The following is a 57671-nucleotide window of genomic DNA, read 5'->3' on the forward strand; positions in this document are numbered from 1 at the left end:
GCCGACTGCTTCGGCCTGCGCCTGCTCAACCGCCGCGGCTGCTTCCCGCAGTTCGATAAGTTCATCGAGCAGACCAAGGATGTTTGGACCCACCTGGTCGACATCCGCAAGAGCTTCGAGCCGCGCGCCGAGGAGCTCGCCAAGAAGTACGCCCTGGCCCCCTACACCATGTTCATCGGCTCCGGCGCCCTGTGGGGCGAGACCATCCTGTTCTCGATGTGCATCCTGGAGGAGATGCAGTGGAAGCGCACCCGCTACATCACCTCGGCCGACTTCTTCCACGGCACCCTCGAGCTCGTGGAGCCCGGCGTCCCGGTCTTCCTGTTCATGGGCGAGGACGAGAACCGCAAGCTCGACGAGCGCGTCCGCGCCTTCCTGACCCGCGGTGTGACCGGCGACACCGACATCAACATCATCGACACCGCCGAGTTCGCGATCCCCGGCCTTGACGACGAGTTCCGCGTCATCGTCTCCCCGTGGATCCTCTCCTCGCTGATCACCGATCGCCTTGCCGCTTACTACGAGACGGTCACCAAGCACAACCTCAACTATCGTCGTTACTATCACCAGTTCGATTACTAAGAGCAAATAACGTTTGTGTAATTGGGCCCCGCTCCTATATGGAACGGGGCCCCGTTTGGGTTGGAGAGTAATTATGAGCTACCCCCAGCTTGCCGTTATGAATATCAGCCATCGCTACTTTGATCTTGAGGAGTTCTTTTCTTCGGTGTCGGCTTCGGGCTACACGTGTTGCGAGCTTTGGACCGGGGCGATGCATCTGTATGTCGATTGCCATGGATACGATTCGCTCGAGCGGGTGCGGGAGCTGTCGCAGCGGTATGGGGTTCGGATTGTGGGGCTTTGTCCCGAACAGAACAACCCCAAGCCGTGGAATATCGCGGCGCGCGGGAATGAGGCGCGTGCCCGCACGCTCGCGTACTTTAAGAACGTTGTGGATATCGCGGCGGAACTTGGAGCCGAGCAGGTCATGGTCTCGAGCGGCTGGGCATTTTTGAACGAGCCGATCGAGGACGCGTGGGGTCGCAGCGCCTCGATGCTGCGTGCGATTGCCGAGCATGCGGGAGAGCGCGGCGTGCGACTGGTGCTCGAGGCCCTACAGCCGGTTGAGTCGATGATCGTGAACTCGGCGGCCGATACGAAGCGCATGATCGAGGCAGTTGATCATCCGGCACTTAAGGCATGTCTGGATTTGGGCGCTATGGCGGTGGCGGGGGATACCATCGACGATTATTTCGATCTGCTTGGCGATGATGTCGCCCACGTGCATTTTGTCGATATTGCGGCAGATGGCACGACGCATCTTGCCTGGGGTGACGGCGACCGCGATATGCGCGCCGACCTGGATAGGCTGGTGGCACGCGGCTATCGCGGAGTTGTTTCGGCCGAGACCTATGACTGGCGCTATTTTGCCGACCCCGCAGCTGCCGATGCGCAGGTAATGGCAGAGTATCGTCGTGCGATTGGCGCCTAAGTGGGACAGGGCGCCGAGTTGGCGTTTGACGCTTTTTGAGAAACGGGACGTGCTTTCCGCTTGAGGCTTCTGGCGGAAAGCACGTCCCAGAACAGGCGCTCAGAATGGGACACACTTTCCGCTGAGGACCTCAACCGGAAACCGCATCCCAGTTTTTGGCTGGCGGGCGGGACGCGCTTTCCCCTATGTTTCCAAATGAATACGCTATGAGCCGAGGAGAACGATTTTCCCCGCAAACACTCTAGTATGCTAAAGTACCCAGAAGACCGGCGGAGCTATGCCGGTCTTTCGTTCTATATGAAACACAGCATGAGGAGGCTCACCAGATGACGGCCACACCGTGGGGATTCCGGGACATATTGCCCGAGGAGGCTCAGGCGCGCGAGGAGATTGCGCTGACGGTGAAGGGCTGCTTTAGGGAGCATCATTACCTGCCGGTCGAAACGCCGCTGCTCGAGGACAAGGGTTCGCTCGAGGAGGGCGGCCGCATTGCGGACACGCCGTTTAAGCTCTTTGACGATGATGGCCGCCTGCTGGTGGTCCGTCCCGACAACACATTGCCGATCGTGCGTCTGGTTTCGACCCGCATGCGCGCGGCCGACCTGCCCCTGCGCCTTCGCTACGAGGCGCCGGTGGTTCGTGAGTGCCAGCGCAATGCCGGCGGCTCGCGCCAGTTTACACAGCTGGGCTTTGAGCTTATCGGTGCGGGCGATACCGCGGGCGATGTCGAGATTGTCTCGCTCGTGGCCGAGGCCGTGCGTAAGCTGGTACTGCCCGATGCACGCATTATCGCAGGTAGCGTGCGTCCGTTTAAGGAGCTGCTCGCGGCGTGCGAGGATCGCGAACTGGCCGCCGATGCCCTGCGCTGCGTGCACGCCAACGACTTTGTGGGCCTCGATGCCCGCGTGGCGGCAAGCGTCGAGTCCGATGCCGTCAAGGCCGCCATTTGCGAGCTGCCGCGTCTGCACGGCGGTGCCGAGGTGCTCGACCGCGTGGACGCGCTGCTGGAGGCCGCCGGTATCGTCGCGCCGCTGACGCGCGAGCTGCGTGCCCTGGTCGAGGGCCTGGCACCCGAGGACGCCCAGGTGCTGTCATTCGACTTCTCCATCATGAACTCTTTCGATTACTACACGGGTCTGGTCTTTAAGGCCTATGCCGGTGGCTTGCCCGATCCGGTCGGTTCGGGTGGACGCTACGACTCCATCTTTACCGGCGCATTTGGCGACGGCATCGAGGTACCGGCGGCGGGTTTCGCCTTTTCGCTCGAGCGTCTGGAGGCTGCGCACACCTCGGCCGAGGACGCTGCTTCCGATGGCGATCACGCCGCGGGCCGTGGCGCCGAGGGCCCGCTGCGCATCGCCGTGCCCAAGGGCTCGCTCAAGGCCGATACGCTCGACGTGCTCGAAGCCGCGGGCCTGGACGTCTCTGAGTTGCGCGATCCGGGCCGTCACCTAATCGTGCGCGGCCGCGACACGCGTGCCGGTGAGGGCGCGGTCGGAGATATCGAGTTTGTCATCGTGCGCCCCAGCGATGCGCCCGCCTTTGTGGGCTGCGGCGGTGCCGATTGCGGCATCTGCGGTTGGGACTCGCTTATCGAGGCCGACCTCAACTTGCTGCAGCTGGTCGATCTGGGCTACGGCCTGTGCACCTTTATCGAGGCGGAGCCCGCGTGGCGCGCCGGCCAGGCCGAGCGCAACTATGCCCGCCGCGGGTCGCTTCGCGTGGCCACCAAGTATCCGCGCATCGCGAGCGCCTGGTATGCCGAGCGCGGTGTGAACGCCGATATCGTCTCGCTGCACGGTAACATTGAGCTGGGTCCCATCGTCGGCATGACCGATCGCATCGTGGATATTACCGCCACGGGCGCTACGCTGCGCGATAACGACCTCGTTATTACTGGTCGCATTATGGACTGCACGGCCCGCTTCTTTGTCAATCCGGGTGCCGCACGTCTGGATCCGCGCGTACGCAATCTGGCAGATCGCTTGGCGGCAGCCGTGAAGGACAAGCATTTTGAGCCCGTTGCGGGCTCGGCACAATAGCGCGAGCACGCACGGGCGCCCCAACGTCCGGGCGGCGGGCCGACTGGCGCCGCCGCCCGGTCTCTCGTTTTTCGAACACAACCTCGACCGATAGGGGATACCGAAATGAAGACCATCAAGCTTGCTCCCGGTGAGCGCCTCGTTACCAACCAGCTCAACCGTAAGGGCGTGCTGCCGCAAAACATCGTCGACGCCGCTCGCGATATCGTGGCCAACGTGCGTGCCAACGGCGATGCCGCGGTGCGCGATTACTGCCAGCGTTTTGACGGTGTTGAGCTGCAGAGCTTCCGTCTTCCGCAGGAGCAGATCGATGCCGCGCTCGAAGGCCTCGATCCGGCCTTTGTCGCCGCGCTCGAAAAGGCTGCGCGCCAGATTCGCGAGTTCCACCAGCGCGAGGTCGAGCAGAGCTGGTTTACCACGCGCCCAGACGGCACGATGCTCGGCGTTAAGGTGACCCCGCTTGCTGCGGCCGGCATCTACGTGCCGGGCGGTCGCGCGCAGTACCCTTCCACCGTGCTTATGAACGCCATTCCCGCCAAGGTTGCCGGCGTTGAGCGCGTGGTCATGGTGACCCCGCCGCAAAAGGATGGACTGATTAGCCCGTATACGCTCGCGGCGGCCAAGCTCGGCGGCGTGGACGAAATCTATATGGTGGGCGGCGCCCAGGCCGTGGCCGCGCTGGCGTACGGTACCGAGACCATTCCGCGCGTCGACAAAATCACCGGCCCGGGCAACGCCTTTGTTGCCGCTGCCAAGCAGATTGTCTCGGGTGACGTGGGTATCGACATGGTCGCCGGTCCCTCCGAGGTCTGCGTGCTGGCCGATGCCACGGCCAAGCCTATGGTGGTCGCGGCCGACCTGATGGCTCAGGCCGAGCACGATCCGCTGGCGGCCTGCTATCTGGTGACCTGCGACGAGCAGTTTGCGCGTGAGGTCGAGGCGGGTATCGACATTCTGGTAGCGCAGTCCCCGCGTGCCGAGATTACGTGCGCTTCGCTCGATAACGAAGGCGCCATCGTGGTGGCCGCCGACATGGCGGCCGCCGTCGAGGCCGTGAACACCGTGGCGCCCGAGCACCTTGAGCTGCACTGCAAGGATGCGATGGGCCTGCTCGGCGGCATTCGCAACGCCGGCGCCATCTTTGTGGGCGCTTGGAGCTCCGAGCCGCTCGGCGATTACGTTGCCGGTCCCAACCACACGTTGCCGACCGGCGGCACGGCCATGTTCTCCAACCCGCTTTCGGTCGAAGAGTTCGTTAAGCGCTCGAGCGTTATATGCTATACGTCCGAGGGCCTGCTCTCCGACGCTCCCGCTACGCAGCGTCTGGCCGAGGCCGAGGGCCTGTGGGCGCACGCGCTTTCGGCCGCACTGCGTCGCCGCGTGTTGGAGCAGGGCGAGGATGCCGTGAGCGCCGAGTCGCTCGCCGCGGCCGACCTGACCAAGGTTGCCTGGCCGGGCGACGCCGTGGCGACGGTTGCCGAGGGCGTGGACCTGGCGGCTGCAGGCGCAGATGGCGCTGGCGTAACCGGCGGGGAGGCCTAATATGGCCGAACTCACGCCTCGCATGAAGGAGCTCGTCCAGCCTTACCTGGCCGGTATTGAGCCCTACGATCCCAACTTTACGCCCACGCGCATCAACCTTTCGGCCAACGAGAACACCTATCCCGTGCCGGCTGGCGTGCGCGAGGCGGTCGACGCCGCCCTGGCTGCCACGCCGCTCAACCGCTATCCCGATCCCATGTCCAACGATCTGCGCGACGAGCTTGCCGCTTGGCATGGTGTGGCGCGCGAGAATGTCTGCGTGGGCAACGGCGGCGACGAGCTGCTCTATAACTATCTGCTGGCGTTTGGCGGCGCGGGGAGAACCCTGCTCAACTGCCCGCCGTGCTTTAGCGAGTATGCCTTCTTTTCGTCTCTGTGCCAGACCGAGGTGCGTGACGTGTGGCGCGACCCGGCGAGCTTTGAGCTCGACCAGGCAGCCGTGCTTGCGGCGGCGCCCGAGTGCAGCCTGGCGATCGTGACCTCGCCCAACAATCCCACGGGCGACGTGGCGCCGCTCGACTTTGTCGCGGCCCTGTGCGATGCGTGTCCCGGCATGGTCATGGTCGACGAGGCCTACGTTGAGTTTGCCGACGATTCGTTTGGCGCGGCCACCACGGCGCAAGGCCTTATCGCCGAGCATTCCAACCTGGTGATTCTGCATACGCTGTCCAAGGCGTTTGGCGCCGCCGGCGCACGCTTGGGTTACGTGATCGCGGCGCCCGAGGTTATCGAGGTGTTCGCGGCGATTCGCCAGATCTATTCGGTCAACGTGCTGAGCCAGGCCGCCGCGCTTGCCTGCGTGCGTGCCCGTGATGCCTATGCGCCCGTGGTGGCACAGGTCGCATCTGAGCGCGAGCGCGAGCTGTGCGCCCTGCACGCGATGGCTGCCGAGGGTCTGCCCGTGGAGGCGTGGCCGAGCGCGGCCAACTTTGTGCTCGTGCGCACGCCGCATGCCACGCGCGTGCGCGAGCGTCTGCGCGATGAGTATTCGATTTTGGTGCGCGATTTTAGCTATGCGCTGGGCCTTGCGGACTGTCTTCGCATTACCGTGGGTACGCCGCGGGAAAACGACGAGGTGCTGGCTGCGTTTGCCGCGCTGGTGAAGGAGGAGATGTAGATGGGCCGTTATGCCGAGGTGACCCGCAAGACGGGCGAGACCGATATTGTCGTCAAGCTCGACCTGGACGGAAGCGGCGTGTGCGATATCTCGACCGGCGTGCCGTTTTTCGACCACATGCTCAACGCCTTTGGCCGCCATGGCCTGTTTGATTTGACGGTGCACGCAGTGGGCGACGTCGAGGTCGATGCGCATCACACCGTCGAGGACACGGGCATTGTGCTGGGCGAGGCGTTTTGCCAGGCGCTGGGCGACAAGGCGGGCATTACGCGCTTTGCCGATGCGGCGATTGCCATGGACGAGACGCTCGTGATGGCCGCCGTGGACATTTCGGGTCGCGGGCAGGCCTACTGCGAGCTGCCCGTGCCGACCGAGCGCGTGGGTACCTTCGATACCGAGCTGGCCGTCGAGTTCTTCTATGCCTTCTCGCGCGACGCCAAACTCACGCTGCACGTGTGCGAGCTGGCAGGCGGCAACTCGCATCACATTATCGAGGCCGCCTTTAAGGCCGTGGGCCGCACGATGCGCCGCGCCTGCGAGCTCGATCCCCGCGTGCAGGGCATCCCCAGCACCAAGGGCTCACTGTAACCTGCCAAAAAGGGACAGGTTTATTTTGGCAGGTTTTATCTGCGGGAATGCTGTCTCATGTGGTGGGTGAACGCTTAACCGACCAAAATAAACCTGTCCCTTTTTGGCAGGTTTTGAATGAGATAAGGGAGGGTCGCGTGGGCGAACCGAAGATCGTGGTGGTTGACTACCACAAGGGCAACTTGTCGAGCGTCGTGCGCGGGCTCGCGCGCGCCGGTGCTGCCGCCTGCACGTCGGACGATCCGGAGCAGATCCGCAACGCCGACGGCCTGGTCATCCCGGGCGTGGGTGCGCTCTATGACGCGATCGCCTTTATGCGTCAGAGCGGCGAGGCGGACGCGGTGCTCGACGCCGTTGCTGCCGGAACTCCGCTGCTCGGCATCTGCCTGGGCCTTCAGCTGTTTTTTGAGCGTGGCGACGAGGGCGTGCCGGCGGACGAGGGTGCGGACGCGGACGACGATGCCTCCGAGCAGGTCGGTGGCCCCTGGGTCGATGGCCTGGGCATTATGCGCGGCTCGTGCACGCGCCTGGAGTCGAGCCGCCTGAAGGTGCCGCATGTGGGCTGGGACCAGGTGCACATGACGCCCGCCGGTGCGGCCGATCCACTGCTTACCGGTTTTGCCGAGGGTGCCAACATGTACTTCACCCACAGCTACGCGGTGGGTGACGACGCCGATGCCGCCGATGTGCTGGCGCGCACGCACTATACGCGGAGCTTTCCGTGCATCGTGCGCCATGGCAACGTGTGGGGCTGCCAGTTCCATCCCGAGAAATCCTCCGCGCTGGGTCAGCGCATCCTTAAGAACTTCGTGAGCATCGTCGAGGAGGTTGGCAGATGATTCTGTTTCCCGCAATCGATTTGATCGACGGCAAGGTCGTGCGCCTGGAGCGCGGCGACCGCAGCCGCTGCAAGGTATATTCCGACGACCCCGTGGCCGTTGCCCGCTCCTTTGCCGAGCAGGGTGCGAGCTGGGTGCACGTCGTCGACCTGTCCGCTGCCTTTGGCGAGGACGAGGACGCGTGCGCTGCCAACTCGGCGGCGATTAAGGCCATCTGCGGCGTCGACGGTCTGTCCGTGGACGTGGGTGGTGGCGTCCGCTCGCTCGCGCGCATCGACGAGCTGGCCGGCTATGGTGCTCGCCGCATCGCACTGGGCACCGTGCTGGTGACCGAGCCGGGTTTTGCCGAAGTGGCAGCCCAAGGCTTTGGCGAGTTGCTGGTGGCAGACATCGCCGCATGCGACGGCCAGGTCAAGGTGAACGGCTGGCGTGACGGCGCGGGCGTGGCACTCGACGATGCCGTGGCGCAGCTTTCCGAGCTGGGCTTTAAGCACCTGGTGTACACCGACATCGCGCGCGATGGCATGCAGACAGGCATCGACGTGGCAGCATATCGCCATGTGGCGCAGGTCGCGGGCTTTCCCGTCGTGGCTTCGGGCGGCATCTCGACGCTCGACGATATCCGTGCGCTCGCCGCGGTGGGCGAGGGCGCCATCGAGGGCGCCATTACCGGCCGTGCGCTCTACGAGGGCAACTTTACGCTGGCCCAGGCGCTGGCCGCCGCCCGAGGGAAGGAGTAGCCCATGCTTACCAAACGCGTGATTCCCTGCCTGGACGTCAAGGACGGCCGCGTGGTCAAGGGCGTCAACTTTGTGAGCCTGCGCGATGCGGGCGACCCGGTGGAGCTGGCCCGTGCCTACGACCGCGAGGGTGCGGACGAGGTCGTATTTTTGGACATTACCGCGACGAGCGACAACCGCGCGACGACCATCGAGATGGCGGCGCACGCGGCCGAGGAGCTCGCTATTCCCTATACCGTGGGCGGCGGTTTTCGCGACTTGGCGGGCATGCGGACCATGGTTGCCGCCGGCGCCGACAAGGTGTCGCTTAACTCTGCCGCCGTGCGCGATCCGTCGTTGATCAGCCAGGCCGCCGCGGCGTTTGGCAGCCAGGCCGTGGTTGTGGCGATTGATGCCAAGCGCGTTGGCCTGCCCGGCGCATCCGGTGCCGACAAGTGGGAGGTCTTTACGGCGGGCGGTCGCAACGCCACGGGTATCGATGCGGTGGCGTGGGCCGAGGAAGCGGCTCGTCGCGGCGCCGGTGAGATCTTGCTCACCAGCATGGATCGCGACGGCACCAAGGCTGGCTTCGACCTGGCACTCACCCGTGCCGTGGCGCGCGCAGTGCCGATTCCCGTCATCGCGAGCGGCGGCGTGGGCACGCTCGAGCATTTTGCCGAGGGTGTGATTGAGGGCGAGGCCGATGCCGTGCTGGCGGCGAGCGTCTTTCACTTTGGAACCTTCAGCATTCGCGAAGTCAAAGAATACATGGCTAGCCAGGGAATCCCCGTGAGATTGGACTTCTAAATGGAGCAAGTGACAACCGCGGCAGAACTTAAATACGACGACTGTGGGCTCATTCCCTGTGTGGTTCAGCAATATGACACCAGCGAGGTGCTTATGGTTGCTTGGATGAACGAGGAATCGGTGGGGCTGACGCTCAAGACCGGCACCACGTGGTTTTGGAGTCGCAGCCGCCAGGAGCTCTGGAACAAGGGCGCGACGAGCGGCAACATGCAGGAGGTCCGCGAGCTCTGGGCCGACTGCGATAGCGATACGCTGCTGGTCAAGGTTGACTCGCCAGGCCCGGCCTGCCACACCGGCAACCGTACCTGCTTCTTTAAGCGCGTGGAAGGGGGCGTGCGATGAAAGTTGTGACGCCGTTCGAGGTCGCCGACTGCAACACCGAGCTCCTCCGCGCGGGCGTGCCATGCCGCGTGCACCTGACTGATGCCTGCGGGGCGCAGTCGCTTTGGCTCGAGGCCGAGAAGGAAAGGCTCGATGAGGCTCATGCCGTCATCGTCGAGTTCTTTGAGAAAAAGGGCGCAAAGCCTCGGTTCGATGAGACCGGTACCTACTTTACGCTGCAGTAACGAGAGGAAATAACCATGGGAGTCAGAACAGCTAACGTGCAGCCGGGAAATATCGGCGAGACGCTGACGGGACTGGCCGAGGTGATTCACGGCCGTCGCGATGCGTCGCTGGAGGAGAGCTATACCGCCCGTCTGCTGACCGACGTCGAGGACGAACTGCTCAAGAAGCTTGCCGAGGAGGCGAGCGAGGTCATCATGGCCTGTAAGGACAACGACCACGACCACATCCGCTACGAAGCCGGCGATCTGGTCTACCACCTGCTCGTGACGCTCGAACGCTACGGCATCACCCTCGACGAGCTGGCCGGCGAGCTCAACGCTCGCCGCCACTAGTCATTGGCAGTCATTGGGGACGTTCTTAAGCGACTAGTCGTTAGGGACAGTCTTTCGGGAGTTGCCAATGAAATAGAAGTTGCGGTGGAATAGTTCTTGTTTGACGGTCTTAGGGCCATAAACAGGAACTATTTCACCGCAACTCATGAAGGGATGTCTAGGCGAGGGGCGTGGACTCCCATTCGCCGGTGGCGTGGGGGATGTCGAAGGTCCGATAGCCGCAGTCGTAGGCGTGGGCCTGAGCCTCGCGGACGTTCCAGCAGATATCGCAGGAGCGGTGTGCGTCCGAGCCAAAGGTAATGGGCACCTCGGCATGGGCGAAGCGATGCAAAAGCCCGGTCGCGGGATAGTAGTCGTCCAAGCCCTTGCGCGGTGCGGCGGTCGAGACCTCAACGCGGCGACCCGTATCGTGGGCACATTCGGCCATCTGCTCCCAAAACGGCGCCGGGTCAAAATCGGGCGCAAAGCCTTCCTTCGAAAAGCGCATGACCAGGTCGGGGTGGGCCATCACGTCAAAGTTGAGTGAGCTTTCGCAGGCGCGGCACCAGTCGTCGACATAGCGCTCCCATACGCCGCGCACGCCCAGGTTTTCCCAAACATGCAGGTTGGTATCGTCGTCGATCCACCCGCAGCGTGAGTCGGGCGTATCGGGGCGAGCGACGCTCTCTGTTCCCGCCGTGCCCGCAGCGCCGGCCATGATATCGCCCGGGTCGCCAATCCAATGCACGCTGCCCAAGCGCACCACGGCGCCCTGGGACCAGCGCTCAACCAAAGGCTCGCAACCTTCGTACCAATCGCATTCAAAACCGTAGATAAAGGCGAGCTCCGGCGCAATCTGCGCGGCGAGCTTGCGGGCGTCCTCAAAGGCCAGACGATGTGCTGGCAAGTCGCCCTCGACGACCTGCACCTCGCAGTTAGCATCCATGCTGGCAGGCAGGGTGAGGTGGTCGGTCGAGACCATGACACGGCATCCGGCGGCGGCAGCAGCGCGGACGTTGTCCTCAAACGTGGCATGGCCGTCCGAAAACGAGGTATGGGTGTGGCAATCGACCAGCGGGCATGCGGGCATGGCGACTCCTTTGCATTTGGTGAATCCGCTCCATTGTAATGGCGCAGCCTCGGTGCGGCGGGAACGCTGCAAGTCGAAACCGACTGGAAAGGGCAGGCGGCGCGTGCCGGCGCCGTCGACTACTTGCTTCGTGTCGCCGCGCGTTTGGCCTGCACCGTTACCATCGCGTGTCTCACGGCGGTGATGGGGCGATAGCGGATCATGCGCGGTCCCGACCAGCGCATGACCTCGCGGATCTTCTCGCGCATGGCAGGCCGGTAACAATGCGAAGGACAGGCCGAGCAAAATGTCTTGGTGCCCATGTGCGGGCAGTGCTCAATGCGCGCGATGGCGTATTTCTGCAGCTCGGCGCATTCGGGGCAGAGCGTAATGGTCCGGAGGCCGAGCTTCACGCGCACGGGCTCATCGTTGCCAGTCTGTTCGACCGCATGCCCGCCGCCATGATGCCCACGACACCACAGCGCAATCATCTGCGACACCATTTGGGCCTCACGCTCACGTTTGCGTGCTAGCTCCGGTGTGTCGACTGGGCGCGCCATTAGCTCAGCCTCCCGTGCTCGACCGAAAGCGAGAAATCGGCAAACGCGCAGGTGCTGGCACGGTGGCTCACGAGCACAATGGTCTTGCCGCGGCGCTTGAGCTCGTCAACGGCCTGCATTACGGCTGCCTCGTTGAGAGCATCGAGCGCGCCGGTGGGTTCGTCGAGCAAGATGAAGGGTGCGTCGTTGAGGAAGATGCGCGCAAGGCCGATGCGCTGGCGCTCGCCGCCCGAAAGCGAGTCGCCCAGCTCGGCAACGGGCGTGTCGAGTCCCTGCGGCAGACGGTCGATGAGCGTGGTGAGTGAGGCGGAGCGGCAAGCGTCGAGCAGCTCGGCATCGGTGGCGTTGGCGTGCGCGACCAGCAGGTTCTCGCGTACGGTGCCGCAGAACAGATGCGTGTCCTGGGTCATATAGGCCTCGTGGCTGCGCAGGCTCGCCGTGTTGATGTGGCGGGCATCGACGCCGCTCACCGTGATGGTGCCGGCTGCGGGGTCCCAAAAGCGCATGAGCAGCTTAAGCAGCGTCGACTTGCCCGAACCCGAGCGCCCCATGATGCAGGTCATGGTACCGGGCGCAAAGGTGCAGGTCACGTCGTCGAGGATGAGACTCGCAGCGGTGTCGTTCGCGACCTGCTCTGTGGCGCCCGCACCGCCCGCGTCCACGCCGCCCACATAGCTAAAGCTCACATGCTCGGCTGCGGCGCCGGCAAACTCAACGTTCTGTCCATCGGTGACCTCGGCGCACTGGGGCCGCTCGTCGAGCAAATCGAGCACGCGTGCGCCCGAGGCGAGCGTCTCCTGCAGTGAGGCGCCTAGGCGGCTCACGGCCATCACCGAGCCAAACGACGACACAAAGGTAAAGACGGCGACAAACGCTGCGGCAAAGTCAATCGTTCCCGCAGCCACCAGCTGCAGCGCGCGCCCGAGCATCACCAGATTAGCCGCAAGAATAAGCGCATCGGCTACGGCCTCGCTGACCGCCTGGCGGCGCTTGAGGCGCGCGTCCACGGCGCCGACTTGCTCGGTCAGCTTGCCCAGGGCACGGCTGCGATCGGTGCCACCGGCAAACTGGATGGTCTCGCCCGCGCCGCGCAGACTGTCGAGTACAAAGGCGCCCAGCTTACCGGCGCCCTCGCGGCTCTGGCGGCCGGTGGTGCCGCATGCCTTGGCCGAGACCAGGGGCAGCAGCACGCCCAGGACCGCGTAGGCCACGAGCGCGATGCCCGCGAGCTCGGGGCTCACAGCCAGCAAAAAGCCCTCAAACACAACGGTGCAGACCAGAGCTATAGCAATGGGCGAGATGGTGTGCGCGTAGAAGACCTCGAGCAGCTCGATATCCGAGGTGACCAGGCTCACGAGCTCGCCCTTGTCGCGGCCCTCGAGCTTGGCGGGGGCGAGCTGGCGCAGGGCGCCAAACACCAGGTCGCGAATGTGTGCGAGCAGACGGAATGCGATGTAATGGTTGCAGAGCTGCTCGCCGTAGTGGAGCGGCCCGCGTGCGATGCCGCAGGCGGCACAGGCCGCGCATGCTGCGATCAGACCAAGCCCCAAGGCGTTGCTGCCCAGCGCGGCCATAAGGCCAAGGGCGCCAAAGGCCGGCACGAACGCGGCAGTGAGCATGCCAATGCTGCCCAGCGCGACGGCTAGCACAAGCCAGCCGGCAAGCGGTCGGACGAGCCCCATCATGCGCCACATGATGGACGGTGCCGAGCGACGGGCGCGGCCGGAGTCAGTGGCCGCGGCAGCGGAAGACGAGCCAGCACCGTTGAGGCCATCGGTACAGGCAGCGCTGCTGTCAACAGCCTCAACCGCGCCGGCATCCTCGGCACCACCCTCCGCATACGCATATGCCGAGAGCTGCTCCTGACTGTTCCACATGCGCGCATAGGCGCCCGCGGTGGCCAAGAGCTCGCCGTGAGTTCCGTGCTCGGCAATACGGCCACGCTCCAGCACCAGGATCTGATCGGCGTCCACGATTGTCGACAGGCGGTGTGCCACCACAATTACAGTGTGCCCGCCGGCAAGCGACGCGATGACCTCGCCGATCGCGGCCTCGCTTGCGGCATCGACGTTGCTCGTAGCCTCGTCAAACACATAGATCGGCGAGTCGTGCAGCAGGGCGCGGGCCATGCACACGCGCTGGCGCTGGCCGCCCGAAAGGTTGGTGCCGCCCTCGTTAATCACCATGTCGAGTCCGCCGTTGGCCTGCACAAAGGCCGCCACGCGCGTGCGGTCGAGCGCGCGCAAAAGCTCGGTATCGGTGGCGTTGGGCTGGGCGAGCAGCAGGTTGTCGCGCAGGGTGCCGGCAAACAGGTAGCCGTTGGTGGGCACCAGGGTGACGGCGCGCATGAGTGAGGCGGCCGTGGCATCGCGCAGCTCGACGCCGCCGATGCGAACGCTGCCACGGTAGGCACCCTTGCGGCCCGCGATAATCCCCGCGAGCGTGGACTTGCCGCCGCCGCTTTCGCCCACGAGTGCCACGAGCGAGCCGTGCGCAATGGTCGCGCTGGCGCTGTCCAGCACCGTGCGGTCGCCGTATGCATAATTCACGCCCGCGAGCTCGATATCGCCGCGACCGTCAAGCTTAACATCGCCGCGCTCGGGCTCGCGCGTATCCAAAATGCCAAACATGCGGCGCGAGGCGGCCATGCCGTTCATGGCCGTGTGGAACAGCGATCCCAGGCGGCGCATGGGCAAAAAGAACTCCTGCGACAGAAAGACGATGAGGAAGGCAGCCTCAAAACCGATCTTGCCCGTGGCGAGTTGCAGCGCGGCTACGATAATGCCGAGCGCGGCGCCCATATAGACGACCAGGTCCATAACGCAAATGGAGCGCAGCTGCATCACCAGCAGGCGCATGGTCGCTGTGCGGAAACGCTCGGACTCGGCGTTGATGCGCTCGTGCCAGCTGCGATCGGCCTGATAGACCTTAAGGGTGGTGAGACCCTGCACGGCCTCCAGGAACATGCCGCCCAGATCGACATAGCTGCCCCAGTACTCGGCACCGATCTTTTTGGCGTTGCGCATGACCATCATGATGGAGACGGGGATGACCGGAACGCAGGCGAGCAGCAGCGCGGCGGGAAGACCCGCCTGGCCCACGAGTAGCACAAACAGCGTGATGGGTGCCAAGCCGGCAAAGAAGAGCTGCGGCAGGTAGCCGCCAAAGTACACCTGGAGTTGCGTGGCGCCCTCGACGCTGGTCTGGACGGCCTCAGCGGTGGGGACGGTCTCGGTGTAGGAGGGGCCGAGTGCGGTGAGCTTGTCGTAGACGAGCGAGCGCACGCGGCGGACGGCCTCGAACGCGGCCCTGTCGCCGGCGCGTTGGGCCAGGTAGATGGAGGCGGTGCGCGCGATGATGGCGGCGGCGAGCGGCAAGGCCGCCTGTGCGAGGGCATCGACGGCGAGCGCGGCGGAAAGGCCGTTCGTGACGATGCCGCCCAAGATGCGCGCAAGCATCCACATCACCGTGATGTTTGCCATGAGCGCGATCCACTTAAACAGGACGCTTGCCATAATGTAGGGCGTTGCCTGCGGAACCAGGGAGAAGAGCCGCTTCTCGAACATGAAACCTCCTATGCCGTAACGGTGCCGGGCGGGGTCCTCGGCAGCCGCTTAGTTAGCCAAATGCAACTAGAGTAGCATCGTGCAGCCTGTAAGTATGCCGAGGGTAATTTTTTGGCCGATGAACTGCGTAGAAAGTTCAAAATTGTTGAGTGCAGCGAACTTTGTGGTGGACGGAGTGCGGGCGCAATTCTGATCGTGTGCGGCCCCGCTCCAAAACGTGTACATCAGCCTCCAAAAGCTGCAAAAAATGACATGTTTGGAGGCTGACGTACACGTTTGGATAGGGGCGAGGGCGGCGACGGACGAAAGTCACGCCTGTGCCACGTCCGATGTGCTAGCGTTTGGGTGAATAAAACGAGCCCGTGCGGAAAGGATCCGGACCGTATGCAACGTGGAAGTACATCTCCGCTGTCCCGCGAGACCGATGCGCCCGAAACCATCGTCAAGCTGGAGTGCGACATCGACGATGCGTCGCCCGAGGTACTCGCTTATGCCGCCGACCGCCTGCGCGAGGCCGGCGCCCGCGAGGTGCACTGGCTGCCCCTCTACTGCAAAAAGGGCCGCCCCGGATGGCAGTTGCAGGTGATCTGCTTGCACGAGGATATCGAGCGCCTACAGACGATTATCTTTTTGGAGACCACGACCAACGCCGTTCGTCGCCAGGTGATGGAACGCGTCTGCCTGCCGCGTCGTTTTGAGCAGGTAGCGACGCCTTGGGGCGAGGTATCCGTTAAGGTGGCGACCCTGCCCGACGGCAGCGAGCGCGCGGCTCCCGAGTACGAGGATTGCGCCCGTCTTGCCCGCGAACATGACGTGCCGCTCCAACGCGTGATGCAAGCGGCTCAGAGCGCGGCGCTGCGATTCGAGTAACACGGTAGATGGGCTCCATATCCGCCAGACCTCGTATTCAGCCCCTATCAACCCCACTCCGAAAGGACTCCCCATGAAATACCTCATCGCCTCCGACATCCATGGCTCGGCATACTGGGCCGAGCGCCTCTGCACCGCCATCGAATCCGAGCAGCCCGACCGCATCGTGCTGCTGGGCGACCTGCTCTACCACGGCCCGCGCAACGACCTGCCGCGCGACTACGCTCCCAAGCGTGTGATTCCGCTGCTCAACGCCCTGGCCGATCGCATCATCGCGGTGCGCGGCAACTGCGACGCCGAGGTCGACCAGATGGTCCTCGACTTCCCCGTCATGGCAGACTACGCCACGCTGTTCGACGAGAGCGGCCGCGAGCTGTTCCTGACGCACGGCCACGTCTTTGGCGCCGGCATGCACAACAGCGTCGACCACGCGCCCGCGCTGCCCGAGGGCTCCACGCTCGTCTACGGCCACACGCATATCAAGGTTAACGAGGCAAGCGAGGCGCGCCCGGGTCTGTGGCTCTTCAATCCCGGCAGCGTGAGTATTCCCAAGGACGGTACGCACAGCTACGGCATCTACGAGGACGGTGCGTTCCGTCACGTGATCCTGGAGGAGGAATAACCATGGCGCAGCACATGGCTCAGCAAAATGCCGAGGGCTCGCGCGATCTGTCCACGCTGGTCGACGCGTCGGCCGAGCTGCAGCATTTGGTGCAGACCATCTGGCGTCTGCGTCAGCCCGATGGCTGCCCGTGGGACCGCGAGCAGACGCACCGCAGCATTGGCAAGAACATGATCGAGGAGGCCTACGAGGCGCTCGATTGCATCGAGGCGGACGACGTGGCGCATCTGCGCGAGGAGCTGGGCGACGTGCTCATGCAGGTGGTACTGCATGCGCAGATTTCGGCGGACGCCGGCGAGTTTACACTTGCCGATGTGTCACGCGATATCGACGCCAAGCTCATCCGTCGTCATCCGCACGTGTTTGGCGATGCGGACGCCGAGAGCTCCGATGAGGTGCTCAAGATCTGGGACGAGGTTAAGCTTGCCGAGAAGGCTGCCAAGGACAAGGCCGTGGCGGCAGGCGAGGCTGCGCCCGAGGGCCTGCTCGACGGCGTGCCCACGCATCTGCCGGCGCTGATGCAGGCCCAGAAGGTGTCGCGCAAGGCGGCTGCCGTGGGCTTTGAGTGGGAGACGGTCCAGGACGTGTGGGACGAGGTCGCCGAGGAGCGTGCCGAGTTTGAGGCCGAGGCGCCCGGCTCGCCCGAGCGCGAGATGGAGTTTGGCGACCTGCTCTTTGCCCTGGTCAACGTTGCGCGCAAAGAGGGGATTGACGCCGAGAGCGCCCTGCGCGCAAGCACGGCCAAGTTCCGCCGTCGCTGGGCTGCGATGGAGCAGATGGCGGCCAACGCCCATGTGGATCTGGCTGAGCTTTCGACCCACGGCCTCAACGACCTGTGGGATGCCGCAAAGGCGGAGGAGTAAGACTGCGGGAACGACGGGCTGACACGCCTCATCGTTCCCGCTAAATTTTTCGAAAATCAAGTGTATCCCTCGGCTAACTTAGGGCATAATGCAAAAAGTGCGATAAGGCTAACTTATGAACCTGCGCGCCGCTGTAGCGTGCAAGCCGTGTCGCCAAGCATTCAACCCGTTTCCAAGTGAGAGGGAGACAACATGAGCGATATTTTGGACGTTTACGGTCGCGAGGTGCTCGACAGCCGCGGCAATCCCACTGTCGAGGTCGAGGTCGTGCTCGAGGACGGCAGCTTCGGCCGCGCGATGGTGCCTTCGGGCGCTTCGACCGGCGCCTTTGAGGCATGCGAGCTGCGCGACGGCGACAAGGGTCGCTACCTGGGCAAGGGCGTCTCGCAGGCCGTCGAGCACGTCAACAACGAGTGCGCTAACGCCGTCGTGGGCCTCGATGCCTTCGACCAGCGCGCCGTCGATGCCGCGCTGATCGCCGCGGACGGTACCCCCAACAAGACCAAGCTCGGCGCCAACGCCATTCTGGGCGTGTCGCTGGCCGTCGCCCGCGCCGCTGCCGAGTCGGCGGGCCTGTCGCTGTATCAGTACCTGGGCGGCGTCAACGCTCATCTGCTGCCCACGCCCATGATGAACATCCTCAACGGCGGCGTGCATGCCGACAACAACGTCGACTTCCAGGAGTTCATGATCATGCCGGTGGGCGCCCCGAGCTTTGCCGAGGGCCTGCGTTGGTGCGCCGAGGTCTATCACACCCTCAAGGGCGTGCTGCACGAGGCAGGCCTGGGCGGCGGCGTGGGCGACGAGGGTGGCTTTGCCCCCAACCTCAAGACCAATGCCGAGCCGTTCGAGTACATCACCAAGGCCGTGGAGAAGGCCGGCTTTAAGCCCGGCGTCGACTTCATGTACGCCATGGATCCGGCATCGACCGAGTTCTACAACGCCGAGACCGGCATGTACGAGCTCAAGGGCGAGGGTGTGGAGTACACGAGTGCCCAGATGGTCGATTACTGGGAGAAGCTCGTCGACACCTATCCCATCATCTCCATCGAGGACGGCATGGCCGAGGAGGACTGGGACGGCTGGGTCGAGCTGACCCGCCGCATTGGCAACAAGGTGCAGCTGGTGGGCGACGACCTGTTCGTCACCAACACCGAGCGCCTCAAGAAGGGCATCGAGCTGGGTGCCGCCAACGCAATCCTGGTCAAGGTTAACCAGATCGGTACGCTCACCGAGTCGCTCGAGGCCATCGAGACCGCCAAGGAGGCCGGCTACGCTTGCATCGTGAGCCACCGTTCTGGCGAGACCGAGGACTCCACGATCGCCGACCTGGTCGTGGGCGTTAACGCCGGCCAGATTAAGTCGGGCGCCCCGTGCCGCAGTGACCGTATCGCCAAGTACAACCAGCTCATCCGCATCGAGGACGAGCTCGAGGGCAGCGCGCGCTACGCCGGCAAGTCTGCGTTCTACAACATTCGCTAAACGGGCGAATTTGGCGAGGAGGAGGCTGACTCGGTTCCGCCCCGCCTTGGCTGGACGCCGCAAAGCGCTGTGGGCGCTGGGCCATATGGCTCAGCGCCTTTTTTATGTCGAGCAAAGGCTGGCGAAGGCGGTGCGGGCGCTCGTGCTATAACTAAAGGACTTAGCGCAAACAAACCTCAACCGCACAAGGCGCACATGGATCAGATTTACGACAACAGGTACTATTCCGCCGGTTCGCGCGAGCCGTCGCCTCGCCGTGCGCGCACGGTGCAGCTCGGTGGGTCCGCCTACGCCGGCGTCGACCGCCCCGCGCAGCGCCCGACAAGTACCTCGCGCCCCAATGCTCAAGTGAATACTTCGACAGATGGACCGGTGCGCCCGGCACGTTCGTCGCATACGTCGCGTCCCTCGACTCAGGCACACGACAAATCGAGCAGGCCCTCGAACCGTTTTTCGGGCTCGGACTTTATGCGCTACGCCAACGACAACGCGGTGGTCAAGGCGATCTATGACTTTACGCATGGCTCTCTGCGTCCGCTGTTTATCGGTATCGTGGTGGCGCTGGCGCTCGTGAGCCTGTATTTCCCCGTGCGCGACCTGTACGTGGCAAAGCGTTCGAGCGATATCTTGGCCAAGCAGGTCGAGATTCGCCAGCAATACAATGATGAGCTGCAAAAAAGCGTCGACAAGCTGCTCTCGGAGGAGGGTATCAAGGACGCGGCGTCCGAGGACCTGGGCCTGGTGATGCCCGGCGAGAAGAAGATTGACGTGCTAGGCTTGGACGACGATTCGGACTCGTCGTCGAGCAAAAAGTCCTCAAACGCCAAGAAGGCCAGCGAAGTGGCCAAGGAAATCGAAGAAGTCGGCAAGGACGCGCCGTGGTACATCCAGGCGCTCGACATGCTGTTTGGGTTTAACGGCGTCGAGGGTCAGACGGTCGTGTCCAACGGCAAATAGCGCCCGGAGGGGAGCCCGCAATGACAAATTGCAAACGCTATAAGGTGGCCGCGATCGACCTGGGAACGGTGTCGTCGCGAGTGGTGTTGGCCCAGGTCGAGGGCGGAGCGATTGTGGAATCGTCCAAGCATACCGAGATTACCGACCTGGGCGAGGGCGTGGACACGACGGGGCGCTTTTGCAAGGCGGCTGTCGAGCGTGTGCTCGCTGCGTGTCACATGTTTGTGGACGAGGCCCGTGCCTTTGGGGCCGTGTGCGTCTGCACCACGTGTACGAGTGCCGCGCGCGATGCGTCCAATGCCGCGCTGCTGTTGGACGGCCTGCGCGATCTGGGGCTTGAGCCACAGGTGATTCCGGGCGAGGTCGAGGCGCGCCTGACGTTTTTCGGCGTGGCGCACGACTTTGCCGGCGAGCGCATCATTGTTGCCGATTCGGGCGGCGGATCCACGGAGCTCGCGACTGGCGTGTACGCGCCGGAGCGCGGCGTCTTTGCGCTGGAGGGAACGCGCTCGCTGGACATCGGTTGTCGCCGCGTGACAGAGCGCTTTTTCTCCGCGTTGCCGCCCGCGGATGGCGAGCTTGCTGCCGCTGCCGCGTGGGCAGGCGAGCAGTTTGCCGCCTATTTTGAAGGCCTGCCCAGCGACTTTGAGCGCGCCGAACGCCTCGTTGCGGTGGGCGGCACCGTCACCACGCTCGTGGCACTCGTTCACGAGCTGGAGCCGTATGATTCGAGCTTTGTGCACCTGCGCGAGCTTTCGATGGAGCAGGTTTCGGCTGCCATCGAGCGTATGTCCGCGCTGGATGTGGAGGGTATCGCCGCGCTACCGGGTGTACAGCCCAAACGCGCGGGCGTGATCTTGGCTGGTACCGTGGTGATTCGCGAGCTTATGCGAGCCGGCGGCTACGACACGCTCACCGTAAGCGAGAACAGCCTGCTCGCCGGTATGGCCGCCACCATTAACGAGGTTCTCGACGGCGCGACCCCCACCATCGGCTGGACCCCCAACCTCAGCACCCTTTAACCATCCCCTCATAAGTTGCGGTGAAATAGTTCCTAAATGGGCTGATAAACTGCCAAAACAGGAACTATTCCACCGCAACTTAGAGGCTTAACGGCATCCAGAAGAAACGAGCCCGCATCCCCAGGGGGCACGGGCCCGTAAAAGCCAAATGGTAGGGGCGGTGGGACATCTGCGTATTTGTTGCGCAAATCCGCACCGGCTTCGGCTGCCTGCCGGCGTCCTCGCCGGCTCGCTACGGACGCTGCGCGTCCGCTTGACGCTCGCCCCCTCGCGGGTTCGAGTCCCACCGGCATCCAAAAGAAACGGGCCCGCATCTCAAAGGGACACGGGCCCGTAAAAGCCATATGGTAGGGGCGGTGGGACTCGAACCCACAATCCTTGCGGCGAGAGATTTTAAGTCTCCTGCGTATGCCAATTCCGCCACGCCCCCGTGAGACTAGAAGTCTAGCACAAGCCGTCCGTTACGCGTTGACGGCCATCGAGTGTTGGCCCGACTTTTCCAAGTACTCGGCGAACTTGGCCTCGTCGCCCTTGTTCTGGTACTGCAGGGCCAGCAGATACTCCAAGCGGCAGCGCTTGACCTTGTCGTCACCGGCTTCCTTGAGCATGCGCTCCAGCTCGGGAATGTCGTTGTGGCGCTTGAGGATCATCGTGTCGTACATCAGCTGGCATTCGTGTGCGACCGCCTCGGCCTGACCGCCCTCAAAGCCCTTGATCTCGTGCAGCAGCTCCTTAGACTTTTTGCGGTCCTCCTGGCCAACGTAGTAGTTAAAGGCCTTGATCACCAGGTCGACGCGCTGCATCTTGGGCAGGTTGAGTCCCAGCAGCAGGTCGAACATCTCGCCGGCGCGCTCGTGGTCCTCGCGCAGCAGATAGGAGTTCAGACGCAGGTAGTCGCGGTTGTAGCGCGGGTACAGCATGCTGGTGAGTTTGCCGTCGAGCAAACGATCGAACTCGGCCCACTGTTTGGCGGCCATCAACTGCTGCAGGCGTTTAAACGTAGTGCGTTTTTTGACGCTAAAGAACACCGACACGGCGATACAGATGATAACGACGGCGGTCCAGAGTGTGCGGGAATCGGGCATGTTAGGATCCTTAGTCGCTCATAAAGCGAGCGGTATGACAACACGTACTAGATGTATTATACGCAGCGCGCAAGCAAACTGGCATAAAAGCTCATCGAGGCTGAGTGCCATCGCTCGCTGCGGTACACTTACCTAAAGTAAACCATGAAGGGAGACATTACCTATGAAGAAGATCGTTTTGGCTTGCGGTGCTGGCGCTGCTACTTCCACGCTTGTTGCCCAGAAGGTCGCCACCATGCTCGACGCCAATGGTTATGCCGGCAAGTATGAGATCGTGCAGTGTGCCATCTCCGAGGCCAAGGACGCTTGCGACGAGGGCGCCGACCTGCTGATCGCCACCACCGTTGCCCCCGAGGGCCTCACCTGCCCGTACGTGAGCGGCGTGCCCTTCATGACCGGCATGAACCGCGTTGCTGCCGAGAAGGCCGTCCTTGACGTTATGGCTCAGTAGGCGCTGCCTGTATGAATGAGCAGAACGCCAATCCGGTCGAGCTCTTTGGCATGCGCGTTGCCCATGTGGGCATTAACGCCACCGACCCGGCAGACGCCCTGGAGATCGCGGAGCTGTTCTCGACGATGATGGGCCTGCCCGTTATCGAGACCCCCGTTTCGTACTTTAACGATTCGCTGGTCGAGATCATGAAGCAGAACGGTCGTGGCACCAAGGGCCACATCGGCTTTGCCGTTAACGACATCGATGCAGCTGAGAAGTGGTTTGCCGAGCGCGGGCTCGAGGTCAACGAGGAGTCGCGCGTGCTGCTGCCCGACGGCGGTACCAAGCTCGTGTACTTTAAGCGCGAGTTCGCCGGTTTCGCCGTGCATCTGTGCCGCGAGTAGCGCACAAGCTGCCATAGCTAGCAAAAAGGGATAGGACCGTGTGGCCCTATCCCTTTATTTATGCCGAGGGGCTTCCTAGCGCGGCAGGCGAATCGTAAAGCGGCTGCCGACGCCCTCGACTGAGGTCACGCCAATGACACCGCCATGGCTGTCGACGATCCACTTGGCAATGGCAAGCCCCAGACCCGAGCCCTGCGCGCCGGCATCGCGTGCGTTGTCGGCGCGGTAGAACCGTTCAAACGCGTGGGCTGCGGATTCCTGGTTCATGCCGATGCCCTCGTCCTCAACACTTATGTCGATCGTGCCCGCGCCCGCATCCGGCGTCACGCCAAACGAGATGGATGTGCCCGCGTCCGAATACTTGGCGGCGTTCTGCACGATCACGCGCAGAGCCTGCTTCACGAGCGCCACGTCAACGGGCGCGTCGCAGCGCGGGTCGCTGGTAAGTGCGGCATCGTACGCCAGTCGATATGTGTGCGCGGCATCGATCATCTGCGATTCCTCGCATACCTCGCCGACCAGTGCGGCCAGGTTAGTATTCGCACGCCGCAGGACCGTGCGCCCGGCATCGCCGCGCGCCAAAAACAGCAGCTGCTCCACGAGCTCCTGCATATGCTCGCTTTCGGCCTTGAGCGAGGCAATGGACTCTGCCAGCACGTCCGGGTCGTCTTTGCCCCAGCGGTCGAGCATGTTCACGTAGCCCTGAATCACCGCGATGGGCGTGCGCAGCTCGTGGCTCGCATCGTTGACAAAGCGCATCTGCTGCAGCTTGGCCTCTTGCATCTGGCGCAGTAGGCGGTTGAGTGCAACCTCGATGCTTGCCAGGTCGGCGTCGCCGGTAGTGACGCTCGGCGAGTCGACGCTTGCGCGCTCGATGGCCTGCTCCAGTGTTTCCATCTTGCCGCCGGAGAGCTGCATGCGGCCGAGTTCGTCCACGCGCAGGGCCAGATCGTTGAGCGGCGCCATGGTGCGGCGCACGCGGCGGGCGCCGCCGAGCATGTTGAGCACGCTGATGACCTGCCCACCTGCAACGACAAGATAGAGGGGCCACAGCGCGATGAGGTCCTGCGCGAGGGGGAAGGTCTTGGTGGTGCGCGCAAGCTCGACGGTATAGGTGAGCGTGGCGGGGTCCCAGCCGTGCGCGGGCGTCAGCGACATGTCGTGGACGGCGGCACCGGGGATCCATCCCGCGGTAAACGCGCCGTCGGGCAGCGTTTGGTTATAGCCATAGATGAGGATCGCCGCCGCAGCAACCAGCAGCCACAGGTCGAGCCAGATGTAGCTCGCCAGGCGGCGCCACATGTAGCTCCAGTTGATGGCACGGGCGATGGAGGTGACGCGCTTGGTCTCGGCGTTACGCGCGGCAGACATAGCCCACCCCGCGCACGGTTTGGATGATGCGGGCACCGCCGGCGTCTTCGATCTTGGCGCGCAGGTGCGCGATGTGCACGTCGACGTTGTTGGTGTCGCCCACGTATTCGTAGCCCAGCGCCTCGTGCGCGATGCGCTCGCGCGTGAGCACGGTTTCGGCATGCGTCATAAGCAGGGCGAGGACGTCGAACTCGCGGGCCGTGAGCGCGATGGGCGAGCCGCCGACCGTGACTTCGCGGCGGTCGGGATCGAGCGCGACCGAACCCACGGTGAGCGCGGCGGGGGAGGGCGCGGCAGCGGTCTGGGCCGTGTCGGTTGCCGGGGACATTGTGGCGATACCGGCGGCCGTGCCGCTCGCTACGCCAGCCCCGGCGCTGACGCCGCCAACGCCCGAAGCCGCTCGCACGGCTTCCGAGCGCTTCAGTGCCACGCGGATCCGTGCGAACAGCTCCTCAATCGCAAACGGCTTGGTCAGGTAATCGTCGGCGCCGGCATCGAGCCCGGCCACTTTGTCCATCACGGCATCGCGCGCGGTGACCATAATCACCGGCACATCCTTGTGCTTGCGGACACGCCGCAAGACCTCCATGCCGTTGAGCTGCGGCAACAGCACGTCGAGCAGAATCAGATCGTAGTCGCGCTCCAGCGCCAGGTCCACGGCAGTGCGGCCATCGGCGGCGTGTTCCACCTGGTAGCCCTCGTGCTCCAGCTCGAGCGTCACAAAGCGGGCGATTTTCTCCTCGTCCTCTACGATCAGGATCCGTGCCATGCGTGCCCCCGTCTGCGATTACTTGTCGTCGTTGAGATTTTGCTTGATGTCGTCCGCGGCGTTAGCAGCGCTATCCATAAGGTTGTTGATGCTGCCGGGCACGTCGCCGTCGCTGTCGATGCGGTAGCGCATGCCAAAGAACAGGCCAATCAGCATCAGCCATATCGTGGCGCCCCAGGCAAACAGCGCGACGATGGGAATCAGGATGGGGATGTTGAGGATGATCGCATCGCGGCGCGTGGCGATAAACTTGGTGTCCAGACTCAGGCGGAAGAGCTTTTTGAGGTACTCCCACACGCTGTCCATCTTCTTGGAGAAGTCGGTCTTTTCGCTCGACTTTTCGTAGGCTGCCTGCGCGGCGACCATCTCGGCAGAGGGCTCATCGACTGGCGCGGACTCGGTGGCGGCATGCGCCGACGTGGTCTGGGTCTTGCCCTGCGACTCGAGCCAAATGATGGCATCCAAAACGTTGCCGTCGGCAGCGTCGAGCGCCGCCTTGGCATCGGTGTAACTCACGTTGCACTTGGTGCGGATGGTTTCAACTTTTTCGAGGTCGTCCATGACCTGTCCTTTCGTTCGATGGGCGCGACGCCGGGCGATCTGCCCGTGCGCGAGCGTTGCGTTCGTCGGCCTGCGTTGCGTCGCGCCGCCCCGCCCTTGGTCGAACTCTATAGTGCAGGTTATAGATTAAGCGATTCTTGAGCCAAGATTAATGTTGGATGAGTTTTTTGGTGGTGCGGAGGCGGGCAGGGGCAGAAAAGGCAGGTTTTGCGTGGCGTGAGGGAGGGCGGAACGTGCCTTTTGGATTGCGCGCGTGGGGACGGCGCGCCATTTAGGTGGCTAGCAGCGAGGTCTAATACTTTTCCGAGAAGTGAACGAGCTAAATCGGACCCCCGAAGCATCGACACTTTGAGCGTGTCGTTTCCTGCGGTTTCGATACTGGAATCCTGCGATTTTGCCGATGAAAAATGCGGATGCTTCAGGGGTCCAAAAACAGACGTTCACTCCGCGGAAAAGTATTAGACCTCGATAGCGGGAGATGGGGTGCCGATAGCAAGCTGGGGCCAGAAATGGGATAAGCAAGACGTACGGATCGCATGAATCAAAATCGCGTTGCAAAAGTATGAAAATATCCTACAATTGCAGCATGAAGTACTTTAGCAACATAACGGCGATAAGCGAGCTTTCCGAGAGCGAGGGCGTGTTCACCACAGCCCAGGCGGCTCGCATGGACATCTCTCGAGATGCGCTGGCGCACTCATGCCGCGCAGGGCGTCTTGAACGGATATGCCACGGCGCCTACCGGATGTCTGGAACGCAGCGCCGAGACACCGACGAACTCAACGCCTTTTGGAAGCTCACCAATCCCTCCCTTTGCGCGTGGGAGAGAAAACGTCAGTGGGATGGCATCGCCGTGAGCGGTACGACAGCGGCGAACCTGCAGCAAATGGGCGATTTCTATCTGTCCCCCTACAGAATGACCGCGCCCATGCGTATCAATACAAGAAACGAATCCCTTTCTTTTGTAAAGCGCGAGATTGCTGAGCGGGACATCGTTTGGCTCGACGGCCTGCCGGTAACTAAACCCGAGTGCACGCTTGTCGATCTTTGCCTCGATTGCGAGGATCCCTCATTAATTATCGATGCCTATCACGACGCGCTTGGACGTGGACTCGATATACAACGGCTGAAGGATCTTGTAGAGGAGAACTCTAAAACCGCCAAACGACGCGAGCTGATGGCGCCTTTGCTGATGGTACTGAACGGGTAATGCGAAACGGAGGACATGGTGAAGTACAAAACGCCTGCCGCATTGGAGATGGCTGTTAGGAATGCCGCAAGAGAATCACCAATGGATACTAATCGGGCAATCGTCGGTTTCTACTTTCATCGCTTCCTATGTCGCGTTTTTTCAGAAGATGACGGCAGCTTTGTGCTCAAGGGCGGTCAAAGCGTCCTGGCGCGAACACTCGATGCACGTGTCACAAGAGATATTGACTTGGTTGCTCAAGAGGAGAGTCTCGAAGAGGCTATTGTCGATCTGGTGCAGGCTGCTTCGATTGATCTGGAGGATTTCGTTTCGTTCGTCTTTGATCGTGCAGAGCAAATCAAAGAAGAAGATGAGTATCGGTGCGGTGCGAAGGTGTGGTTCACCCCCTTTATGGGAACCAAGAAGCTACAGCCAATTTCAATTGACTTGGTAATTGATGAAGTGCGGGGACTTGAGCCTGAGGTTCTTGCGCCGATCGATCGTCTGAATATCGAGGGGCTCCCAGTCTGCGACTATCGAGTATGCCGAGTGGAGAGTGCCCTTGCAGATAAATTGCTCGCAATGATAGAGATGCATGAGGGCTGTGCTTCATCGCGAATCAAGGATATAGTCGACATCTTGGTGTACGCGAAAACTTGCTTCGTCGATGGGGCTACGCTTGTCGAGAGGGTCGAGAAAGAAGCGTCTGCCCGCAAAGTGGCAATGCCGGAAGAGTTCGTGGCGCCTCTCTGGTGGAAACAAAATGGTTCTGCACAGTACGTAAAGATGGCGAGGCAGGCGGGGGTACTTGATCTCGCGGGGAACATTGCTGGGGCAGAAGAGGTTGTCAATCGGTTGTATACACCGTGCTTTAATCATTCGGCGAATGTGCGCAAATGGAATCCTCAGACCACGGGATGGGAATAGGCTAGATAGTTAAGCCGGCGGCAGAATTAGTTCCTGTCGCCGGCTTAAGACGTTTCTACTGCCTATGCGCTATTCGCAGGTCTGGTCGACCACCTGGGTGACGGCCTTTTTTGCGCCTTCGAGGTCGCGCAGGGCTTGGGCGACAGCGGCCTCGGCTTGTTTCTTTGTCCTTACGACCTCGGCAAAGCGGTTGATGGATTCGCTATACTCGCGTGTGCGCGGGTCGAGCGCCGGCGGGACTTCGATCTCAAACAGGTCGCTAGGACGGATGGCGCGGATGCTGGCTGCTTCAGTTAATGCTTGAATCAGCTGCGCCCCGTGGCCTTCGGTAAGGTATCCAACAATTATCTCCGAAAACACTACGCGTTCATCTTCGGTCATCGTTTGGAATGACGGGCGAATGACGGTGGTGTTATGCGAAGCAACCAGATGCTGCTTAGCGTCATCGGAGCTGACGACGAGCAGGTTGGACGCGCCGTAGCGACCCAGCATGCGCGGCATGACGATATCTCCAGCGCGGAGCTCATAACGATCGAGAACGCTGGGGTCCACCTTTACGAATTTAGAATCCGAGCTATTTTGATTATCTGAAGCATCTACGGGCAGAAGATTGCCGTCCTGAAAATCTTGAGATGAGATTCGGCGCACCTCGACTGCGTCAATGTCGTTCGATGTCGTGCTCTCGCGGGGCATGAATGGCGCGACTCGCGTAAAAGAGTCACCGAGTGTGGCGCTGTAGTTTCGGGTGATGGCGATGAGGCTGATTTTGCCTTTTGAGAGAGCGGCGTGGTGTTGGAGCAGCTCGCGCGTGGCAAAAGTGGACGTTTCGATTGGCGTCGATCTTGGCGTATTGGTATCAATGCGGGCCCAGTCAGGAGAGATAGAAAAGGTGATATCAGAGTAATACGATGTTTTAGTCACATATTGAAAACGCGGTCCGGGCTCAATTGCGCTGCGAAATGCAACGCTGCGATTTCCTGAAGACAGTATGAGGAGCGCGCTTGTCATGTAGGGCCTGGGCTCGGAAAGTGGCAAATAAACGACGCTCTCGATGAGCCCTTCGCGTATCAAAATCGTGCGTGCTTGTTCAGCTTTATCAAGTAAATCGGCGGGAAGTACCACGGCTGCTCGAGTGCGGCCCGAAAGGGCGAGAGCATACAGGCACCAAATAAAAGGACCCCAGTCGCAAAAATCAAGGTAGCCAGGCTCCAAATAATCGATGAGCGCGGCACTGTCTTTTTCGATATCGTGCTTATTTGCGCGGTAGTAGTTTGATGCATCGACAAACACCGGCGCTGCATCATCATCGCTTGCATTCTGCTTGCCGGGTTCAAGCTCACAAATATCGGGCACGCCGTTACCGTTTAGGGTAAAGCACTTAGCGAGATCTTCGGCATCCACAGCGCCAGGCAGACGGACAGTGAGCAGGCGACTGCCTTGTTCCAGGTTAAGCGCGCGCGAGAGGGCGGCGGCGGTGAGGCGTGGCAATGATGATGTAGTTTCACGCATGTATAGAGCCCTTTCTTCTCAGTGGGTTATATATTAGCAGAATAATTTGATAATTTCTAATGACGAGAACAGCGCACTGTGCTATCCTCGAAGCAATCCAAAACCAACTCAATATTAACTGCTTGATACAACCGCTATACAGCCTTTAGGCAAACTGCGCTATCGAGCAGGGCAATTTCACTTACGAAGCAGCAGGTTAGGTCAATAACTACTACCTATGCCTCAGAACATTCTAAAACTTAGAACAAACTTACCGACAAACATTTGCAACTGGACAGGAAGAAGCATCCATGAAGAACGAAGACAACATTTATGAGGTATTCCTCAACACGCTCGACGAAGACCTCCGTGGCATGTGCGAAAAGAACGTGAAGGCAGAGAAGCCGTTTCCGTATCCGTACTGCGGTGAGGAGAACGTTGAACGCCTCGCTAAGGCGCTTGTTGGCGTACTGGAAAAGCATTCACCCGATATTCCCGGGCTGGTGCCCGAGCAGTATCGAGACGATGTGCACGAGGCTCGCGAGCTTTTGGCCGCGGCGGCGCTCGCTTTGCTGTCGCTGTACTTTCCCCAGCGCGATAACTGTATGCGCTGCATGGCCATCTTAATTAGCCTGTTTCGGCACGGAAGCAATCCGCGCTTTAAATCGAGCGGCGTGCTCATGTTTGAGCAGGTTTCGACAGGTATGAAGTACTCGTCCGAAAAAGGGGGACGCATTCCGTCTCGCTTTGTGCGAAGCATCGACTACAAAAGACCCAGCGACCACGTGCATCGCGATGGATCGCATGGATTTACGGCGGACGAAGACGATGCCGTCATGTTTTTCGAACGTTACCGCGTGATTCAGCAACGCGTATTCGATGCGAGTTCGCGTTTCAACTTCGAGCTATGTGTCAAACGCCCGTTTGAGGCGCTTTCGGACAATCGGCAGAACTTTTATTACAGGGAGGAAAAGATGGAAACCGATTTGGCAACCAAGGTACAGAGGCTTCGGGACCGCTACACCCTCAACTACGCTCAGGCCAAGGGATACGACCTGCTCGACAAGCTGATGATCGAGTCGTTGCTTGCGTATCTGCGCGACGGGACGGTCTCAACCGTGGCGCGCGAGAGCTATGTGGCGCAGGCCGAGCGACTGATTGACGGCGCGGTCAAGTTGCCATGCGCGACAAGCCCCAAGGAGGGCGAAGGCATCGGCCGTATTTCCTAGCAACTACGCAGAACCATCGACAAGAAAGGGGCCGTGACATGTCGGTCATTAAGATGTACGGCTACGAGGCCGCACAGCAAACGGAGTATCAAGCCAAGAAGTGGGCGACCAAGGAGGAAATGCAGGCGCTGTCGTCCGGCGATGAGCAGCGCGATGTGATCTTGGCGCACGGTGCCACGGTTGCTTTTTACGAGGGCGATAAGCACTGGGAGACGAGCGTGTCCAACAACGTGTTTGTCTTTGGCGGAACCGGCAGCGGCAAAACGGCGAGTTTCGTTTTGCCCAACCTGCTCAATCACCACGAATGCTGTTATGTGGTCACAGACACCAAGGGTGAGCTGCTGCGCCGTACGGGGAAAGGCTTTGAAGAGGACGGCTACGAGGTAACGGTTCTCGATACTGTTAATCCCGAGCGGTCGGCCGGATACGACCCTCTGCGTTACGTGATGGATGTCGAGGATATCCCCACCACAGTGGCGGCAATCATGGAGGGGGTCGATCCTGATGGGCGCAGCTTTAGGAACGACCCGTTTTGGGACAACGCGAGCGATCTGCTGCTCCGAGCGATTATTGGAATCCTGTTCCTTTTGGAGTGCCTTGCCGGCACGTTTGCGCCGGGTGGGGATCCCACGGCTCCGCGCCGCTACCTTAAGATGAACAACGTCTTTAAGCTGGCCGCGCTCATCAAGGTCACGGGAGATGGTGAGGGCCGATTTCCGTTGGACTACCTTGTGGGGCAGGTGGAGTCCAAGGAATTTCTTGGCAGGTATGAGTCGGCGAACGCGGACCTGTATGGCGTTGAGCAGTACCGCGATTTTCGCGGAGCAGCCGATAGGACGCTTAAGAGTATTCTGATCACGCTCAATGCGACCATCTCGCGGCTTAAGACTCCCCAGCTCATGCGCGTCTATGAGAAAGATGAAATGCGTCTTGACCGTATCGACGAGGGCAAGCGCGTAATCGATCTTAAGGTGAGCGACAACGACTCGACCAATGCATGGCTTGCCAACGTTGCCCTTAAGCAGCTGTTTAACCTGGCCCAGCGCCGCGCCGACGCCAGCCCTAGTGGGCATTTGCAGCGCCGCGTGCAGTTTATTCTGGATGAGTTTCCCAACGTGGGCCGCATCCCCGATTTTGAGCGGAGTATTGCGACCGTGCGCAGCCGTGGCATGAGCTTTTTGATGTGCGCGCAGTCGTTGAGCCAGCTCGATGGTGTGTATGGCGAAACCACAGCTCATACCATCCTCGATAACTGCGACAGCTTGGTCTACATGGGCGGCGGCAGCAACATCGCGACGCAGAACTACATAAGCGAGCTGTGTGGCGAGTCGGTTTTGGGCACCAACTATGTGGGCGCCGAGCGCACTGCCGTCGATGTGCGCGGTTGCGTGATAACCCCGGGCGAGGTGGGGCTTATGCCGCGCGCCGATTGTCTGGTCAAAGTGACCGGCATGCGCCCCTTCCGTGCCAAGAAGTATTTTTGCGGCGACCATCCCAATGCGGCCAAGTGGCTGAGGGATTAGTCCTTGCAGCTTCGCGCGCTCAATCTTGCCTATTTGACCGCACGGCTTCCATTAGCCGTAAACCGTGCGGCCCCGTTTTGCCTCCTTACCGATTCCGTTTAGAAGGGAATTACCATGTCCGTTATGTATCGTGAGCCTAGCATTATCAAGAAGTCCAAGGACGGTCGCGTTGCCGCCGTCGATATGGCAAGTGAGCTGCTTAACAGCCGCGTGCTGCTGCTGGAAGGCGAGGTCAACGATGTGACCTGCAATGGCCTTATTAAGTCCATGCTGGTGTTGGAGCGTCAGAGCGCCACCGAGCCCATCACCCTCATCATCAACAGCCCGGGCGGTAGCGTTACGGCGGGGCTGGCGCTCATCGACACCATGCAGTCGCTCGACTGCCCCGTGATCACGGTGGGCGAGGGCGTCGTGGCCTCGATGGCCGCGGTGATCTTGGCCTGCGGCGACCACCGCCAGGTATACCGCCACACGCAAGTGCTCATCCACCAGTTGATGGGCGGCACGGGCATGGCGCAGCAGACCGATATCGAGATCGTGGCCCAGCACACGGCGGCCATGCGCGCCGAGCTGGACGAGCTGCTGGCCGAGCATGGCAACCTGAGCGCCCAGGAGTTCCACGAGCTCACCGAGCGCGACTGCTGGTGCAACGCCAGGCGCGCTCTGGAGCTGGGTCTGGTGGACGAGGTGATTGCCCCGAGTAAGAAGGCGCTCTAGCGGGGCTCATGTCTTGTGGGCATATAGAGCGGGGCGAACGATCGCGTAGTTTAACGGCCAGAAAGAGGTTGAACATGAGCAGGATTTGGGATGTCGACGGCATTGAGTGGGAAGACCTGCCCACCGTGAGCGACCTGCTGTGCGCTGCGGACACAAAGATCCTGGCGCGCGAGGTTGCCCTGCGATACGGCGGCAAGCCGGACGGCCGCGGCCGTGTCGATAACGAGCGCAGCTTAAAGCGCGCCCGCCGCAAGGTCAAAAAGCTGCGCAAGGTTGACCCCGAGCCCAGCGACAAGATCGTCCTGTTGCCCAAGCATGTCATCAATCGTCGCGATGCGGGCCACGGCTTTGACTATTACGACGTAGAGCCATGCGCCTTTACGCGCGGTGGCGCGCAAAAGCTGGGAGAGGACGCGTGCGCTGAAGTGTATCCGTGGGACCTGTTCCTGCTCAACGAGGAGCCCGCAAGTGTCATTCTGGGCTATCGCGTATGGCTCGGCGGCGAATGGGACCTATGCGAACGTTATCGCTTTTTGGCTGTGGTGTGCGCCAGCGCGCTGCATCGCTTCCGCGAGCAAAAGGAGCCGTGCAAGTGTCTCAAGAAGGACGATGCAGCCTGCGATATGGACGAGGACGAGGCGATCGAAGGTGTCCGCCACGACGTGTTGTATCCCGAGGAAGTGATCAACGCAAAGCTCGGCGGCTATTGGGATACGAGCCTGGGGCTCAATCTGCCCTGGAAGGACGAGCATTTCGAGACCTGCGTACGGATCGACAGAGCAATCGATGACCTGTTTGCCGAGGAGACGAAGCGCAATGCCGCGGAGCTTGGGAGGAAGCTTGGGCGTGGGTATGAGGGGTGCGGGGAGTGGTTGGACGGAGATTGACTGCAAGAGTGGTTCCTGTGAATGATCGGTGGCGGCTCGGCAATAAACTGTCCGAACGAAATGATAGAACGATAGCGTAAATAGCACCCGTACTTTAAGGAGTTAACAATGGAAATCGCCTATAAGGAACTGTTTCGTGTAAACCGTCCTATCTACGGTCCTGGACCAGGAGGTTTCTTCATTAAAAGATTCAAGAAAAGCGGATACAGCGAGGCTGAATTACTCGATTTAATTTCAGGAATGGACTTCTCTCTCGCTGGAGCTGATGGGGACATTAGCCTGGAAAAGAAATGCAAAATAATCGAACGGGCGGTTGCTGAGACGCATTATACGAGCTGGGCCCTTAGCCTGATTGGCATCATTGCCTCTCTTATGGCTGGAGGATATTTGTCTGCGCTGATAGCCAGTAATCCAACTTTAGCCGAGATTTTCATGGTGCTATTCCTGGTTGCCTTGGGAATATATGCGTGGTTCCGGTATTGCTTTGAGCGAAATAGGACCGTGCTATTGTGTGCGTTGAATCACATAAAGACGCTTCAACCATAGCCCATAAGGGCGAAAGACTCATCAATTACGATTCAAGATGTTGCTTGACGGGACTATCGAACAAGGCGCTGTTGGTCGCTAGCCATATCAAGTCCTGTATAGTCTCTGACCCAATGACGGAGCGCCTCGCGCCCGACAACGGATTACTCTTGAACGCATTGCACGATTACAGGAAGGAATGACCATGTTCGATCTCAAATGCTCGATGCAGGCCCAGCTCGATAACCTATGGCTCAAGCCGGAAGATCTTGCAGGAGGTCTCGGCATTCGCGTCTCGAGCGTCCGAAAATGGCTCGACCCCGAGCTCGACTGTATGCCGGTCAAGGATGCCTTCGACTGGATAAGCGACCAGATCGAAAAGCTCGGCGACCTCACACTGCAATGCTTGAATGACGCGAACGATTCCTACGAGAAGTTCGGCCAGCATATCGTTCGCTGGTACCGAGATGAAGATCTGCCCGATACTGAACCGGGAGGCCTTTACAATCTCGCGAGCCGCCTTGCCGCCGACCAACTCGCCGCGAAGGGTATAGAGTGCTCTACTGTCTATGCATCCCGCGACGGCGAGTGGATCGAGCAGAACCTGGACTTTTCCCCCGATATCGATCTCAAGGCTGCATTTGCCGCGCAAGCGGACGCCTTGGGAGTACCGACGTCCGAGATCGCGGCAGCATTGGGTATTACAAACCGATCAGTTAAGGACTGGAAAAACCCCAAGCGGGACACGATGCTGCCGGTAGACGAGGCATGGGACTTTCTGGATGAATACGCCGAGGCGCTTGATATCCGCACGGCCGAACTCCTCGAAAGCATGCCGAACCCGATGCCGTACCATCCTATGACTCGCCTCGGAACCCTAACGAAACAGCAGAGAATCGACAACCGTGCGGCGCAGGCGGCGGCTAGACAAATCATGGGCGACGGTAAGGTCGTAGTCGATTTCGTATATGTCTAAAGCCGTCCGGCGGCCATAGGCAATTGCACCCTGATGGATGGACCGCAGGTGAGGCATGCGAATAGCCAGGCCCTACTTCTTCGCATCGCCGCGCGGCTTGTTCTCATCAATCCCGCGCAGGTCGAACTGCTTGCTACCCCGTTTAAGCACGAGCTGCCAGCCGCACGCATCGCAGATTTTGACGAATTCATCGATGGTGAACCGCGTGTTGTTATGCAGGCGAGTAGACAGGCTACCCTTCTGCTTACCGGTTTTAACGGATGCATCCTGCAGAGTCATGCCGCAATCCTGCACCATATAACGAATAGCGTCCGATGATCCGATCCGTTCAAGCACTGAATACCTCTTTCAAATATACGATAATATATTTTGATTATAGCCAATCTAGTTTTATTCTAGAAGTGGCGTGACAATCGGATACTACCGCCGGTGCCGGATCGCGGCCCAGATGTATCCGACTAGCCCCCGAGATTGCGCTTTTTGGCCGTGGTGTGTGCCAGCGTGCTGAATCGCATCCGCGAGCAAAAGGAGCTGCGCCAGTGCCTCGAGGGGGGCGATGCAGCCTGTGATATGGACGAGGACGAGGCGATTGAAGGTGTTCGCCGCGACGCGCTGTATCCCGAGGAAGTAATCAACGCCAAGCTCGGCGGCTCTTGAGATGCGAGCCTGGGACTCAACCTGCCCTGGAAGGATGAGCATCGGCAGACTTGCGCGCGGATCGACAGGGCTATCGATGACCTGTTTGCCGAGGAAAAGTAGCGCTGTGCTGCGGAGCTTGGGAAGAAGCTTGGGCGCGGGTGTGAGAAGCGCGGGGAAGTGCCGTTGTCTCAACTATTCACCGACGAATGAGAAAAGGCGGTGAGTGCGGTCTCCTGCATGATTATCCTGGACCTATTGAGTGAGCGGTGCGCGGGCGAGGAGCAATCATGGCCGGCCGTGGAGACAAATGGTCGAGGGAAGAAACCCTTGCGGTTCTGTTCCTATACCTCGCCCTGCCGTCAAAAATGGTTGATGACAAAAGCGAGGATGTCCAGGCGTTAGCCAAGGCCATTGGCAGAACGCCGGGCGTAGTTGCTTAAAAATCTGGAATCTCGCATCTTTCGATGAGCGTCGACGCGCTCGCGGCAAGGTTGGAATGATCCATGCAAACAAAAATGGACAAGCTAGTCTGGGCCAAGTATTCCTTTGCTGGAGATGAACTCGTCGAGGAGGCGACCGAGGTTTTCCTTAATCGCTTTGATTTTGAAGAAGCGCTAAGCGATGAGTTGAAAGAGGCGATTGGCTTTGATTTGCCAGAGGGCGAAGAGCGCGAAGCAATTGTCTCGATGCGAGTGAACCAGGAGTTCTTTCGAAATACCTTGCTTACCAATTACAATTCAAGGTGTTGCTTGACGGGGCTATCGAACGAGGCGCTGTTGGTCGCCAGCCATATCAAGCCCTGGACAGCCTCTGATTCAAAAACGGAAGGACCTGCGCCCGACAACGGTTTGCTTCTAAATGCGCTACACGACAAAGCGTTCGATCGGGGGACTACTCACCATTAAAAAGGACCTGAAGGCAGTAATGTTCGGCGTGGTCGGACACGAGACGCCTGAAGACAAGTATTTGTGACACTACAACGGAGAGCCGACAACGCTTCCGAAGCGATTCGCCCCACGAGCTGAGTTTATTGAGTATCACAATTATATGGTGTTTAAAGGGTAGGGTTTAACTCGTCTGCTTTCAGTGCGTTTCTCACATAATTGCCTTAGCCCTTCCAGCTGAGTCGGTATTGAGGAATGAGGAAAATTCCAGCTAAATATTAGAGTGCGGCGAAATATTCGCCCGCCGTCTTTTATGCGTTCTGCAATTCGGTCGCCTAGTGCCTGCCTTTGTTGCACCTGGTGCATGTGGAATTTCAGCCGTCTACGTCAGCATCCACGTCGGCTGGAATTCCATTGAAATCAAATGGTCCGCGCGTGCGGTCGTATGCAGCCATGATAACGTCAATAGCGTTTACGGCCCCAATTGCTTGGCACAGGTCGACACGCTGCTCTAGGAAATCATTAAATCTGGCGCGAAGCTGCTTGGCTGTTGCGTGAATGAAAAAGTCGGGATCTTGTTTTTCGAGTTCGGCCAAGAAGATGGTGTCCAGCCTTGCGCATATGGCTTCAATGCGGCGGGATTCCTGGCGGAAGGCGTGGCTTGCCACTTTCGAATTCTTCGTTAGTAAATAATCGAGGTAATCGCTGAGCGATTGTTTGAATTCGGGCAATAGCTTGTCGTACCGAGATTGAATTGCTCCAGGTGCGATCGCGGGGTCTGGTTCAGTACGTCCAACAATGATGTCTATGGATACGTCAAATACATCTGCAAGACGCCATGCAGCAGCAAGTGGAATTTTATCAGGCCGACTTTCATATCGTGCGTACGTAGTAAATGGAATGCTCAGGGCCTTGGCGAAGCTTTTCGCAGACTTGTATCCAGCCTCTTTTCTCAGCTCCTGTAGATTGTCTTTCATAGTCGTCGGCTTTCTCTGACTGTGTCTACGGAATAATGCGCATTGATATAAATCGATGATAATGCATCAAACATATATTTCATAATCTGATATATATGTTTGATAATAATTATTAAATTATGAGATAATACCAAATAAAGATAATTAATTTATATTGAATTTTACATTATGGAACTATTCGAGCTCCCTGTTCAATAAGAGGTCTTGAGCAAAGACAATGCGACCATCGAGGAGGGGCTTAGATTATCAATATCAACGATTGGCGTTTATTGCTGGAAGAGCAAGCGGTTTGGGCGGAAGGGCTCGACTTGAATGGGGCATAAGCGATGTTCACTATACTTTTTCTGCTTAGTTGCGTAACTGATTTATGCGCCAGTTTCTGGTGTTAATATTTAGCTTTTGCCAATTACCAGAGGTGCGACTGGAGGGTCATATGGTTAAATCCATAACTGAAAACCGCTGCTGGGACTATTCGGTTTGTAGTAATAAACGATGCTCATCCCTTGTCTATTATTGGGGGCTTTAGCTCGTGAAATACGGTTCTGTATACACAACGAATTCTCTGGCTGACTTTGTTGTTTCGCTGCTAAAGGTCGAGCGCGCTTCTGCCCGCACGCCGTCTTTTGGCGTTTGCTTGGACCCGGCATGCGGGGGCTCTTCTTTACTTAATGCCGTTGCACGCGGTGATGTTCGGCATTCGTTACTTTATGGCGTTGACGTTGACCCTGAGGCCATAGAGATTTCACGCACTTATTCCGAAATAATAGGCTCGGAAATAATTTATAAAGATTTTCTGCGTCCATCTGCAAAGACGGATCCGAAAGCGTATTGGCTGGAGCGTTTGGCTCGTGTCGACACAATTATTGCTAACCCACCTTGGAGCTCCGACCGTATTTACGATCGTGATGAGTTGCTGCTGCGTGGCTATAAAAATGTTGATGGACAGTATGATTGCTACGCCCTCTTCGTAGAGCTTTCCATGGCCATATTACATGCGAATGGGTTTGCTGCCTTTATTCTCCCCGATTCATTATTTTCGGCAACAGCTTATGGTTTACGTCGATTTATTGCTACGAAATATGAGATAAAAGTAATCGCGCGTCTTGGAGAAAAACTTTTCGAGGGGGTTCATCGTGCGACAACGGTTGTCGTTGTCCGCAAGTGTATACCAAGTGATGCCAGTTTAACAAAGTGCTTCCGGCTTACGACATCGGATAGAAAGGCCGTTTTAGGTGGAGACAAGACGCTCGAGACAGTTTTTGAAGAACAATATCGCGTTAAACGCCAGATGGATTTTCTAAGAAATGAAGACTGCCTATTTGATATAGATGTGGCAAGTGAAGATCATGCGGTTATTGAGAGAATTAGGTCTCATGGAGGCAAATGGTCTTTTGACGTTTCTTTCCATCGAGGTGTAGAAATCTCAAAGCGCGGAACCGTCTTTTACTGTCCGAAATGTGGTGGAGCAAACACCGCGGCGTTATTTTCGGGCCTTGCTCTTAAGCGTTGTAAATGCTGCGGGCGCGAGGTTGAAGTGTCGAGCTCGGAACTTGAATCCGTCATGCAGTTCAGGCCCGCCGATGGTTTTGTTCCTATATTTGTTGGTGAATCTGTTGGACGATATTCGTTGTCATGCCAACGGTATTTGAAACTTGGAGTTGAGGGCATTAATTACAAGGACCTTGATGATTATAAGCCCATGAAGATTCTTGTTAGAAAGACTGGGTTAGGAATTAAAAGCGTTGTTGACGATAGCGGCAGGATGGTAAATCAAGCTGTCTACTTCTTTACCGCAGGCGAAGGGTTGAGAGAGGACGCATTGTACTTTTACAATGCGCTGCTTAACTCGAGGGTTATTTTTTATTACTACATGAAGCTGTATGGTGAGAATGAGTGGAAATCACACCCCTACTTAACAAAACGGATTCTTCAGGAACTACCGATCATCAGATTTGACAACAAAAGTGAACTTCATCATCAAATTGCTGACGGCGCTCGGAAACTGAATCTTCACTACACGGCGGCAATCGATGCGGAACTTGAGTTGCTTGTTACGCTAGCATACGGCCTTGATAGAAAAGAGGTCGAGCGTATCAAGCACGAGATGGCGGAGCTGCCCGATTTGGGCGCACTGAGGGAAATGAAACAATAGGCATGTATCGCTACATTGGCAATAAGACAAAGCTGTTAGAGCAGATAACATCATTGGCTTCAAATTATCTAAGCCCCGGAGGAACTGTTGCCGACTTAATGGCCGGGACTGGGTCCGTAGCTGCTGAGTTTCGTCGACTTGGCTACCGCGTCATCGCTTCTGACATTATGACGTACAGCAAGTGGCATCTTTATGTGCAGCTGCTCATGAATCGTACGCCTTCTTTCGAGGGGCTGAGCGATTTATCGGTTGAACCTGAGTGCCATTACGTGCAAGTGCTAAATTATTTAAATGAACTTGAGCCGGTCGAAGGCTACTTCTTCCGCGAGTTTTCTCCTTCAGGGCTTCCTGCAAATGGATGTCCAAGTAGGAAGTACTTTACATCGGATAACGCTGCAAAAATCGATGCAATTAGACTTAAGATAAACGAATGGCGCGATGAGGGTAGGATTTGCCAAATGGAGGAGGCGCTTTTGCGTCACACTCTGATTATGGCAGTCAACGAAGTGGCAAATATATCTGGAACCTATGGCTATTTCCTGGCAAATTTTACCGCAAGTGCGAAAAATGCCATCCATCTAGCTCCGGTATCCATTAATACTGGAAGAATTGATAATGTGGTTCTTCAGGGCAGGGCAGAAGACCTTGCTGCTGGGGTTACTGCAGACCTTTGCTATCTGGACCCTCCTTATATCAAACGCCAATATGCAGCGAATTATCATATTCTTGAAACGGTCGCACGTGGTGACGAGCCTGTTGCTGCTGGCAAGAGTGGGTTACGTCCTTGGCGCGATCAGTACTCTGATCTTTGTACAAAAACTAAATCAAAAGATTCCTTCGCTAAGATTATCGAGGATATCCATTGCCCTGTTTGTTTGATTAGCTATAGCGAAGATGGACTCTTTCCTGTCGAGGATCTTTGCGACGTATTTTCTGCTTACGGAAAAATTGAGGTTAAAGAAATTGCATACAAACGTTTTAGGTCAAATTGCAGTTCGTTGGCAAATGAAATAAAGGAGTTCATAATAGTGCTGGAAAAATGGTAAGCACCGATTGAACGAGGCGGTCGAATGTTATTTGTGGATGAGATTATGTACCGTCACCTGACTGCCGCTGACTTTCGCAATATCGAAGGTATTAAAAAGCCTGATGGAGGCGGTGGCCAGACTTATATCGACCTTTCCGGTATTGACCCAAATGAGGCCGTGGAGTTTTTCAAATACTGCCAGATTGACGAAGACAACCTGAAGGCAAAGGAGATTGAAGAGGGTACGCCCCCTTACAGAGTCGACCTTATACAGACGGGCGGCGTCGATTGCGAATATAACATGCAGGTCTATAAGCGAAGACCTAAAAACTATACGATTCGCGACCAGTTCAATAATCGTTTCCCGGGGTGGTCTGTACGAGCCGGTTTTCCTACTATAGTCGGAGAGGGAAAACCATTTTGTGCTGGTGGTTCATATGATAATGACGAAACCGACCCATACGTCCAGCCCATCATTGCACATCTGACGATTTATATTGTTAGAACCATTAACCGGTTATATTTTGCTGACTACCTCTCTGATGCTGAAATCCCAAAAGCCTGGCCTCTTGGTTTTGGTCTCGAAAAGCTCTTAAAAGCAAGCGAAAATGAAAAAGCAGCCGGAATTATCAAGCCCCGTGGGCTCATAGAATTTGTCAATCGTCGAGAAAGCGTGAGTGCCAAATGACGTTTAGGAGTACCGACGCTACAAGATATAACAAAAGCGATTTTCTTGAAGAAGTCTATATGGACGAAGCGTCTTACGATGCAATCGTCTCGTTGCTTAAGAGAAAAAAGAATATCATTCTCCAGGGTGCGCCGGGTACGGGGAAAACCTTTGCTGCTACACGATTGGCATATTCGCTCATGGGCGCTACCGATAATACGTGTATAGAGAAGGTTCAATTTCATCAAGGATCTTCTTATGAGGATTATATAGTCGGTTTTAAACCTACGGCTGATGGGCTTTTCGCTGCTCAGGAGGGTTTGTTTACCAAGTTTTTTCGTCGAGCGTCAGATAGAAGCCATCGGTTTGAAAATTATTACCTCATAATCGACGAAATTAATAGAGCAAATCTTTCAAAAGTATTTGGAGAACTGCTCATGTTAATTGAAGCTGACCATCGTGGTGAGTCATTGGTGGTTCCGGGATTGCCAGAACCGTTAACGGTTCCGAAGAATCTATTTATAATTGGCATGATGAATACCGCCGATCGCGGTCTCGCGCTGGTTGATTATGCGCTTCGAAGGAGATTCGCGTTTTACTCTATGAGTCCGGCGCTCAATCAGCGCTCATTTATAGACTATATTGATTCATTGGGTAACGATAGACTAACCTCGCTCGTCGATGCTGTTCGTCGATTAAATGATGTCATTTCGCATGACTCTTCGCTTGGGGAGGGTTTTTGTATCGGGCATAGCTATTTTTGTTTCGATTCTGCCCCTACGGATATTGAGGTCAAGTCTATCGTTGACTATGAACTGCGGCCTCTTCTTCAAGAGTATTGGTTTGATTCGTCCGATAAGGAAATCTTAGATGAACAGGTTTCTCTTTTGTATGAGGCTATAGATTAGGATGTCCAATACGGCTGCGAACAACGTCGCAATCCGTAACATTTTATATATGATTGCGTATGCGACTGGTATTTCCGGTAGTGATGCGGAAGCGGTGTTCGCGGACACCTTGAAGGCAGTCGGCAAAGAGCCGTTCGATGGACTCGGTGAGCTTTTTGCAATTATCTTGAATGATGCTGTAAAAAGAGAGTATTTGCGAGGGCTTGAGCGTGTCTATTCGCCTCATGAAGAGCCTCTTGCAGTCCTGAGAGGTCGGCCGCTGATTCAGAAAAGCATCGCTTTAAAAGCTCGGGGGACAATGCGTTTGCAGTGTCTATATGACAGCTTCACAGCCAATACCTATATGAATCAAATTGTTAAAACTGCAATAATTCAATTAATCCGCAGCCATGATGTTTCTCCGCGAACGCGAAAGGGACTCAGGGCAAGCGCACTATACCTATCTACTGTCGATTCACTCGAGGCTAATTCGATTGATTGGAGACTGGTTAGGTACAACAAACTCAATCAGAGTTATCGATTCTTGATGGCGGTTTGCCGGATGGTTTTGGAGAAGAGCATTCCTGTTCATGATGAAAACGGTAATGCGGAATTTTCGTCTATGTTGAGCAGCCAGAGGCTCTCTTCTCTATTTGAGAAGTTTATACGTGAATATTATCGCAGACATTTTCCGCGGTTAATGCCTGCTGCGCCTATCGTTGACTATGGTATTGGCGTAAGGTCTCAATACCTACCAAGGTTGCGCACGGATGTCGTGCTAACAGGGCCTAGCTATAAACTAGTGATAGATGCTAAGTGCTATGGAACAATTCTTGGAACACACTGCGAGAAAAAGATACTGAGTCCTGAACATAGAAATCAGATATTTAGTTATGTTATGCATTGTGCGCAGCGAAACGCGAGCGTATCCGGAATGCTGCTCTATGCCCAAACGTCTATGGAGGGTCCGCTGGATGAATGCTGGTATGAACTTGGCCACTGGTTCTACCTTAAAACTCTTGATTTGAATAAACCATTCGAGAATATTGCTGAACAACTCAATGAAATTGGCGACCGTATGATGTCGGGCCTATTTGTGCATTCCAAAGACGTCTCGGAACGGGAATTGCTTGAAGCCGAAAAGGGGCAGATAGACTAAGTAATTTGGGTGTTGATCCGTTTGGATACTGCAGAATACCGTGAAAGTCGCCGTTGCTGTTGCTCCAGCGTATGAGACCTATGCGCTCATCGGTTCTGTTTTATTACTAGCGGTCTGCCCTTCGGCGCTTCCGCATGCAGCCCTTGCACATGTCGACCGGTTCAGTTCTGCTTTTCCGGGTCATATCCCTTTGTATACACGGTAAAGCTGAGGTCATCGATCATGCCGGTACTGCAGACACATGCGTCGGGCGTGTTCCAAGTGTCCTGAACCGTCAGGTCGGTTGAGACACGCTCGGGCTCATCAATTCCAAGCAATGGAATGGGTTTTGTCATCTGATCGGCGTTATTTATCTGCGCAATGATCTCCAGCAACTTGTACAACTTGATATGCCAGGAGCTGTATGGGTGCTCGCCGGGCCCCTTGAAATCCAACGTGCATTTTGATTGTGGGCTTTCGGCAAGTTGGCCCAAACGTTCAAAAAGCGCTGGGTACTCGGCTCCGGAAAACTCGACTCGAACATAACGATTGCCATCGCGGACGACTCCGTACCACATTACAGAGTATGGAAAGCCGATTCTATCCGGTCGTTTGATTTCTGTCCTGCAATTGGGCTGGTTGACGATAGACAGCCATGTTGAATAGAGCTCGTCGGAAATAAGGTCACTCGCTTGGTATGTTGGACCAATGCCATTGAGGACAAAGTTGCCAAGACGCTCAAAATAGTGGGCACAATCCGCTAGGCCATTTTTATACGCCGTATCGGCTTTTCTCTGCATATTGAGCGCGACATCGCGGGGCGATTTGCGACCAAGATGTTTTTTGGCGTTATATCGCGGGTTGCAGTAGAGCTTGGTCTCCTCGCTATATCGGTCGCAGTACTTGCTGTTGGGACCAGTTGGAAAAAAGAGCGAACCGCAGGTTTGGCATGCTATCGGCATAATGCCGCACAGCAGCAGCTCGTGAAGGATGCGGGCATAAAGGCTTGCAAAGGACCATTCCTCTTCGGTGAAGTAGAGCTCTCCTGCCTTTGAAATAACGGCTTGAAGCCCAACGAGCCTATTGAGGTTTTCCTGGTCGTTAAGCTCTGCATGCGTATGGAAGTCTCCATTTGCGAAGATCTGGTTCTCGCGCATAGCTTCGAGATAGTTTTTACGAAACGCCTGCATAAAGGGGGCGCTATTCATGCGCTTTATTCCATTCAAATGCTCTTCGAGCTTTTGAGCCGTTTCGTTTCCGGGCAAGTGTTTTTTGGCTGCGTATACAAAAGCTTCGCCAAAGCGGATGATTGCTGGCAGCTGCTCATCGAATAATCGGAATTGTCGCGGGTCGCTTGTTTTGATGGCGGCTGGGAAAAACTCTTCGTTTTGCGCGAGCAGGCTAGGTGCCTCGGTGTTTTTAAGCAGCGGGGTAAGCTCCAGACATTCCTGATAAAAAACAATGAGAAGCGCTCGAAAGAGATCGATATTGGTGCAGACGCAAGCTGTTTCTATCTGAGATTTCGCCTTGGGAAAGTTGCGTATAGGATTGTCGCGGTCATACGGCACTGGTGCTGTTAGATCAGTCTCGCCGTTGGTAGCGTTAATGCTCATGTCGTTCGACTCGAGCTGGAGATAGGAGCTGAAGAGGGACGCCATTTCTTGCTTGTTGAGTTGGTCCGATGTTGTAATCACCGCGCGGTACAGGCGGTTGATCTCGTCGCACTCAATAGCGTTGTTGTACATCCAGCAGCTGTAATAGCGATAGTCGGGAATCGCCGTGATGTTCATGGCACACTGTCTACAGACATTTTCAAGGAGATATCTGGCCATGCCGGAAATCTCTCCGTGTGCATGGCTTGTAATGGCTTCGTCGAATATCGGAGCAAAGAAATCGAGGTCGCGTTCCTTTTGTTTTTGAAGGTTGATAGTGATTTCAGCTTCGTTCAATTCTGCTTGGGTGGGCTCTTGGTCGGGATCGTCTGGATCGAGCCAGTCGTCATGGTCTGGCTCGGATGCGGAGTCTATCGAGGTGTGTTGCACATGGTGAGGAGCGGCAGGGGGCTGTCGAATGGCGTTCTGCAAATCGATATAAAAGCGAAGTTCTGCTCGCTCACGAAAGTGGTTCCCAATCTCGTTGAAAAGCGAGCTTAAGTCGACGCGTAATAGATCGTTGGCTATGGAGACGAGACTCCATGCGCTTGCATTGCCGGATGTGCTTCCGTCACCGGCGCAATCAATCTCTGGCGTCCTGTTAAGAAGAAGCATACGGGGATTGACGGGGGAGCGAAGAAAGCCAGCCTCAAAACCCCAGCTAAATGGTTCTTTTTCGGACTCAAGCATCGATGCTCCAAACAGCCAAAATTTAAAACGCGATAAAAGTCATATTACGCGGCTGTTCGCGGCTGTTCAATGGAGTCAAGCGAAAAGGCTTAAAACCAGGGAGGCCGTTATGCCCGATTGCATCAAGCTCAACGAAGGAAACATCGATGTGTGCGAGCGCGAGGTTATCGCTCTTCGCGAGATTATCGCCGCCGCCATGGGTCGCTTGCATCAGATGCGCAAGCAGCGCGAGCGAGGCTACGCGTCTTCGGAGGATTTCGAGAATGCGTTGGATGTTTACGGAGTGATCCGTGGGCGAGTCGATGAGCTTGACCAGCTTGGTTTCGAGTTTAGATGGTCGTCAGTCCCCGATGCAGGGATCGATGAGTGCGTCGGGCTCGAATGGATTGAGGACGACAACTCTCCACGTGGACGCGGTTTCGATATCGCTTGTTAATGTGTCCGCACGACTTGGTATCAATGGGGGCGAACAATCTCTAATCGGAGCCGACTAGAGGCTGCATCCTAGTTGCCGGCGATTCCGGTTTGATTTCTGTTGAAAGGAAAATCATGAACACTTCTATTCAAATTTCGTCCAGCGCCGTTGAGTCTGCGCCCCGCACCGCCAGAGGCGAGGTCGTCAAACTCGTGCAGGGCGCGCTGCTCGTTGCCGTTGCCGCGGTTGCCGCTGCCGGCACCGCCTCCGTCGCCGCCCCGTTTTGCGTCTGGAAGGGCGAGGTCGCGCTGTTCCTGAACGAGTCGTTCCATGCTGCCTTCTCCATCTCCGCGATTGCGGAGTACGCGTCGGCTGTGCCCGGGTCCGATTGGGCGTCGCTGCTCGTGGCCGCGCTCATCGCGGCCTACCCTGCCTACCATGCCGCCTGGCGCGTTCGCGAGGGCCTTGGACTCAGCTGCGAGGCTCCGGTGTTCAGCGGGCGCGTGTCGCGCTCTCTCGCCGCGCTGAGCGCCTGCCTGCTGCTGGCGATGCTGTTCATGGGCTATGGAACGAGTTGGCTCATCAACGGCAGCGCGATGGGTGACCAGAGCCTTGTTGAGTCGGGGCACAATGTATGGGCCGTTTCCATCATGATCATGCTGGGCTGCGCCCTGATGTGCCTGTTCAAGTGGTTCCTTGCCAAGGGCCCCGGACGCAATTTCGGCAGCGGCTTCGCTATCGAGCTTGTCCGCCTCGCCGACGTCCTGCTGAAGCGCGCGAGCTCGAACCTGGTGTTGTGCTACGTGGCCGAACTGCTTGCCTGCCTGCTGGCACTGACCTTCATTGCCGTGGCCTATGTCGTCGTAAGCGTGGCCATCGTGCTCGCGCTCGGAGCCGTCGCCTTGGCGGTGTGCCTTGCCGGGATTCCCGTTATCCTTGCTGCCTCGTGGCGCAGCTAGCGGGGCGACCATGCAAGTTCTTGTCACGACGTGAGAAAAACATGCAAGAATCGCAAGCTCTTTTCACGCGATGAGAAAAACTTGCAGATTGGCGCGATGGTGACAACTCTCCGCGTGAGCGCGGGTTCGATATTGCTTGTTAATGTGTCCGAACGGTTGATTGGAGACAAAATGTATCCGGACTATGAGCGTAACAACTATCCCATGAGCATTACGGATGAGGATGGTCCGTTCCTGGTCATGGAGGCGGAGCTGTTTTACAACGATGAGCTGAACGATGAGTTCAAGAAGAGCAGGGCGCGCCATTACTATTCTTGCGCAAGTGCTGCTACGGCACTTTTTTACTGCAAATCGCTTGCAGACAAGGACGACAATCCCTGGTATGTAAGCTGGGAAAAGGCGGTCGAGCAGTATCCGCTGGAGAAGCGCGAGAGCGCAACGATGCTCTATTGGGTTGAGCCGACCGATCCGTTAACGGCCCTCGATGCCCGCTACCCCCAATACGACCTTGAGCCATATGTAAGTAAGGCCATCCGCGTCGCCAGTTCATATTTGCTGGAGCTCCACGATAGTGCGTATTCGATTGATCAGTTGGATGTTGAGGATGTTGACAACCTGCTCACTGCTGCCTGGTTTTTGATCCAGAAACTCCAGGAGGGCGGGTGCATGCATGATCCAGAAGCCCTGGATAAGATTGAAGACGCTACGTATGACGCCTATTCAGCGGTCAGGAAATTGATTGAGGACGAAGAAGCGGCCAGGGCCAGTTCGAAGTCTGATGAGAATCTCTAGCCGCTGCATTGAACGGCGCGCCTGATCGGTAGGCTGTCGGAAAAGACCGGACAGCCTACCGACCCTAGTTGCTACATTGTTTCCTTACTCGCGGCGTAATGTTCCGCCTGCTTAAGGGCGTCCTCGTAGGCGCGCTGTTTTGCTTCGTACTCTTGGGCATAGCGCTCCTGTTCCGCTTGCCCGGGAACAGGCACGGTCATGCTTCGGGGATCTTTGGGAGATAACTGTGCAAGCGAGTCTCCGTGCGAGGTGTCCCTGATGCGTGTCGCCCTTGTAGTGATTGACGCTGAAGAACGCGAGGTATTGGAGTGCGATCTTAAGAAGTTGCTCGCTTCGTGCGAGTAATCGCCGACTGTCTCTCTTTCCTTTCTTTCTTTTTTCAGGCGGCATGGACGCCGCCACCTCAACCGCCCTGCGTGAGTTTTTGTCCGCACGGGATGGTATTCAACACATGCAACAACTAAATCGGAGGTTTGACCATGGCTACGTGGGAGCTGAACTGCCAATTGAATCCGTCGTCTGCGGGCGACAAGGAGCTTGCTCCCTATCTTGCGCGCCAAAAGGCGATGCGCGAGTTTTTTGAGCGTGCGCTGTTTGCCCCCAAGGACCAGGACAACAACGGCCTGTACTTTTTGGGCGCCACGACGGGCTCGGGTAAAAACTACACGGCCGAGCAGGTCACGGCCGATCTAATTGCCGGCGGCTGGGATGAGTCGGGGTGTTTTAACAAATGCCCCGGCCGCCGTACCTTGGTGTTTGTGGTGCCGGGCAAGGACAACCGCGACAACTATGTTGCAAACGTGCGCCAACTGCTGGTTGATCAGGGTATGGATTCCAAAGATGCGGCGCGCATGGTGTTCGATCTTCCGCGCGCGGGCGAGAACATCCTGCATTGGATCGAGGCCACCCGCGGCAAGGGTGCCGTGGGTGTGCGAAAAATTCCGTGTCCCATCGAAGCAGATGACGAGCACTCTTATCGCGTCATTAAGCGGGCATGGCGTAACGCTATGGAGGTCGCCGATGACCTTTTGGGCATCCTTGACACAAGGAGACGCCTGGGAAGTGTTGTCGATCGTCTGACCCCCAGCCTGCGGGACAAGCTGTCGTTAGCTGATGCGAGCCTGCGTTGGGCAGTGAGTTGCGAGCTTAAAAACATCACGCGTGGCATGGAGATAATCCCTCAGATTTGGCCATCTGCGCTACTCAACGACGAGAGCATGCCGCATGTGATTGCGTGCACGCCTCAAAAGCTCGTCAACACAATTGATACGGTGACCGGTGCGAGAGTTGTGCTTTTTAATGCGTCAGCCGCCGAGAAGAGCATGTTTATCTTTGACGAAATCGATCATATGAAGTCCGATATGCTGTCGACGCTGACGGACGACCCCGTGACGTTTCAGCCGGATGAGGTGCTGCGCATCCTTGATCGTCATTTTAACGGCGGCGTGGTGGACCCCTTGCTGCTAGGAAATCGAGACCAATGGATGGCGGTCTACACGCACGCTTCCACGTCGGGTGATCACAAGGGGTCGAATGCCGAGAGGAACAGGGTTTCGCGAGCGAGCGTAAAGGGAGCTGCCGAAGAAATCGCAAAGGATGCCGAGAATATTCAAAAGGCGCTTGCCTCTTGCATTAAGGAGATGAAGCTACGTCTGCCTTTTGCGCTGTCTGATGAGGCGAAAGAAGGGCAACTCTTCGGTCGACATCTGTTTGGCAGTGACGATATCTCGGTGGACGACAACTCGATAAACCCGTTGCGTTACAAGCTCAATAAGAACGGTACCCACAATATGATTACGGCTCATGGGGCGAATGGACAGCCAACAGTCAACAAGGCGGTGCGCCGAGCTCGCGGTATCGTCAGGATGGTGGTGGGTCATCTCGGCCGCTGCGCTGCGCTTATGGACAGCCTGTATTACGGCAGCATTTCGTACAAAGACGATCTTTCGCGCAAGAACATCATCGATGCGCTGGGCATTAGGAACGATCAGACCAACGAGAAGTATTTTTGGGATTCGTTAATGATGGCGCTGTTCTTTAAGAACCGTAAGAACGACGATATTGATGCAGCCGATGACTCGATGTATGCGCGCGGCGTCGGCTACCTGGTGATGGAAACCACGCTCGACCACATATTTACCACGCACCTAACCAGCCATGGCATTGAGCGCATGCCCGAGGCGTACTTGGCCTCCATTGCTGCCAATGCGCCCTGCGTGTGCATGAGCGCAACTTGGAGCGCATCGACCGTAAAGAACTTTAACCTGGATTACCTCGATGAGGTTCACGGCGTGGTCCGCAAGGATACGTGGATTGGCGAGCTCAACCAAGAGATCGTGCGACAGACCAAGCTGTTTAACAAGCAGGCGGCAAAGACGTACGACGTTGACGTTGCTTGGGTTGACGAAGACAAGAATCTTGCCGGTATGGCTGCGTTGGCCGGCGGCGCCTTTGGTGGGGCCATCGTATCGCCCGACGAGACGTACGAGCGCGTGATGGAGTTCTTTGACCAGGTCGGCGTAAGTGAAGGGCTTGCGGTGCGTCTGCGTTTAAAGATCGCCGACAGGGTGGGCACAAGCGACGTCAAGAGCATCGAGTTTGAATTGAAGCGTCTAAGCAAGACACTCGTTGCCGTGAGCACCTGGGCACGTGGCGTTGCACGCAACGAGCATCAGGCAGGAGCCATCTTTACGACGCGCCACATGGGAAACCATGGCGACTTTAATAGCTTGGCGCTGGACCTTGCCCGAGAAATCGTTGCCGAGCTGGTGATTCGGAACGTTAAGTGCCCCGAGGCGTCGTACGAGGAGTCGCTCAAGGAGGCCAAGGGTATGGTGCCGTGCTTTAACGCTGCAGAATGGGATATCGGTTGGGGTGACGCTCAAAACCGTCTCGAGATGGGCCGGCCAACCCTTATGCTCATCAATTTGTCGGCCGGTGGCTTTTCCAAGAATCTTAAATACAAGGTACCGGAAAGTTTGTGTCGCACGGTACGACAGGTTGATTGCGGCTTCGAGGATGCCGACCGCCGTCCCAAGATGGACCTGGACTTTCTGTACATTGAGTCGCCTACGAGCCGTCTGACGTCGGAAGTCGAGATTAGCTCGGCGACGTTTGTTCAGCAGGCGTTGACAGGTGTGGTTGAACAGGAAGAGCTGGTGGCGCGCGGAGAGGTCCCGTTTACCGAAAAGCGTCATAACGTACGGCTGCTGCTGTCTGGCACCAAACGGAATCTGCCGGTTCGCAATACCCTCTCTTATCAGGTCGAAGGTGCTCGCATTGTGGCGCAGGCCGTGGGCCGCCTGATGCGCACGAGCGTAAAGATGCCGCACGTGCAGGTAATGCTCGACCGCAAAATCGCCGGCGATTGCGACTTTTCGTTCCTGCACGATTTGCCGATGGGCTACGAGCTGGAGCAGGTTGTTGGCGCCTGTGCGGCTGTCAACAATCACATGGCGGACAAGAAGCAGCACGCTGCTAACAAACAGCAGAACCTTGCTGCCTTTAGGAACAACCTGGCGAAAGAGAAGCACGAAAAGCTGGCATGGAAGGTTACCTCCCTCGATGCGCGCGAGGAAGATCTGGCCGCCTTCGATGGCGAGCGCGACTTTTATCTGCATCATTTTTGCCTGCCGTGGGAGGACCTCGCAAGCTATCCTGCGCGCAAAAGCACCGCACTGCACATGCCGTTTGCCGCGAGTGGCTATGCGTATGCGCAGGGCGGAGCGTGTAAGGTGCCGCATTTTGAGTTTCCCAGCTATGAGGGTGAACCTGTCGAGCAGATTGCTGCCCGCCTGGAGGAGCGCTGCCGCTATAACGAGGGCTTAAAGGGCGCGAAGGTTCGCCAGGTAAGCCAGATGGCTGCTCGTGTGTCCGAGCTGCTCTCAATTCGCGAGGTGCGCGAGCGCTGGTCGCGCGACGGGGTGCCTACGACGTTGCAGCCGGCGGCGACGGTGCACATGACGCCCTATATGTTCCAAGCGGTATACCTTGGAGAGCTGGGCGAGTCTGCCGGCAGGGCCATCTTTGAGGCGTATTACGACGGGTGTTATTCGCTTACTCGTGGTGATGCGGCCCATGCCGAGACAGGCGGCGATTTTGAGGTGCTCGATGCCGCCGGCAACAAGACCGGGGTGTGGATCGACTTTAAGCACTATCGTATCGGCGCCTATGAGGCCTACAGGCGCAACGGCGGCGATGCCACGGATGCCGAGCGCTTTAAGGCCAAGGCCCAAAAAGTTGGGGCGAAGCGCCTGTTGATCGTCAATGTTTTGGCCGATGAAGCGGCGCTGGAGCTCCGCCAAAAGACAATCGATGACGAGGGGATGGTCTACTCCTTCCCCTATATGGCAGCTGATGGAGCAATCAGTCTGGAGATGATGGAGGCGATCGGCCGTGCAATCGAAGCATAACCAGCCGTGTGGCCTGGGAGACATCGCTGTGTCCGAGCTTGTGTTGCAGCTCGATGCCGCGGCTGCCGAGAAGCGCTACTCGGTCTTTTGGTGCAACGTTGGCGATGCAGGCAAGCATGCCGTGGCGGACTTTATGGCCGATGTGTGCCAGACGGGCAAGGTCGTGGCGCTCACCCAGCTCGAGGACAACCGCGTCTTTCTGATGGTCAAGGCGGGCGCGCAGACGGGCGACCTTAACGCCCCGCTCGCCCATGAGCAAATGGTTCCGATTAAAACTCATTGGGACGAGCTGGAAGATTGCGTCGTGTTGCGCCTGCTATTCAACTCTTGCTCGCAGTTTGAGGGGGTCGAGGACGAGATTCCCAATGACACGGGACACCTGTATGTCATTAGTGCCAAGGGCGACCGCCGCGACGCCATTGAGGAAGCAGGAACGGGCCCTGCCAAGATTGAGACGGTCGAGACTGTTATCAACGAGGACTGCACCTTTGAACTTAAGATCCGAACGTTTGCCAAGCGGCGGGTGCTCATCGGTCGTGCGGCAGGCGACAAGCTGGAACTCGAGAAGATCAACAGCCAGGTGGGTTACAGGCTGTCGCCTGTGGCTACGGTGGTGCTGGCTCACGGACAAAGCGATGAGTATATCCTGCGCCGTGCCAAGGGCGATAAGCCGTCCAAACGCCGTGACCTTACGTTTTCTGCCCAGGCGGAAAAGGTCGCCTATACCAAGAAGGGAATCCTGTACCGAGAGCTGCAGATTCTTGAGCGTCGGTACAGCGATTTTGTCCAGATATCGCTCAGGGAGTATCCGCGCAAGAGCTTCTACGAGGTTCTGAAAAGCGACCGATACGCCCATGTGGTTGCGGAGCGTTCGTTGGGGCGGCGGGTTGTGGTTTCGTTCGCGGGTGACGGGCTTGATAGGGTAGCGCGCCAGTTGGCCGATCGGCTCAACGATTCCTCGTGGGGCGTGCGCGCGTCGTATGGCGGCAGGGCTGTTGATCCGCTGGCGTGGAATATCGTTGTGGTAGCCAACGAGGTCGCCGAGGACGATGGCTATGCTCTGCACGCTGGCGTGGTGGAGCAGCATGTGACGCCGGATGTGTGCGAGCCGCTGGTTAAGGCGATGCCGAATACAAAGGTACGGGGCGCACAGGAGGGAATCCTGGGAGCCATGCTCAAAGAGCTGCTGGTAAAGCAGAACGTCGTCGACGGACGGATGCAGGCGTTTGACCTTGGCTCTTTTGGCGTTGAGTCGGTGACGGTCTGCGGCGTGGTCAATGTTCCGCGTAAAGAGGAAGACAAGATTGAGCTGGATGCGCGCCTTGCAACGCTAACGATTGGTGCTGACGGGGCCATGGACTACACCTCGCATTCCATCGAGGATGGTCCCGTGGACGAGATAGAGCTTGAGCTGTTGACGGCCGACGGCAAGCTCGACAAGGATGCCTATATCTTTGACGTGCGGGCAGGTGGACAGTCTATGCTCGCGCGCGTGCGCGAAACGGGCTTGACGACCTTCTCTAACAACTTTGCGACCTTGGTGCGCGATTACCAGCTTACGGGCAAAGCGGGCCGTAAGAAGGAGTTTTTCGAAAGCTACAACTCGCCCTATTACGGCATTGGAACGTTTGAACGTGCAGGGATGACCTGCTACTTTGTGGGCGTCAACAACGGCACCAAGGAGGACCTGGCGACGGCGATTCATGTGCGCTCGATTGAGGTGCTCGAAGGCGACGATCTGTCCGAGCTGCTGGTTCAGCTGGTCAATGTGGGGCTTTCGCGCCACGGAGCTCCCTCCAGGTGGCCGATTCCGGTGAAGTATCTCAACGAATGTGCCGCGCGTGAGGGCGCGGCGGGGGAGCCTGGTATTTGCTCGTGAGGAAACAGAGGAAACAGATTAGCTATAAGCGCTAGAAAAATAAAAATGTTCTTGCAACATGCAAGCAGAGTGCATATACTACAGTCATAGCGTATGAGATGGGGTCTCTAAAAGAGGCCAAGCACAGCAATTTGAGTTTATGTGGACGGGATTTGAGCATGAGCACCAGCAATTTCTCCTTTAACAACGGCAATATCGATTTCATTAATCTCGAGACCATTTATGGCCGTACTGACCGTTCTCGCACAGAGAACTGGCCTGTATGCCTAGGTGAAGAGGCGCCAAGTGGCGAAGATCTCGAGTATTTGGATGAGATTGAGCGCGAGCGGAACTATGAGTTTGGCTTTTGCGAATGCCAGGTTCGCCGCGATTCAAATCGCTCAATTTAATTACCCCGTTATCACCTCTTTTTAATGGGGCAAGTTGGATCGACTATCTGTGTCAAACAACGGCTCACCGTGGGAAGGAATCGGCAATGAGCAAGAACATGAACAAGGACATGAACGGCAAGGCCTTGGGTAAGGCCAGGGCGGCTGGGCGCGTGGCGACGGTTGCTGCGGCGACGATTGCCATGACGGGCGGCTCGCTGCTGTCGCCTCTGACCGCGGCGGCGCAGGGTGCGGATGGCATTGGCGCCGCGGGCGCAACGGCTGCGGTGATGTCGCCGCTGACGAGCGCTGCGGCCGCCGGTGCTGGCGTGGGCGCCGTGTCTGCGGCGCAAAAGGTCGCCGATCTGCAGGCTGCAGTTGATGCGGCGCGCGCCAAGGCTGCTACCGCCAAGGCCGATCTGGAAGCGGCTGCTGCTCCCTACGATGCTGCCGCCGTCAACCAGCAGCAGGCGCAGGGTGTCTATGACGCGGCTTGCGATGCGAGCAAGAGCGCGGCTTCTGCTGCCTCGGCCGAGCTGGAAAAGCAGATGGGTGCCGCGCAGGATAAGGCCGATCTTGACGTCAAGGCGCTTGAGGACGCTCGGGCTGCGCTTGATGCCGCCAAGAGGAGCCTGACGGACAAGGACGAAGCCCTGGCTGTCGCCCAGAAGGCGGCTGCCGATGCCCAGTCTGCGTTTGAGGCCGCACAGGCTGCTGCATCCGATGCCACGCCCGAGGCCGTAGCCGCCGCCCAGGCTGCCGCAGAGCAGGCCGCGAGTGATTTGGAGCAGGCAAAGCAGTCGGCAGCTGATGTGCAGGCTAAGCTCTCGGATGCTCAGGTCGCTGCTGCTGACGCCGCTGCCAAGCGGCAGGACGCACAGGGCAAGCTTTCGACAGCTCAGCAGGCAAAGGCCGCGGCAGATGCGGATGTGGATGCCGCGCAGGCGAGCTATGACGCGGCCAAGGCCGATCTGGACCGAGCCGAGCAGGGCGCTGCGGGCCCAGAGTACGAGGCCGCCAAGGCAAAGGTGACCGCTGCGTCCGAGGCGCTAACGGCCGCCAAGGCCACGCAGTCGCAGCGCGAGAGCGAGCTTGCTGCCGTCGAGCAAGAGGTGGCTGCCGTCGAGGGCGAGGTGCAGGCTGCTCAGCAGACACTCGCCGCTCAGCAACAGGCTGCTGCCGCTACCCAGGCCAAGTTGGATGACGCTGCTGCCGCCAAGACGGCAGCCGATGCCGCCCTTGACCAGGCTAAGGCCGATCATGCCTCCGCGCTTACGGAGTTGGCCGATGCCCAGGCCAAGCTCTCGGCAGCCAAGGACGAGAAAGACGCTGCCGATAAGGCGCTCGATCAAGCGAAGGCCCAAAAGCGGCAGGCCGACCAAGCTGTGGCTCAGGCCCAGGCCAAGCTCGATGCCGCGCAGGCAACGGCGAATGCATCGGCGGAGAACTACCGCCAGGGTGCCATCGCATTCTTTAAGAGTGTGGGTGCCGACGATGCGGCGGATATCATCCTCAACTGCAAACTCGCTGGCTACAACAAGGTGGGCGAGGAAGTCGACGCGACGAGCCTGACCAATATGAAGCAGGCGGTTGTGTGGCTCAAAGCGTGCAACGAGTATCGCGCAAGCGTTGGCCTAGGCGAGCTCAAGGTGACATATGCCATGATGGCGACCGCCATCGCCGACGCGAACTTCTCCGATACGAAGGTCGCGCACGCTCAGCAGTTTAACGTGGGCGAGAATGTGGCGTGGAACTACGGAAGCAATCCGTTTAAGCAGTGGGTCGATCAGGAGAAGGCCATCTTTGATGCTGCCGCCGCCTCGCTGGGCGCGTCGGGCCTTACGGGAAAGGCCGCTTACGATTTCTATACAGCGCATAGCTCCCAGATTGATAACTACGCCGCACTGCACGGTGGACCAAACCCTTCGGTCGGACATTACATCAACGTGATCAACCCCGATTACACCGTGACGGGCATGGGCGTTTGCACGCGAGGGACGCTGTACGGGAGTACACAGGCGCAAACATTTGTATATTCTGGTCAATGGTATAAGCCGTATAACCTCAATCCGATGACGGTTGCAGAGTATGAGGCTGCGTTGAATGCGTGGTGTGACTCGTTGGCAAATCCCGAGCAGGGCGTGGATGCGGCACGCAAGGAGCTTGCTGTGGCGCAGGGCGTTGCCGACGATGCCGGCAGCAAGGTGAGTGCAGCATCGCAGGCCGTTGCAGCAAAGCAAACCCAGGTTGAGCGCGCTGCCGCTAACGTTGATGTCGCGGCAACCAAGGCCTCGGAGGCCCAGGCTGCCGTGGCGCAAAAGCAGGCTGCAGCTGACGCCGCCGCGCGTGCCGTCAGCGATGCCCGCGCCGATTTGAGCGCTGCCAACGCCGCTGTTGCGGCAGCGCAGGACGCCGTGGCCGCCAAGTCTGGCGAGCTCGACATTGCCAAGGGCAAGGTGGCTGCTGCCAAGCGCGCACTGGACGCCGCTCGTGCCGGTGTTGGCGACAAACGGGATGCACTTGCCGCGGCCCAGGATGAGCTAGCGGCGTACTCAGCCGATATCGCCGCTGCTCAGCGTGCGTTTGATGCGGCGTCGTCTGCACTCGAAAGCGCGCGTGCCAATCAGCGCGAGGCGGAGGCCGAACTTCTTGCCACCCAAGGCGATGCCGATCAGGCAGGCATCGATGCTGCTGCCACTCAGGTGGAGCTCGATATGGCGCAGCGGGCTGCAAGCGATGCCGACGCCGTCGTGGCAACGGCTCAGGCAAAATCTGATGCAGCTGCCGCCCGCGCCTCTCAGCTTAAGAATGCCGCCGCAGCACTTGCCAAGGCCACTGGGGACAAAGCGACTGCCGATGCCGCGCTCGATGCAGCGGCGATGGCCGTGAGCGATGCCGAGTATGACGTGGTGGAGGCTGACGATGCCGTGGTGGATGCGACTGTCGCGCGCGACGCCTCTGCCGCCGCGGTTGCCCGCCTGCGCAGAATCAATATTGCCGAAGCCATTGTCAAC

At 58.3% G+C, this 57671-nt stretch carries 55 protein-coding genes and 1 tRNA gene (1 of these 56 running past the window's edge); 44 read left to right on the forward strand and 12 right to left on the reverse strand.

Annotated features, from left to right (window positions below):
• The 12 genes from DWW12_RS05750 to hisE all read left to right on the forward strand — a co-directional run.
• On the forward strand, positions 1-582 hold a 582-nt coding region (locus DWW12_RS05750), incomplete at its 5' end, for an SIS domain-containing protein (RefSeq protein WP_369832422.1).
• A gap of 73 nt (positions 583-655) precedes the next feature.
• Positions 656-1492, forward strand: a complete 837-nt coding sequence (locus DWW12_RS05755; RefSeq protein WP_117855434.1) for a sugar phosphate isomerase/epimerase — start codon at positions 656-658, stop codon at positions 1490-1492.
• Between the two features lie 326 nt (positions 1493-1818).
• Positions 1819-3534: an ATP phosphoribosyltransferase gene (gene hisG, locus DWW12_RS05760; RefSeq protein ID WP_117855435.1), complete on the forward strand. Its 1716-nt coding sequence runs from the start codon at positions 1819-1821 to the stop codon at positions 3532-3534.
• Positions 3535-3639: 105 nt separating this feature from the next.
• Positions 3640-5076, forward strand: coding sequence for a histidinol dehydrogenase (hisD, locus tag DWW12_RS05765; RefSeq protein WP_117855436.1), 1437 nt, complete (start codon positions 3640-3642; stop codon positions 5074-5076).
• A 1-nt stretch (position 5077) separates the two neighbouring features.
• Positions 5078-6193: a histidinol-phosphate transaminase gene (gene hisC / locus DWW12_RS05770; protein WP_117855437.1), complete on the forward strand. Its 1116-nt coding sequence runs from the start codon at positions 5078-5080 to the stop codon at positions 6191-6193.
• The gene (gene hisB / locus DWW12_RS05775; protein ID WP_117855438.1) at positions 6194-6781 is read left to right on the forward strand and encodes an imidazoleglycerol-phosphate dehydratase HisB; all 588 of its coding nucleotides are present in this window, start codon (positions 6194-6196) and stop codon (positions 6779-6781) included.
• 137 nt (positions 6782-6918) lie between these two features.
• Positions 6919-7620 carry an imidazole glycerol phosphate synthase subunit HisH gene (locus DWW12_RS05780; RefSeq protein WP_233544244.1) on the forward strand — a complete coding sequence of 234 codons (702 nt, stop codon included), beginning with the start codon at positions 6919-6921 and terminating at the stop codon, positions 7618-7620.
• On the forward strand, positions 7617-8360 hold the full coding sequence (locus DWW12_RS05785; RefSeq protein ID WP_117855440.1) for a HisA/HisF-related TIM barrel protein: 744 nt from the start codon (positions 7617-7619) through the stop codon (positions 8358-8360). The genes DWW12_RS05780 and DWW12_RS05785 overlap by 4 nt, the downstream gene beginning before the upstream one ends.
• 3 nt (positions 8361-8363) lie before the next feature.
• Positions 8364-9146 (forward strand): imidazole glycerol phosphate synthase subunit HisF, encoded by a 783-nt coding sequence (gene hisF, locus DWW12_RS05790; protein ID WP_099432268.1) that lies wholly within the window; start codon positions 8364-8366, stop codon positions 9144-9146.
• On the forward strand, positions 9147-9488 hold the full coding sequence (hisI, locus tag DWW12_RS05795; protein ID WP_117855441.1) for a phosphoribosyl-AMP cyclohydrolase: 342 nt from the start codon (positions 9147-9149) through the stop codon (positions 9486-9488).
• Positions 9485-9712, forward strand: a complete 228-nt coding sequence (locus tag DWW12_RS05800; protein WP_099432266.1) for a hypothetical protein — start codon at positions 9485-9487, stop codon at positions 9710-9712. Before hisI ends, DWW12_RS05800 begins: the two co-directional genes overlap by 4 nt.
• 15 nt (positions 9713-9727) lie before the next feature.
• Positions 9728-10045 carry a phosphoribosyl-ATP diphosphatase gene (gene hisE / locus DWW12_RS05805; RefSeq protein ID WP_117855442.1) on the forward strand — a complete coding sequence of 106 codons (318 nt, stop codon included), beginning with the start codon at positions 9728-9730 and terminating at the stop codon, positions 10043-10045.
• Positions 10046-10202: 157 nt separating this feature from the next.
• Here the strand turns inward: hisE and DWW12_RS05810 are convergent, their stop codons facing one another.
• The 3 genes from DWW12_RS05810 to DWW12_RS05820 all read right to left on the reverse strand — a co-directional run bounded on the left by DWW12_RS05810 (position 10203) and on the right by DWW12_RS05820 (position 15219).
• Positions 10203-11114 carry a PHP domain-containing protein gene (locus tag DWW12_RS05810; protein ID WP_117855443.1) on the reverse strand — a complete coding sequence of 304 codons (912 nt, stop codon included), beginning with the start codon at positions 11112-11114 and terminating at the stop codon, positions 10203-10205.
• A 119-nt stretch (positions 11115-11233) separates the two neighbouring features.
• Entirely contained in the window at positions 11234-11653 is a 420-nt protein-coding gene (locus tag DWW12_RS05815) for a nitrous oxide-stimulated promoter family protein (protein ID WP_117855444.1), read from the reverse strand.
• Positions 11653-15219 carry an ATP-binding cassette domain-containing protein gene (locus tag DWW12_RS05820; RefSeq protein WP_117855445.1) on the reverse strand — a complete coding sequence of 1189 codons (3567 nt, stop codon included), beginning with the start codon at positions 15217-15219 and terminating at the stop codon, positions 11653-11655. Before DWW12_RS05820 ends, DWW12_RS05815 begins: the two co-directional genes overlap by 1 nt.
• A 384-nt stretch (positions 15220-15603) precedes the next feature.
• Between DWW12_RS05820 and larC the strand changes: the two genes are divergently transcribed.
• The 6 genes from larC to DWW12_RS05850 all read left to right on the forward strand — a co-directional run bounded on the left by larC (position 15604) and on the right by DWW12_RS05850 (position 21035).
• Positions 15604-16089: a nickel insertion protein gene (gene larC, locus DWW12_RS05825; protein ID WP_117855446.1), complete on the forward strand. Its 486-nt coding sequence runs from the start codon at positions 15604-15606 to the stop codon at positions 16087-16089.
• 73 nt (positions 16090-16162) lie between these two features.
• The gene (gene yfcE / locus DWW12_RS05830) at positions 16163-16711 is read left to right on the forward strand and encodes a phosphodiesterase (RefSeq protein WP_117855447.1); all 549 of its coding nucleotides are present in this window, start codon (positions 16163-16165) and stop codon (positions 16709-16711) included.
• A gap of 2 nt (positions 16712-16713) precedes the next feature.
• Positions 16714-17574 (forward strand): nucleoside triphosphate pyrophosphohydrolase, encoded by an 861-nt coding sequence (gene mazG, locus DWW12_RS05835; protein WP_117855448.1) that lies wholly within the window; start codon positions 16714-16716, stop codon positions 17572-17574.
• A 192-nt stretch (positions 17575-17766) separates the two neighbouring features.
• The gene (eno, locus tag DWW12_RS05840; protein WP_117855449.1) at positions 17767-19056 is read left to right on the forward strand and encodes a phosphopyruvate hydratase; all 1290 of its coding nucleotides are present in this window, start codon (positions 17767-17769) and stop codon (positions 19054-19056) included.
• A 195-nt stretch (positions 19057-19251) separates the two neighbouring features.
• Positions 19252-20013: a septum formation initiator family protein gene (locus DWW12_RS10030; RefSeq protein WP_233544245.1), complete on the forward strand. Its 762-nt coding sequence runs from the start codon at positions 19252-19254 to the stop codon at positions 20011-20013.
• Positions 20014-20033: 20 nt separating this feature from the next.
• A complete protein-coding gene (locus tag DWW12_RS05850) occupies positions 20034-21035 on the forward strand; it encodes a hypothetical protein (protein WP_117855450.1) in 1002 nt (333 codons plus the stop codon).
• A 345-nt stretch (positions 21036-21380) separates the two neighbouring features.
• Here DWW12_RS05850 and DWW12_RS05855 read toward each other — a convergent pair.
• Together DWW12_RS05855 and DWW12_RS05860 are read right to left on the reverse strand one after the other, a co-directional pair.
• Positions 21381-21465: transfer RNA gene (locus DWW12_RS05855), tRNA-Leu, on the reverse strand.
• A gap of 31 nt (positions 21466-21496) precedes the next feature.
• Positions 21497-22120 (reverse strand): hypothetical protein, encoded by a 624-nt coding sequence (locus DWW12_RS05860; RefSeq protein ID WP_117855451.1) that lies wholly within the window; start codon positions 22118-22120, stop codon positions 21497-21499.
• Between the two features lie 163 nt (positions 22121-22283).
• On the opposite strand from DWW12_RS05860, the gene DWW12_RS05865 reads away from it, so the two are divergent.
• On the forward strand, positions 22284-22571 hold the full coding sequence (locus DWW12_RS05865) for a PTS sugar transporter subunit IIB (protein ID WP_055252380.1): 288 nt from the start codon (positions 22284-22286) through the stop codon (positions 22569-22571).
• Between the two features lie 11 nt (positions 22572-22582).
• Complete coding sequence (locus DWW12_RS05870) at positions 22583-22957, forward strand: VOC family protein (protein WP_117855452.1); 375 nt, start codon at positions 22583-22585, stop codon at positions 22955-22957.
• 75 nt (positions 22958-23032) lie between these two features.
• Here DWW12_RS05870 and DWW12_RS05875 read toward each other — a convergent pair whose 3' ends face one another.
• Genes DWW12_RS05875 through DWW12_RS05885 form a run of 3 tightly spaced genes read right to left on the reverse strand, consistent with a single transcriptional unit; the run spans position 23033 to position 25658 of the window.
• Positions 23033-24328, reverse strand: coding sequence for a cell wall metabolism sensor histidine kinase WalK (locus tag DWW12_RS05875; RefSeq protein WP_117648484.1), 1296 nt, complete (start codon positions 24326-24328; stop codon positions 23033-23035).
• Positions 24312-25097, reverse strand: a complete 786-nt coding sequence (locus DWW12_RS05880) for a response regulator transcription factor (RefSeq protein ID WP_117855453.1) — start codon at positions 25095-25097, stop codon at positions 24312-24314. The genes DWW12_RS05875 and DWW12_RS05880 overlap by 17 nt, the downstream gene beginning before the upstream one ends.
• 18 nt (positions 25098-25115) lie before the next feature.
• Positions 25116-25658 (reverse strand): DUF4342 domain-containing protein, encoded by a 543-nt coding sequence (locus DWW12_RS05885; protein ID WP_089573575.1) that lies wholly within the window; start codon positions 25656-25658, stop codon positions 25116-25118.
• A gap of 586 nt (positions 25659-26244) precedes the next feature.
• On the opposite strand from DWW12_RS05885, the gene DWW12_RS05890 reads away from it, so the two are divergent.
• On the forward strand, positions 26245-26868 hold the full coding sequence (locus tag DWW12_RS05890) for a type IV toxin-antitoxin system AbiEi family antitoxin domain-containing protein (protein ID WP_117855454.1): 624 nt from the start codon (positions 26245-26247) through the stop codon (positions 26866-26868).
• Positions 26869-26883: 15 nt separating this feature from the next.
• Positions 26884-27774: a nucleotidyl transferase AbiEii/AbiGii toxin family protein gene (locus DWW12_RS05895; RefSeq protein ID WP_199570713.1), complete on the forward strand. Its 891-nt coding sequence runs from the start codon at positions 26884-26886 to the stop codon at positions 27772-27774.
• A gap of 69 nt (positions 27775-27843) precedes the next feature.
• Here DWW12_RS05895 and DWW12_RS05900 read toward each other — a convergent pair whose 3' ends face one another.
• Entirely contained in the window at positions 27844-29283 is a 1440-nt protein-coding gene (locus DWW12_RS05900) for a hypothetical protein (RefSeq protein WP_117855455.1), read from the reverse strand.
• A 290-nt stretch (positions 29284-29573) separates the two neighbouring features.
• Between DWW12_RS05900 and DWW12_RS05905 the strand changes: the two genes are divergently transcribed.
• The 7 genes from DWW12_RS05905 to DWW12_RS05930 all read left to right on the forward strand — a co-directional run bounded on the left by DWW12_RS05905 (position 29574) and on the right by DWW12_RS05930 (position 35119).
• On the forward strand, positions 29574-30491 hold the full coding sequence (locus tag DWW12_RS05905; protein ID WP_117767002.1) for a hypothetical protein: 918 nt from the start codon (positions 29574-29576) through the stop codon (positions 30489-30491).
• 38 nt (positions 30492-30529) lie between these two features.
• A complete protein-coding gene (locus DWW12_RS05910; protein WP_158564414.1) occupies positions 30530-32014 on the forward strand; it encodes a VirD4-like conjugal transfer protein, CD1115 family in 1485 nt (494 codons plus the stop codon).
• A 114-nt stretch (positions 32015-32128) separates the two neighbouring features.
• Entirely contained in the window at positions 32129-32731 is a 603-nt protein-coding gene (locus DWW12_RS05915) for a ClpP family protease (RefSeq protein WP_117855457.1), read from the forward strand.
• A gap of 74 nt (positions 32732-32805) precedes the next feature.
• Positions 32806-33618 (forward strand): hypothetical protein, encoded by an 813-nt coding sequence (locus DWW12_RS05920; protein ID WP_117855458.1) that lies wholly within the window; start codon positions 32806-32808, stop codon positions 33616-33618.
• 108 nt (positions 33619-33726) lie between these two features.
• On the forward strand, positions 33727-34164 hold the full coding sequence (locus DWW12_RS05925) for a hypothetical protein (protein ID WP_117799834.1): 438 nt from the start codon (positions 33727-33729) through the stop codon (positions 34162-34164).
• A complete protein-coding gene (locus DWW12_RS10125) occupies positions 34128-34346 on the forward strand; it encodes an HNH endonuclease (RefSeq protein ID WP_346972609.1) in 219 nt (72 codons plus the stop codon). Before DWW12_RS05925 ends, DWW12_RS10125 begins: the two co-directional genes overlap by 37 nt.
• 2 nt (positions 34347-34348) lie before the next feature.
• Positions 34349-35119, forward strand: a complete 771-nt coding sequence (locus DWW12_RS05930) for a hypothetical protein (protein WP_117855459.1) — start codon at positions 34349-34351, stop codon at positions 35117-35119.
• A gap of 72 nt (positions 35120-35191) precedes the next feature.
• Here the strand turns inward: DWW12_RS05930 and DWW12_RS05935 are convergent, their stop codons facing one another.
• Positions 35192-35455 (reverse strand): hypothetical protein, encoded by a 264-nt coding sequence (locus tag DWW12_RS05935; protein ID WP_147349714.1) that lies wholly within the window; start codon positions 35453-35455, stop codon positions 35192-35194.
• A 165-nt stretch (positions 35456-35620) separates the two neighbouring features.
• Between DWW12_RS05935 and DWW12_RS09845 the strand changes: the two genes are divergently transcribed.
• The 3 genes from DWW12_RS09845 to DWW12_RS05940 all read left to right on the forward strand — a co-directional run bounded on the left by DWW12_RS09845 (position 35621) and on the right by DWW12_RS05940 (position 36663).
• Positions 35621-35776, forward strand: a complete 156-nt coding sequence (locus tag DWW12_RS09845) for a hypothetical protein (protein WP_158564415.1) — start codon at positions 35621-35623, stop codon at positions 35774-35776.
• A gap of 269 nt (positions 35777-36045) precedes the next feature.
• Positions 36046-36198: a hypothetical protein gene (locus DWW12_RS09850; protein ID WP_158564416.1), complete on the forward strand. Its 153-nt coding sequence runs from the start codon at positions 36046-36048 to the stop codon at positions 36196-36198.
• A 63-nt stretch (positions 36199-36261) separates the two neighbouring features.
• Positions 36262-36663 carry an HNH endonuclease gene (locus DWW12_RS05940; protein WP_117799830.1) on the forward strand — a complete coding sequence of 134 codons (402 nt, stop codon included), beginning with the start codon at positions 36262-36264 and terminating at the stop codon, positions 36661-36663.
• Between the two features lie 353 nt (positions 36664-37016).
• Here the strand turns inward: DWW12_RS05940 and DWW12_RS05945 are convergent, their stop codons facing one another.
• Positions 37017-37619 (reverse strand): helix-turn-helix transcriptional regulator, encoded by a 603-nt coding sequence (locus DWW12_RS05945; protein ID WP_117799829.1) that lies wholly within the window; start codon positions 37617-37619, stop codon positions 37017-37019.
• A gap of 529 nt (positions 37620-38148) precedes the next feature.
• Between DWW12_RS05945 and DWW12_RS05950 the strand changes: the two genes are divergently transcribed.
• From DWW12_RS05950 to DWW12_RS05970, 5 genes are read left to right on the forward strand one after another with little or no spacing between them, the layout of a single operon-like run.
• On the forward strand, positions 38149-39771 hold the full coding sequence (locus tag DWW12_RS05950; RefSeq protein WP_117799828.1) for an N-6 DNA methylase: 1623 nt from the start codon (positions 38149-38151) through the stop codon (positions 39769-39771).
• 2 nt (positions 39772-39773) lie between these two features.
• Positions 39774-40817 carry a DNA adenine methylase gene (locus DWW12_RS05955; protein ID WP_117799827.1) on the forward strand — a complete coding sequence of 348 codons (1044 nt, stop codon included), beginning with the start codon at positions 39774-39776 and terminating at the stop codon, positions 40815-40817.
• A 33-nt stretch (positions 40818-40850) separates the two neighbouring features.
• A complete protein-coding gene (locus DWW12_RS05960; protein ID WP_147345470.1) occupies positions 40851-41486 on the forward strand; it encodes a hypothetical protein in 636 nt (211 codons plus the stop codon).
• Positions 41487-41545: 59 nt separating this feature from the next.
• The gene (locus DWW12_RS05965; protein ID WP_199569846.1) at positions 41546-42373 is read left to right on the forward strand and encodes an McrB family protein; all 828 of its coding nucleotides are present in this window, start codon (positions 41546-41548) and stop codon (positions 42371-42373) included.
• A gap of 1 nt (position 42374) precedes the next feature.
• Complete coding sequence (locus tag DWW12_RS05970) at positions 42375-43511, forward strand: restriction endonuclease (RefSeq protein ID WP_117855461.1); 1137 nt, start codon at positions 42375-42377, stop codon at positions 43509-43511.
• A 161-nt stretch (positions 43512-43672) separates the two neighbouring features.
• Here the strand turns inward: DWW12_RS05970 and DWW12_RS05975 are convergent, their stop codons facing one another.
• On the reverse strand, positions 43673-45832 hold the full coding sequence (locus tag DWW12_RS05975; protein ID WP_147345471.1) for a hypothetical protein: 2160 nt from the start codon (positions 45830-45832) through the stop codon (positions 43673-43675).
• A 109-nt stretch (positions 45833-45941) separates the two neighbouring features.
• Here DWW12_RS05975 and DWW12_RS05980 point away from each other — a divergent pair, with 109 nt between their 5' ends.
• The 7 genes from DWW12_RS05980 to DWW12_RS06005 form a co-directional block, all read left to right on the forward strand.
• A complete protein-coding gene (locus tag DWW12_RS05980; protein WP_117855463.1) occupies positions 45942-46268 on the forward strand; it encodes a hypothetical protein in 327 nt (108 codons plus the stop codon).
• A 113-nt stretch (positions 46269-46381) separates the two neighbouring features.
• Positions 46382-47206 carry a hypothetical protein gene (locus DWW12_RS05985; protein ID WP_117855464.1) on the forward strand — a complete coding sequence of 275 codons (825 nt, stop codon included), beginning with the start codon at positions 46382-46384 and terminating at the stop codon, positions 47204-47206.
• A gap of 30 nt (positions 47207-47236) precedes the next feature.
• Positions 47237-47998 carry a hypothetical protein gene (locus DWW12_RS05990; RefSeq protein ID WP_117855465.1) on the forward strand — a complete coding sequence of 254 codons (762 nt, stop codon included), beginning with the start codon at positions 47237-47239 and terminating at the stop codon, positions 47996-47998.
• Between the two features lie 479 nt (positions 47999-48477).
• The gene (locus DWW12_RS05995) at positions 48478-52410 is read left to right on the forward strand and encodes a hypothetical protein (RefSeq protein ID WP_117855466.1); all 3933 of its coding nucleotides are present in this window, start codon (positions 48478-48480) and stop codon (positions 52408-52410) included.
• Positions 52394-54289: a hypothetical protein gene (locus tag DWW12_RS06000; protein WP_117855467.1), complete on the forward strand. Its 1896-nt coding sequence runs from the start codon at positions 52394-52396 to the stop codon at positions 54287-54289. Before DWW12_RS05995 ends, DWW12_RS06000 begins: the two co-directional genes overlap by 17 nt.
• Positions 54290-54447: 158 nt before the next feature.
• Positions 54448-54678: a hypothetical protein gene (locus DWW12_RS09755; RefSeq protein WP_117797533.1), complete on the forward strand. Its 231-nt coding sequence runs from the start codon at positions 54448-54450 to the stop codon at positions 54676-54678.
• Between the two features lie 86 nt (positions 54679-54764).
• On the forward strand, positions 54765-57671 hold the 5' portion of the coding sequence (locus DWW12_RS06005) for a CAP domain-containing protein (protein WP_158564417.1). 444 nt of this gene lie beyond the right edge of the window; only the first 2907 of its 3351 coding nucleotides appear in the window; the start codon lies at positions 54765-54767; its stop codon lies beyond the right edge, outside the window.

The sequence above is a fragment of the Collinsella sp. AF14-35 genome (assembly GCF_003464565.1).
Taxonomy (GTDB): Bacteria; Actinomycetota; Coriobacteriia; order Coriobacteriales; family Coriobacteriaceae; genus Collinsella.

Coding starts and splice junctions, on each gene's coding strand:
- DWW12_RS05755 (WP_117855434.1), top strand. CDS start 656: ATGAGCTACCCCCAGCTTGCCGTTATGAATATCAGCCATCGCTACTTT.
- hisE (WP_117855442.1), top strand. CDS start 9,728: ATGGGAGTCAGAACAGCTAACGTGCAGCCGGGAAATATCGGCGAGACG.
- DWW12_RS05970 (WP_117855461.1), top strand. CDS start 42,375: ATGTCCAATACGGCTGCGAACAACGTCGCAATCCGTAACATTTTATAT.
- DWW12_RS05920 (WP_117855458.1), top strand. CDS start 32,806: ATGAGCAGGATTTGGGATGTCGACGGCATTGAGTGGGAAGACCTGCCC.
- hisI (WP_117855441.1), top strand. CDS start 9,147: ATGGAGCAAGTGACAACCGCGGCAGAACTTAAATACGACGACTGTGGG.
- DWW12_RS05910 (WP_158564414.1), top strand. CDS start 30,530: ATGTCGGTCATTAAGATGTACGGCTACGAGGCCGCACAGCAAACGGAG.
- yfcE (WP_117855447.1), top strand. CDS start 16,163: ATGAAATACCTCATCGCCTCCGACATCCATGGCTCGGCATACTGGGCC.
- DWW12_RS05900 (WP_117855455.1), bottom strand. CDS start 29,283: ATGCGTGAAACTACATCATCATTGCCACGCCTCACCGCCGCCGCCCTC.
- hisB (WP_117855438.1), top strand. CDS start 6,194: ATGGGCCGTTATGCCGAGGTGACCCGCAAGACGGGCGAGACCGATATT.
- DWW12_RS05925 (WP_117799834.1), top strand. CDS start 33,727: ATGGAAATCGCCTATAAGGAACTGTTTCGTGTAAACCGTCCTATCTAC.
- DWW12_RS05945 (WP_117799829.1), bottom strand. CDS start 37,619: ATGAAAGACAATCTACAGGAGCTGAGAAAAGAGGCTGGATACAAGTCT.
- larC (WP_117855446.1), top strand. CDS start 15,604: ATGCAACGTGGAAGTACATCTCCGCTGTCCCGCGAGACCGATGCGCCC.
- DWW12_RS05915 (WP_117855457.1), top strand. CDS start 32,129: ATGTCCGTTATGTATCGTGAGCCTAGCATTATCAAGAAGTCCAAGGAC.
- DWW12_RS05870 (WP_117855452.1), top strand. CDS start 22,583: ATGAATGAGCAGAACGCCAATCCGGTCGAGCTCTTTGGCATGCGCGTT.
- DWW12_RS05965 (WP_199569846.1), top strand. CDS start 41,546: ATGGACGAAGCGTCTTACGATGCAATCGTCTCGTTGCTTAAGAGAAAA.
- mazG (WP_117855448.1), top strand. CDS start 16,714: ATGGCGCAGCACATGGCTCAGCAAAATGCCGAGGGCTCGCGCGATCTG.
- DWW12_RS05955 (WP_117799827.1), top strand. CDS start 39,774: ATGTATCGCTACATTGGCAATAAGACAAAGCTGTTAGAGCAGATAACA.
- DWW12_RS05975 (WP_147345471.1), bottom strand. CDS start 45,832: ATGCTTGAGTCCGAAAAAGAACCATTTAGCTGGGGTTTTGAGGCTGGC.
- DWW12_RS05860 (WP_117855451.1), bottom strand. CDS start 22,120: ATGCCCGATTCCCGCACACTCTGGACCGCCGTCGTTATCATCTGTATC.
- DWW12_RS05980 (WP_117855463.1), top strand. CDS start 45,942: ATGCCCGATTGCATCAAGCTCAACGAAGGAAACATCGATGTGTGCGAG.
- DWW12_RS09755 (WP_117797533.1), top strand. CDS start 54,448: ATGAGCACCAGCAATTTCTCCTTTAACAACGGCAATATCGATTTCATT.
- DWW12_RS10030 (WP_233544245.1), top strand. CDS start 19,252: ATGGATCAGATTTACGACAACAGGTACTATTCCGCCGGTTCGCGCGAG.
- DWW12_RS05885 (WP_089573575.1), bottom strand. CDS start 25,658: ATGGACGACCTCGAAAAAGTTGAAACCATCCGCACCAAGTGCAACGTG.
- DWW12_RS05940 (WP_117799830.1), top strand. CDS start 36,262: ATGCAAACAAAAATGGACAAGCTAGTCTGGGCCAAGTATTCCTTTGCT.
- DWW12_RS05800 (WP_099432266.1), top strand. CDS start 9,485: ATGAAAGTTGTGACGCCGTTCGAGGTCGCCGACTGCAACACCGAGCTC.
- hisG (WP_117855435.1), top strand. CDS start 1,819: ATGACGGCCACACCGTGGGGATTCCGGGACATATTGCCCGAGGAGGCT.
- eno (WP_117855449.1), top strand. CDS start 17,767: ATGAGCGATATTTTGGACGTTTACGGTCGCGAGGTGCTCGACAGCCGC.
- DWW12_RS05930 (WP_117855459.1), top strand. CDS start 34,349: ATGTTCGATCTCAAATGCTCGATGCAGGCCCAGCTCGATAACCTATGG.
- DWW12_RS05880 (WP_117855453.1), bottom strand. CDS start 25,097: ATGGCACGGATCCTGATCGTAGAGGACGAGGAGAAAATCGCCCGCTTT.
- DWW12_RS05895 (WP_199570713.1), top strand. CDS start 26,884: ATGGTGAAGTACAAAACGCCTGCCGCATTGGAGATGGCTGTTAGGAAT.
- DWW12_RS05810 (WP_117855443.1), bottom strand. CDS start 11,114: ATGCCCGCATGCCCGCTGGTCGATTGCCACACCCATACCTCGTTTTCG.
- hisC (WP_117855437.1), top strand. CDS start 5,078: ATGGCCGAACTCACGCCTCGCATGAAGGAGCTCGTCCAGCCTTACCTG.
- DWW12_RS05785 (WP_117855440.1), top strand. CDS start 7,617: ATGATTCTGTTTCCCGCAATCGATTTGATCGACGGCAAGGTCGTGCGC.
- DWW12_RS05815 (WP_117855444.1), bottom strand. CDS start 11,653: ATGGCGCGCCCAGTCGACACACCGGAGCTAGCACGCAAACGTGAGCGT.
- hisF (WP_099432268.1), top strand. CDS start 8,364: ATGCTTACCAAACGCGTGATTCCCTGCCTGGACGTCAAGGACGGCCGC.
- DWW12_RS05820 (WP_117855445.1), bottom strand. CDS start 15,219: ATGTTCGAGAAGCGGCTCTTCTCCCTGGTTCCGCAGGCAACGCCCTAC.
- DWW12_RS09850 (WP_158564416.1), top strand. CDS start 36,046: ATGGCCGGCCGTGGAGACAAATGGTCGAGGGAAGAAACCCTTGCGGTT.
- hisD (WP_117855436.1), top strand. CDS start 3,640: ATGAAGACCATCAAGCTTGCTCCCGGTGAGCGCCTCGTTACCAACCAG.
- DWW12_RS05890 (WP_117855454.1), top strand. CDS start 26,245: ATGAAGTACTTTAGCAACATAACGGCGATAAGCGAGCTTTCCGAGAGC.
- DWW12_RS05995 (WP_117855466.1), top strand. CDS start 48,478: ATGGCTACGTGGGAGCTGAACTGCCAATTGAATCCGTCGTCTGCGGGC.
- DWW12_RS05865 (WP_055252380.1), top strand. CDS start 22,284: ATGAAGAAGATCGTTTTGGCTTGCGGTGCTGGCGCTGCTACTTCCACG.
- DWW12_RS05905 (WP_117767002.1), top strand. CDS start 29,574: ATGAAGAACGAAGACAACATTTATGAGGTATTCCTCAACACGCTCGAC.
- DWW12_RS05850 (WP_117855450.1), top strand. CDS start 20,034: ATGACAAATTGCAAACGCTATAAGGTGGCCGCGATCGACCTGGGAACG.
- DWW12_RS05985 (WP_117855464.1), top strand. CDS start 46,382: ATGAACACTTCTATTCAAATTTCGTCCAGCGCCGTTGAGTCTGCGCCC.
- DWW12_RS05875 (WP_117648484.1), bottom strand. CDS start 24,328: ATGTCTGCCGCGCGTAACGCCGAGACCAAGCGCGTCACCTCCATCGCC.